Source organism: Pandoraea sp. ISTKB, from assembly GCF_001721285.1.
Lineage (GTDB): Bacteria > Pseudomonadota > Gammaproteobacteria > Burkholderiales > Burkholderiaceae > Pandoraea > Pandoraea capi.
In genome coordinates, this window is the sequence record NZ_MAOS01000002.1 from 1 (window position 1) to 57,671 (window position 57,671).

Sequence of the window (57,671 nt, forward strand, 5' to 3'; positions counted from 1 at the left end):
CACGACCACGACCACGACCACGACCACGACCACGACCACGACCACGACCACGACCACGGCACCGGCCACAGTCGCGACGCCCATCGTGCGCAGGCTCACGCGACCGATCACGCTCACGATCATCGCCACGATCACGCGCGTTCGTCGCAAGGGGTATCGAACGTTCCCGCACACACCATCGCATCGACCAGCGACTATCAGGACGCCCACGAACGGGCCCACGCCCGCGACATCGAGAAGCGCTTTACAGGTCGTCAGGTGACTACCGGACAAATCGTGATGTTCGGCCTGACAGGTGGGTTGGTGCCGTGTCCCGCATCGATCACGGTGCTGCTGTTGTGTCTGCAACTCAAGCGCTTCGCGTTAGGCGCGGGGCTGGTGCTGTGCTTCAGCATCGGGTTGGCGATGACGATGGTGGCGTCCGGCGCGCTGGCGGCGCTCAGCGTGCGGCATGTGTCGCGTCGCTGGCGCGGTTTCGGCGAGTTCGCTCGCAAAGCGCCTTACGTTTCCGGTGCGCTGATCATTCTCGTGGGGTTGTACGTCTCGTATCAGGGGCTTTCGCACATCGCCTTCAGCGCGTGATCGGCTGAGGCCTCGCGCCGCCCGATTCGTGCCGCCGCCGCACAAATGATGTGTGCGGCGGCGGCTGGTGCCGAGATGCGGGCATTCCTAGACTGGTCGTCTCATTGACCCTGAAAGAGGATGATCCGTGACGACGCTCCCGCAACTACTGCTGAGAACCCTGAAACTCGCGACACTCGGCTTGTCGCTGTCCGCCGCCGTGCCCGCTGCGGCAATTGTCTCCGGCTCGACGGACGCTGCCCCAACCATCCGCGCGATGCTCGGCGCCACGCCGATCGACGGCCTAGATCCAAAGCGCACCGCGCTTGTCGTGATCGATTTCCAGAACGAATACTTCACCGGTCGCATGCCGATTCCGGAGGGCGCGCAGGCGCTCGCCAACACGCGAAAGCTTCTCGCGTTCGCTGACCGCGCGGGCATGCCCGTCTTCCAGATCCAGCACGTCGCGTCCGCCGGCAGCGCCGTGTTCGCCATCGATGGGAAGACGGTCGGCTTTGCAGCGGGCGCCGAACCGCGCGCGGGCGATACGGTGTTGCAGAAAACGTCGGTGAGCGTGTTTGCAAGTACGGACATCGATGCACGGCTCAAGGCGAAGGGCATCGACACGCTGCTGATCGCCGGGTTGATGACGCACGCGTGCGTGGCGGGTGCAGCGCGCGACGCCGTGCCGCTGGGCTATCGCGTCGTGGTAGCATCGGACGCCTCCGCGACCCGCGACATCGCGCGCGCCGACGGTTCCCGCGTCACCAGCGCAGCACTGCATCGCGCCGCACTCGCCGAGATCGAAGACACGTTCGGCGATGTGATGACGACCGATCAGGTGCTGGCTTTGCCACTGCGCTGACGTCTCCCGTCGCCACGCTCACATACGTCTCCTCGCCGTTCACGACATGGATCAACTGCTCGCAATGCGCATCTTTCTCGCACTGGTCGACGCGCGCAGTTTTTCCGGCGCGGGCGAGGCGTTGGGCATATCGCATTCGAGCGTGTCGCGTCAGTTGAAGCAGACCGAAGCGGCGCTGGGTGTGGCGTTGGTGGCGCGCAGCACCCGTCAGTTCGCGCTGACGAGTGCCGGTGAGCGTTACCACCGGCATTGCGTGGATATCCTGGCGCGCGTCGATGCGATGACGCATGCCATGGCCGACGAGCGCGAGCATCCCAGTGGCCCGCTGCGCGTGAGCGTGCCGCTCGCCATCGGCACGCTGGAACTGCCCGCGTGGCTGCCCGCCTTTCGTCTGCGCTATCCCGACATCGACCTGACGCTTTCGTGCAGCGATCAATACGTCGACCTGCTTGCCGAGGGCGTCGACGTCGCGCTTCGCATCAGCAGCACGCCGTTGGCGGACAGCCGTCTTGTGGCGAAGCGTTTGACGGTATCGAATACGGTGCTCGTCGCCTCACCGGCCTATCTCTCGCAGTACGGGCTGCCGCGCACACCGAACGACCTGCTGTCCCATCGATGCCTTCGCTTTGCCGGCGCGAATGTGCCCGACGTGTGGAACGTCACCGGCACCGACGGACAAACGCAGCGCATTGCGCTACAGCACGGCTTCACCTCCGACGCCATCACGGCGCTGTTCGCGGCATCGCTCGCGGGGCAAGGCATCGCGGCGTTCACCGAGCGCACGGTGCGCGCCGAACTGGCACACGGAACACTGGTGCGCGTGCTGCCGCAGCACTCGCTCGGCGACAGCCACTACTACGCGCTGTACCCGCAAACGCGTCACGTCAGCCCGAAGGTGCGCGCGTTCATCGACTTCATGGTCGAGCACTATCGTTAGGCAATCCTGTCGTGCGAAACGTGCGAGATCACGATAAGCTGCTGCGGCGGCGCGGTTTGCCGCCCATACCAAAAAAGTCCACCGGAGGGACCCCCCATGACGCTGACCGAGCTTCTCATCCCCACCTTCCTGCAAATGCTTCGCGGCCACTCGGCGTGGCTCGACAAGGCCGCCGCCTACGAGAAAGCCCAGGGCAAGGATCCGGACGCCCTGATGACGTTGCGTCTCGCGCCCGACATGTATCCGCTCGCCGCGCAGGCACGCTTTGCGAGCTACCTGTCGATGGAGCCGGTGTATCGGCTGCGCGGCGAAGCGATCCCGGAAGCCGCGCAGGCCATTCAGCGCGAAGGCTGGAACAGTGCAGAGCGTCCGGGCACGTTCGACGAGGCGAAGGCGTGTCTCGCCCATGCGATTGCGTTTCTCGAAGCGCTGCCCGGCAATGCGCTCGATGCCGGTGAGTACATCGACATCGCCCTCACGCTGCCCAACGGCGTGATCTTCGACATGACGGGCGAGCAATACGCCCGCGACTGGGCGCTCGCGCAGTTCTACTTCCATACCAACATCGCTTACAGCATCCTGCGTCAGCATGGTGTCGAACTGGGCAAGGCCGAGTATGTTGCGCATGCCGTTGCGTACTTGCGGCCGGGTTCGCTGCCGAAAGCGTAACGAAAGCGCGACGAAAGCATCGGGCGACGACGCCACTTGAATTGTCACGCTGCCGTCGCGTAGACGTTGTGCGCGACGGATGGCACGCGCTTCATGCGCGCGTGCCTCACTCTCCCATCAGAAACGGTGGTCCGAAGCGCGTAGCAATGTGTTCCGTCGATTCGAACAGCTCGCGCAGTACCTGACTCGTGCACGTGGGCTGCACGTAGAGATAGAACGCCACGTCGGGCAGACGCGGCAGGCCATCCGCTTCGGAGAGCACGCGCATGTTCGCGTCGAGCAGTTCGGTCGTGCGCGCGGTCACACCGAGGCCGGCGCTGATCGCCGCCTTGATGCCGGTGAGCGTCGGCGAGATGAAACTCGTGCGCCATGCAATGCCCGCAGCGTTGAGTCGCTCGATCGACAGGCGTCGGAACAGGCTCAACTCGTCGGCCATCACGAGCGGCACGGGGGCTGCCGCGTTGAAAATGAAATCGTCCGCACAGATCCACACCATCGGCGACGTGCGCAGCTTGATGCCGGGAAACCCTTCGTCGTACCGCGTCGAGATCGCAAGATCGAGCTCGTTGTCGCGTAGCGCGTCCATCAAATGCGGACTGCGGCCCACGATGATTTCCAACTGCAATTCCGCCGAGAGTTTCGAGAGCCGTCGCAGCATGCTCGGCAGGATCGACTCGGCGACGTCGTGCGGCGAACCGATGCGCAACTTCTCCGCTGGCCCGCGCGTCTGCATGACCTGCACGGCCTGATCGTTGAGCGCGAGGATCTTGTTTGCGTAGGCGACCAGACGCACACCGTCGGCCGTCATGGTCTTCTGCCGCCCCTGCTTTTCAAATAGCGGGCACCCCATTTCCTGTTCGAGCCGCTGCATCTGCTGCGTGATGGCCGACTGCGTGCGACCCACGCGCGTGGCGGCCGCAGCAAAGGTCTCATGCTGCGCAATCGCTACGAAAGTGCGTAGCAGATCGATGTCGAGATTTCGCATGATCGTCCGAATCAATACTTCAGAAACGTTAATGTTTCTGAGATAAAAATTAAATTGTTCTGGACAATTTTGGTGGATAACCTGCCTGACACTCAAGCAATATTTATGTGACTGGGGGTGCAAGCCAGCGTTGACTGGTCCCCGCTAATCGATTTTCGTCATTAGCTTTCCCGTAAATCGATGCGCCCTTCGGTCGAACCCCCAAGGAGACTCAGCATCATGTGGCAACGACACCTTGCAGCCGCGCTGTTCGCGACACTCGCCATGACGGGGATCGCGCGCGCCGATCAACTGGCTGACATCAAGGCACGCGGCACGCTCGTTTGCGGCACGCAAAACGCCAGCGAACCCTACGCCTTCCCCGATGCCGCCACGCGCAAGATCGTCGGCTTCGACGTCGATGTGTGCTCGGCGCTCGCCAAAGGGCTCGGCGTGAAGCTTGAGCATCGCGCGCTGTCGACCGACGCCCGCATTCCCGAACTCAAGACCCGTCGTGTGGACGTGCTCGCCGCCGCCGTTGCCTGGATGCCCGCGCGCGCCGCGCAGGTCGACTTCAGCGACCAGTACTTCGTCGCGCCGATCCGCGTGCTGGTGCGCGCTGATTCGCCGGTGCAGACGCTTGAGCAACTCTCCGGAAAGAAGATTGCAGCGTCGGAAGGATCGAGTTCGGCGGCGGTGTCCGTGACTCGTCTTCCCGATTCGAACCTGCTCACCTTCCACGACATTTCGTCGGCGTTTCTCGCACTGCAACAAGGCAAGGTGGAAGGGCTCGTCGCCGGTCAGCTGATTCTTGCGCGCTTTGCCAATGAGGCCGCAACGAAGGGCGGTCAGCAATACCGCCTGCTCACCAAGCCGGTGTTCGAGGAGCGCTGGGGTGTGGTGATGAACAAGGGCGAACCGGCCCTGCGCGACGCGGTGAACAAGATTCTCGTCGACTACGACAAGTCCAACGGCTTGCAGGACAGCTTCGAGAAGTGGCTCGGCAGCAAGTCGGTCTACAAGTTCACGCGCGACTACAAGGTCGAGCCGATCAAGGTGCAGTGAGCGAGACGTCGCACCATGTTCGATCTCTCGTTTCTGCTCGAAGACGGTTACCTGAAGCTGTTTCGTGACGGGGTACTGACCACGCTCAAGCTGTTCGTGGTCTCGGGGTTGCTGGCCATCGTGGTGGGCGTGGTGCTCACCACCTTGCGCGCACTGCCGGTGAAGCTTTTCAAGGGCTTCGTGATCGTGGTGGTGGAGTATCACCGCAACGTGCCGGTGCTGGTGCAGATCCTCGTGTGGTACTTCGGCGTGCCGCAACTGTTGCCCGAAGGAATGCGCGACTGGATCAACGCGGGCAACACCGAGTTCTTCTTCGCGACGGTGGCGCTCGCGCTCAACGCCGGGGCGTTCATCTCGGAGGATCTTCGCTCGGGCCTGCGTGCGATTCCGCACACGCAGCAGGAGGCGGCATGGTCCATCGGCCTGACGTACTTGCAGTCGTTCCGCTACGTGATCCTGCCGCAAGGCATTCGCGTCGCCCTGCCCGCGCTGCTCAACCAGTCGCTGCTGCTCTTCAAGAACAGTTCGCTGGCGATGGCGATCGGCGTTCATGAATTGCTGTATCGCACGCGTCAGATCGATAACCTGACGTTCCGCACGTTCGATGTGTTTCTCGTGGCGACGATCCTCTATCTGATCGGCACGCTGGCCTTGATGGCGCTCTCCGAGCACTTCGCCAAACGCCGCACGGCGCCCTCGGGAGTCTGACGATGTACGAGATTCTTCACGACTATCTCGCGCTGTTCCTCGTCGGCAGCTGGCCCAACGGCCCGCTCGGTGGCGTGGCCATCACGCTGATCCTGTCGGCGCTGGGGCTGGTAGTGTCGTTCCCGATCTCGGTGATGATCGGTCTGGCGCAGGTCTCCCCTTGGCGCTGGATGCGACGCATCGCCGGTATCTGGACACGACTCGTGCGTGGCATTCCGCTGCTGATGATCATCTTCTGGGCGTACTTCGCGGTGCCGCTGCTCGTGGGCGCCGAGGTGTCGGCCTTCACGACGGCGGTGTGCGCGATCATCGTCTACGAAAGCGCGTTTCTGTCGCAGATCGTGCGCGCCGGTCTCGAAGGGCTGCCGCGCGGGCAGATGGAAGCCGCTCGCTCGAACGGTTTGTCGTGGCTGCAAAGCATGCGTTACGTGCAGTTGCCGCAGGCGCTCGCGAACATGCTGCCGTCGATCGTCAATCAGTTCGTGTCGATCATCAAGGCGACGTCGCTCGCCTATGTGATCGGTGTGCCCGAACTCACGTATTCGGCGGCGCAGGTCAACACGATTACGCTGACCAAACCGTTACAGACGTTCCTCGTGCTCGCGGCGTTCTACTTTGTGTTGTGTTTTGCGATCTCGCGCTTCGCCGGTTGGCTGGAACGTCGAATCGCCCGACAGCGTGCGGGGCTGGCATGACAATGATGACGCCAGGAATCGCGACAGGAACCACGAAGCCCGCAGTGGCAGCACTCAAGCATCAAGTGTCAGGAGGCAGCGCACGATCATGACCATGCTCGCATTCGAGAAAGTCGATAAGTTTTACGGCGAACACCATGTCCTCAAGGGCATCGACGCCACCATCAATCGCGGTGAAGTCGTTGTCGTGTGCGGCCCGTCGGGCTCGGGCAAGTCGACGCTGATCCGTACCGTCACGCGGCTCGAAGCCATCCAGAAGGGACGCATTCTCTTCGAGGGCAAAGACGTCACCGCGCGCGATGTGAAGCTCAACCAGTTGCGTGCGCGCATCGGTTTCGTCTTCCAGAGCTTCAATCTGTTTCAGAACCTGTCGGTGCGTCAGAACCTGATTCTCGGGCCGACGAAAGTGCTCGGCATGTCGCGCGACGAAGCGGTCGCGCAAGCCGAAACGCTGCTCGCCAAGGTCGGCCTCGCGCACAAGATCGACGCCATGCCCGCGAACCTTTCGGGCGGACAGCAGCAGCGTGTGGCGATTGCCCGGGCGCTGGCGATGAAGCCGCCGCTGATGCTGTTCGACGAGCCCACGAGCGCACTCGATCCGGAGATGGTGCAGGAAGTGCTGCAAGTGATGCGCTCGCTCGCCGATGACGGCCTGACGATGATGATCGTGACGCATGAGATGGGTTTCGCGCGCGACGTCTCGAGCCGCGTCTGGTTCATGGATCAGGGCCAGTTGCTCGAAGACGCGCCGCCGGCGGAGTTCTTCAGTCAGCCGAAGCACGCACGCGCCCAGCGATTCCTGCAAGACGTGTTGCGTCCGTCGCCGATGATCAGCGTGCCGCGCGGTGAGGCGGTGCCCGTCTGAGACCCGACACCGTACGCCGAACGACCGCAATGACCGCAACGACCAGATAACAACACACACGACAACGCCTGACCCGGGCACCCGCACAACAACGTCATACAAAGCACTACGGAGAAGACTTTCATCATGTCCACGTCCCAACTCCCCGAACAACGTCAGGCCGTCGTCGGCGAGGCGATTGCCGCCATGAAGGCCGCGCTGGCACCGGCGGGCGAAACGCGCCCCGCACTGGCCGCCGTGCTCGAACAGGTCAAATCGCTCGCCGCTCGTACGGCGCTGTGGAACGAAGCCGAGTTCCCGCCGCCGAACGACGGCGAACTGCAAGCGCGTTATCTGATTCATGAAGACGCCGACAAGACCTATGCGCTGTATCTGAACGTCATGCGTCCGGGCAAGAAGATCACGCCGCATAACCACACGACGTGGGCATGCATCGCGGCGGTCGACGGCGTGGAATACAACTACGTCTACCGTCGCACCGACGACGGCAAGACGCCCGGCGTCGGCACGCTCGAAGTGAGCGACACCGTCGTGGTCGATCCGGGCAACGGCATTGCGCTGGCGTCTGAAGACATCCACGCGGTCGAGATCAAGGGCGAGGCGCCGATCCGCCATCTGCATATGTACGGTCGCGCGCTCGAGACGCTCACCGAGCGCATCACCTTCGATCTGGCCAACGGCACGTATCAGGTGATGGACATCGGTGTGAAGACGCGCCGCTGATCTCCGGTGCCTTCGATGCCTTCGACGAACTAATCCGCTGAAGGCTGCGCCGCCGGCCGACGCACACGTCGCCGGTCACACGCAGCCACCATCGAATCCCGACGGCGCGTAAGCCCACGCGCCACCCGCAACACACCGCCCTCACCGGCGGTGCGGGCCTGCTCATCCCTACGCTTTGGCTACGGCCGGGCGGAAACTGATAACCGACGCAACGCTATGACTTCGTTCATTCCTCATTTTGTGCCACCAGCCCGACTCAAGGAATGGCTGCACGACGGCGCCGAGATCGCTGTGTTCGACGTGCGCGAACACGGCCAGTACGGCGAGGCCCACCTCTTCTACGGCGTGACGCTGCCCTACAGCCGCCTCGAAATCGACATCGTGCGTCTCGCGCCGCGCCGTGACGCGCGCGTGGTCGTGTACGACACCGACCAGAGCGTGGCCGTGCTCGCGGCGCAGCGTCTGAGTGCGCTGGGCTACACGGATGTGTCCGTCCTCGAAGGCGGTACCGATGCCTGGCAGCAAGCCGGTTTTACGCTGTTCGCGGGCGTGAACGTCCCGTCGAAGACGTTCGGCGAACTGGTCGAGATGGCGTATCACACACCTCGCGTGACGGCACGTGAACTTGCCGCGATGCGTGAGCGTGGCGACAACGTGGTGATTCTCGACGGACGTCCCGTCAACGAATACCTGAAGATGACGATCCCGTCGTCGATCTGCTGCCCGAACGGCGAACTCGGCTATCGCATTCGCGAGCTGGTGCCGGACACGACGACGCCCATCGTCGTGAACTGTGCGGGTCGCACGCGCAGCATCATCGGTGCGCAGACGCTCATCAACCTCGGTATCCCCAATCCGGTGATGGCGCTGGAGAACGGCACGCAGGGCTGGTATCTGGAAGACCTGCCGCTGGAGCATGGCAGTACGCGCCGCTATCCCGACGTGGTGACGCCGTCCAGTCTCACGCAGATGCGCGAAGCGAGCGGTGCGCTGGCCGAGCGGTTTGCCGTGCCTGAAGTGGAGGCATCGACGTTCGCGCAGTGGGCGAAGGATACGTCGCGCACGCTGTTCCTTTGCGACGTGCGTACGCCTGAAGAGTTTGCCGCGGGCACGCTGCCGGGGGCGCAGCATACGCCGGGCGGACAGTTGATTCAGGCGACGGATCAGTACGTGGGCGTGCGTCATGCACGTGTGGTGCTGTTCGACAACGACGGCGTGCGTGCGCCGATCGTCGCGAGCTGGCTGCGTCAGTTGGGCCACGATGCCTATGTGCTGCGCGACGGTCTTGCGAGTGGGGCGTCGCTGCCCGCACCGGTCGCCGGTGTCGCCACGACGCTCCCGGAAACCGATGTCGCCGCACTCGTCACCGCCCTGGCGAACGGCAGCGTGACGGTGGTCGACGTACGCCCGAGCATGAGCTTCCGTCGCGAGCATGTGCCGGGGGCGCTGTGGGCGATTCGTCCGCATCTGCCGACCCTGCCCGCCAAGGGCGACGTCATCGTGATCGGCGATGAGCGTGGTGTTGCGGAGTTGTTCGTGGCCGACTGGCGACGCGAGCATGCACAGGATGCGCGCACGTTCTCGTGGCTCGCAGGCGGCTTCAAGGCGTGGACGGCGGCCGGTCAGCCGGTGCAGACCACGCCGGATTCGCCGCCCGATGCCCAGTGCATCGACTATCTCTTCTTCGTGCATGACCGTCACGATGGGAACAAGGCGGCGGCGCGTCAGTATCTGGCGTGGGAGACGGGCCTGCTCGCGCAGCTGGACGAGCAGGAGCGCGGTGCATTCCGTATTGGTGATGCCGCCGCCACGAAGTAAGCTGTGCGTCTGGCGTGGGCGCGTACTGTGCAGGTACGTCGCCCACGCTCAGGCCCACATCCTAATCGCATGACCTGAATCGCTCGAAACGTCTTTTCTACGCCAGACCATGTCCCGACAAATCCCCCCGCTACGTCATCCGCGCCTTGCCACCCGTCTCGTCAAGGGTGGCACCGATACTGCCGTCGTCGGCGGTCGCGCCGTCAATCCGCCCGTTGTGCGCGCGTCCACCGTGTTGTTCGACACGATGGACGACATGAACGACGCTCGCCGCCGTCGCGGCACCGAGCGCATGTTCACCTATGGCGCGCGTGGCAACCCGACGGGCTTTGCGCTAGAGGATGTTGTCGCCGGACTGGAGGGTGGGTATCGCACGCGTCTGTTCCCGACGGGGCTGGCAGCGATCTCGATGGTGTTCCTGGCGTACGTGCGTCCCGGCGACCACGTGCTGATTGCCGATTGCGTGTATCAGCCGCTGCGTCATTTCGTCGAGACGTTCCTGAAGCCGTGGGGCGTGCACGTCACGTTCTTCCGTGCGGACGGCAGCGACGCGGCGGAGCACATGACCGCGCGCACCAAGATGATCTACATCGAAGCGCCGGGATCGCTGGTCTATGAGATGTGCGACATTCCGGCGCTGGCCGATCTGGCGCATCGTCACGGTGCGTTGCTCGTTGCCGACAACACCTGGGGATCGGGCGTGCAATGCCGTCCGTTGATGCTGGGGGCCGATGTCTCCGTGATGGCCGCGACGAAGTATCTCAGCGGTCACTCCGACGTGATGATGGGTACCGTCACCACGACGCAGGACGTCTGGCAAACGCTATCGACGATGGCCGATGCGCAAGGCGTTGCGGTGAGTCCTGACGACGCGTATCTGGTGTTGCGCGGCACGCGCACGCTGGGGGCACGCTTGCAGATGCACGAGCGTCACGCACTGGAAGTCGTGCATTGGCTGAATGGCCTGCCGGACGTGGCACGCGTATTCTGCCTCGCGTTGCCGACGGACCCGGGGCACGAGCTGTGGCGACGCGATTGTCTCGGCACGAATGGACTGGTGTCGTTCGAGTTCGCGAACGCGACACCCCAGCAAGCGGACCAATTCGTCGACTCGCTGACGTTATTCGGCATTGGGGCGTCGTGGGGCGGCTTCGAGAGTCTGGCGACGGTGTCGAACGTCGTCGGCACGCGCACATGCGAGGACTGGTCGAACGCCGGTCCGATCGTGCGTCTGCATATCGGGCTGGAAGACCCGCAAGATCTGATCGACGATCTTGCGGCGGCGTTCGAGAAAGTGTTCGGCGGCTGATTGCCGGACGATGGCCTGACGAGGCGAGGACGTTGGATACGGTGGACGTATCCAACGCTGTCGCGGCTCTTGTCGGGTGACGACGTCAGACCGTGCCGGATTGCGGTTCGCCGTTATTTGGCCGGTTCGGCCTTCGGGCGCAGGCCGTCGAGCGTGGAGAGAATCCGATGCGCGGCACGGATGCGCTCGTCCATCGCATAGTTCTTGTTGGCGAGGATCACGATCCCCATCTGCTTCGACGGCACGAACGCCACGTACGTCCCGAAGCCGTTCGTCGAACCGGTCTTGTTCACCCAGGCGACCGGTGACGGCGCCATGGGCGGCGCGAGTTCGCGCACCGATGTCGGCTCGTAAGCCATGCGCGAGGAGTTGCCGTCGAGCAGCGTGTCGACACTGGCCGGGTACGGGTACTGTTCCCAGATGACGTCCTGCGTCATCGGCGCATCGAAGAAATAGCTGGTGCGTGTGGCGTACAACGCGTGACGCAGACGGCGGTCATGCACGGCTTCACCAAGGTTGGCCTGCACGAAGCGCAGCAGATCGCTCGCGGTCGTTTTCACGCCGTACGCCTCTTGTTCGAAGACGCCCGGGTTCACGCGCACGGGCTTCCCATCCTTATATCCCCAGGCGTAATTCGCTTGCTGATCCTCCGGCACGCGCAGGAAGGTGTGCGTGAGATTGAGCGGTCGCAGGACATGCTCGGACATGAGCGACGCAAAGTCGCCATGCATCGCACGAGCGGTGATCCATCCGAGCGCACCGATGCTGACGTTGGAGTAGGTGCGCACGGTGCCCGTCGGCTTGGCGGGTTTCCATGCCTTGAGATATTGCGTGATGGCTTCGGTATCGGTGACGTTGTCCGGCACTTGCAACGGCATGCCGCCCGTGGTGTGGGTGGCGAGGTTGAGCAGTTTGACGTCACCGAACGGGGTATTGGCGAATTCGGGGGCGAAGCGGCTGACCTTGTCGGTGAGCGAGAGTACGCCGGCGGCCTGCGCGTAGGTGGCGAGTGTCGCGGTGAAGGTTTTGCTCACGGAGCCGATTTCGAAAAGCGTGTCGTGAGTGACAGGCTTGTTGGCGGCTTTGTCGGCGACGCCGTAATCGAAGACATAGGACTGTCCGTCGACGACGATACCGACAGCCATGCCCGGAATGTCCTGACGCGCCATGAGCGGCGTGATGGTCTCATCGACAAGCGATTTGATCTGTTCCTGACGGGGATTCGTCTGAACTTGCGCACCGGACTCGGCGGCATAACTGCGCGCACTGAAAGCCATCCAGCTAATAGCGGCGGTGGCGGCGAGTGCTGCGAAGAGTGTGAAGTAGGGTTTGGTCATCGACGGTCATCTCCGTGTGAGGGCTCACCGGGACGTACATTCTGCATCGCCGTGAGCTATGGACGAAGCGTAAACCCAAAGGGGAGTGGGTTTTGGGTGGTTGCATGTAACCGTTGTAACGGTTGCAACTCATCGTCGAGGCCAAGATTCTTCTCGAATGGCTCAACGCTTCGGAGTCCAGACGCATTGGATACCGCGAAGTCTCGAGACGAAAAAAAACCGCCCTCAAGGGGCGGCAACACGCTGAAACAAAACGGGGGGAGGGGGGAACAGCTTTTCAGCGCGTGGGTATGTCGTTGATGGATGTCGAGGTGTTCAAGACGCGACTTCGCGCGTCGTCACGTTGTTTGGCGATCAGGCCGGTTCGAGTTCGCGATTGTCCGATTCGCGCATCACGCGAATGGCTTCGGCCGAAATCATGGCGTCGGCATTGAGCGGCGGTACATCACCAAACAGCGGACGGTAGACGAAATCACCCGCGTCGATGGTCTCGTTCGTCAACGCGCAAACGCCCGGATGCGGCGCCTTGCGAATGCGCCAGATCTGCGCGCCGTAGTTGCCGCCGGTCGCGTCGTTCCACGACACTGTGATCGTCAGCTCACTCGATATTTCCAGCACGCGCACGATGGGCGCGCGTCGGGTGTACGGAATCACCGGCTGACACACGACGGGTTCGGCGTCGAGCATGGCAACCGTGTGCTGCCACGGGGAATAGGACCCGCCCTGCTCACGTGCCGCGCGCGACGAGCGCGACGCACGGGACGTCTTGGACGGGGATGAGGACGCCGCAGACGACGCAACGGGGGGCGTTCCAGAGGCGCGGCTGCTGCCGCTTCGGTTCGGGCAATTGGTTCGGTCGCTTCGCATGATCAGGCCAGCCGGATGCGCGGCCCGCGAAGGCCGCCGAGTTTTTCCGCGCTCATCAACACCGTCGCACGAGCAAACCCGTGCAACGCATGCTGATGACGCCGGTACAACATGGCGTGGCTCCACTGCGCAAAGCGTCCGCGCACGATGCCACCTTTGAAAAAGCCGAATCGCCCGAGCGCCCCGAACGCGTTGTAGCCAGACAGCGACAACGACGCGCCAGGATCGCGATAAGCGAACGGCGGAATTGCGCGGCCTTCAAGCCACGCGCCAAGATGACGGCCCAGATGCGCCGCCTGTTGTGTCGCCACCTGTGCCGTCGGCGGCAATGCACATTCCCCCTGCCCCGCTGCCAGCGATGCACAGTCGCCAAGGGCAAAGATGCGTTCGTCCTGCGCCGTCTGCAAAGTGGCGCGAACGACAATCTGATTCGCTTCGTTGGTCGTCAATCCGCCAATGCCGCGCAGACAATCCGGTGCCTTCACACCCGCCGCCCACACCAGCAGATCGCCGGGAATCAACTGACCGTCGTCGCGGTAGAAACCGTCGCGATCCGCGCACACGATGCGCGTATCCGTCAGCACACGAAAGCCCAACTGTTCGAGCTGCGCCTGTGTCGATGCCGACACGTCCAGCGGGAATGCCCCGAGCACACGCGGCCCGCGCTCCACCAGCGTAAGCTTCAGTCGCTCGCAGATCTGCGGGTCGCCATAGCCGGCCGCCAACGCAAACGAACGGCTCAATTCGGCCGCGAGCGCCACGCCCGTCGTGCCGCCGCCGGCGATCACGATGCGCAACGCGTCATCGTTCACTGCGCTGCTTAGCGCTTCGCAATGCAACGCGGCATTGAACGCTTCGGCCTGCGGTTGGCTATCGATGAAGTGACAGACGTCACGAACGCCCGGTACGCATGCGTCGTCGGCCTGTGAGCCGAGCGCGAGCACCAGCGCGTCGTAAGGCACACGACGCTCGCTCAGCAAGCGCTTGCCGTCATGCCCTTCCATCTCTTCGAGCACAATTTCCCGACGCGCCCGATCGAGCCCGCTCATGCGTCCCGCCTGATACGTGAACCCGTTGCCGCACGCATGCGCGAGGTACGCCACCTGGGTGTGAGCCACGTCGCACGTGCCTGCCGCCACGGTGTGCAGCATCGGCTTCCAGAGATGGGTGGGATGACTGTCGACAAGTGTCACGCGCGCAGCACCGGCACGGCCGAGCGTTCTGCCCAGACGAGTGGCCAGCATCAGGCCGGCGATACCGCCACCGACGATCACGATTCGGTTTGCGCGAGACATTTGGGGGGAAATGTCAAATTCAACAAGTGATGAATAAGCGCATAATAGCGAGCGTGTACCCGACGTGTCAAATAGGAAGTGTCTGGGCAGGCAGGTGCGTTCGGGTCGGGTAGACTTGTGGCACTGCTCGCGCAAACGGCTCTCGCAAATTCCACTAACCCATCACTCAATGACTCCGACCAAAGCCATCTCGCAACCCGATTCGCCTCGCAAACGCACACGCGGGCGCCCGACGTGCGACTGCACGCATGGGGCCGACGCGCTGCTGCTCAACGCCCGTCGCATCTTCGCGCAGCGTGGGTTTTATGCGAGCAGCGTGCGGCAGATTGCCGAGGCGTCAGGGGTCGATGCTGCGTTGATTTCGCATCATTTCGGGTCGAAAGAGGCCTTGTGGGTCGCTGTGGTGGATCAAATTGCGGGCCTCACGCATTCGATGGTCGAGCAGACGAATGCCCTGCGCGACGCGCCGATGGAGCCGTTCGAGCGCATCGAGCAGGCCGTGCGCCTGTTCGTGGAGGCCGTGTTCGAGAATCCGGACGTCGGTATGTTCTTCTCGACCGCCGCGACCGAAGAAGGCGAGCGGCTCGATATCCTGACCCAACGGCTGGTGCGGCCGTATCGCGACGCCATGGTGCCGCTCGTCGCCGACTGGCTCGAAGCGCAGAAGCGCCCCGTGTCGGATGCGGACGTGATGTTCTTCATGCTGACGTCGGCCATCAGCAAGACCGTGTCGTACCGTCACATGATGGGGCCGTTCCTGCCGCCCGAAGGCATGGCCGACCTCAAGCGCACCGTGCTCGATTGCGCGATGGCGCTGATCCGGCAGTAACGCGTCGAGCGTTCGCCGGGCTTTGTCCCAGGGCGCATTCGCTGACGGTCGTCTCCATTCGTCGATCTGGACTGGACGCGGCCCCGAAGACACCGCAAGCGTCGTATAAGATAGCGGCACTCGGGCCGACTCCCGGCCCGTCTCATTTTTTCGGTGCCCCCCCTATGTCGAACGAAATCAAGCGTCTGCATACCAACGCTCGCATGAGCCAGATCGTGATCGCCAACGGCGTGGTGTATCTGGCCGGTCAGGTGCCCGACACCGCGAACGTGTCCGTCACGCAGCAAACCACCGAAATCCTCACCCGCATCGATTCGCTGCTCGCCGAGGCCGGCGTGAACAAGTCGCGTCTGCTCACCGCCAACATCTGGTTGTCGGATGCCAAGCACTTCGCCGAATTCAACGCCGTGTGGGACGCCTGGGTGCCCGAAGGCCACGCTCCGACGCGTGCCTGCGTGCAGTCGCCGCTCATGCGCGCCGGGCTCGAAGTCGAAATCGCCGTGACCGCGCTGGCGTAACGTCGTCGCACTAGATGTCGCCGTACCCCGGCGCATCCGGCTACCCTCCGGGCTCACCCCTGCGACCTTCGCGAGTGAGCCCGACGCTTTTCTCCGCTCCCTCTCAGATCGTCTGACGACGTGTCAGACGCATGCCCATGACGTTCGACGCCCTTGTGCTTGGTGCCGGTATCGTTGGTGTTTCCGTCGCGGTCCATTTGCAGCGACGCGGCATGTCGGTCGCGCTCGTCGACCGCAAGTCACCCGGCAACGAAACCTCGTTCGGCAATGCGGGGCTGATTCAACGCGAAGGCGTGTATCCGTACGCGTTTCCGCGCGATCCCGGCACCCTGCTCCGCTTCGCTCGCAATCGCTCCACCGATGTGCGCTACCACCCGTCGGCGATGGGCACGGTCGCGCCCTTTCTCGCGCGCTACTGGTATCACTCGGCACCCTCGCGTCATGCGCAGATTGCGCGTCACTACAGCACGTTGATCGCGCATTGCGTGACGGAGCATCGTGAACTGATTGCGGCGTCGGGGGCGGCGCGTTTGCTGCGCGAGGGCGGTTGGGTCAAAGTGTTTCGCACCGGTGCCGCGATGGACGCCGCGCAACGCGACGCCGAACGCTGGCACACCGAGTACGGCGTGCCGTTCGAGCGGCTCGATGCGGCGCGTCTGCGTGACGACGAGCCGTCGCTCACGCATGCGCTCGTCGGCGGTCTGCGTTACACGGCATCGGATTCCGTCAGCGATCCGGGGGCGCTCGTCGAGGCCTATTCGCGTTACTTCGAATCGCTTGGCGGACGCATCTTCGTCGGCGACGCGACGACGTTACAGCCGCACTGGTCGGTGCGCACGGAAGCCGGTCGCATCGAAGGACGTCGTGCTGTCGTCGCCCTCGGTCCGTGGGCCGATACCGTGACGCATGCATTGGGCTACCGCTTCCCGCTGGCGGTCAAACGCGGCTATCACATGCACTACCGCGCGCAGCCGGGCGCGCGTCTCAATCAACCGGTGCTCGACGCAGAGCACGGCTTCCTCATCACACCGATGACGCGCGGCATTCGTCTGACGACGGGTGTCGAACTCGGGCGTCGCGACACGCCGCCCACGCCGGTGCAACTGGCCGCCGTGGAACCGCTGGCGCGCGACACGTTCCCGCTGGGCGAGCGCGTCGATCCGTCGCCATGGCTTGGCCGTCGCCCCTGCACCCCGGACATGAAGCCGATCATCGGGCCCGCACCGCGTCATCGGGATCTGTGGTTCGCGTTCGGTCATGCCCATCATGGTCTGACGCTCGGGCCGGTGACCGGCCGTCTCGTGGCCGAGATGATGACCGGCGAGACGACGCTCGTCGACCCGTCGCCGTTCAGCGCCGAACGTTTCTGAACGTCCGGGCATAGGCATTGCGGCGCTTGCCGCCGAGTGCCGCAACACGTCGCCACATGCCGGTGACGTACGACGATGGCCCAGGACCCGGCGCCCGTGTGTGAAACGGCACGGTGTTCAGAAACTACTGCGGCATCTCTTCTTCGGATTCGACGTCGGGAGCGTGCGCACTGTCTCCGCTGTCCGACGCGTCGCCGCCGATCACGCTGATCTCGAACAGCGGCTTGCCCGCGAGCGAGCGGACGTCAGGGTCTTCGGGGTAGGTCTTGAGCAACGGCAGGATGACCGAACCGCCGATCACGTTGCGGCGGCTGTTATCCGCCGGCGACAGTCCCCACACGTTCTGATACGTCATCGGCACGCTCGCCGTGTCGTCGCCCCCGGCAGGCGTGGCTTGTGTGGCTTGGGTCGCATTGCCGAGATACAACATGATGTGACCGTTGATGTGGATGAGCGTCATGAGCGGACGTCCCCGCTCGGCCAGCACGCGCAATCGCGTATCGATATCGGCATGGCGCAGATCGGTGCGTTTGCCCGCCCGCAATTGATCGGACGAGTGACGCGGCAGCCATACGCCGAACGGCGCGAAGAGGCTGCGCGTCTCGGCGGAGCAATCGTTGTAGAACAGCGTGTTGCCCCAGCCATACGGATGCCCGATCTGCTGCTTCATCACCTGCGCCATGTGCCGGGGCGTCAGCGTCCACGGCATCGGCACGAGGGCCGATGCGTCGAGCGCGGTCATGCGGATCTGCGCACGGCGCTGGGCGTCGGCCACGGGGATCATTGCGAACTGACGTCCGTCGCGAGACCGTGTCATGGGCAGCACCGTACCGATCGGGGCGAACGTCCGGTAGATGGCGTTCGTCGTGCCCGGTACGGTGTCGGCCAGCGGCACGTCGCCTTGCACAATGGCGCCCAGCTCGCGCTGCGCGGCCGCGCGCCAGGTGGCGACGAAACGCTCGTCGACCGATGCCACCGTGCGGGCTTCGACCCATCCGATCAGATCCGGGGAATAGACGAGCAGCCACGCGCCGTCGTTGCTGCGCGCCAGCGTGTAGACCGGCGTGCCGGGGCGCAGTGCGGAATCTTGCAGGGCGTCGAACGGATAACCCTCACCCGCTTCCCGGAAATCGTAGAACGCGGGGTCACGGGTGGGCAGCAGGCGCACCAGCGCGTTATCGACGGTGATGCCGCGCCGTCGCGCATCGTAGGCCCAGCTCGCGTGATCGGCGTCGAGTTGGGCGAGCGCCATGTTCGTTTCGATGGCACGGGCCCATGCCGGGGTATGCGGCTGGAAGTTCTCGCCGTACGTCTTGCGTACGCCCGGACGGCTATTGTCGAAGCGTCGCACGCGGCGTCCCTGCGAGTCGGCGATCTGCGATGCGCCAGCGGCGTTGAGCAACGATGTCGACAGCCATGCACCGTTCCACGGTGACGGATCGCGTGGCGCGGTGCCGAAGTATCGCGCGCGGAAGGCCGCGAATCGCTTCGCCTGTTCCTGTGCGGAAAGCAGCGGCTGATCGTAGTTGGGCGCGTCGGGCCGGATCCAGCGATCGACGTCCTGATCGTAGTGCTCGATGGGGAAACGGCTGACGTTATAGCGCGTGGCCGGGGCGGTCGTCGCCGATGGATGCGACGTCGATGAAGATGTCGAAGCCGTCGATAGCGATTCGGGGGCACTCGCACACGCCGCGAGGATGACGAGCGGCAGGAGGACGGCGAGGCGCGTCCTGCGTTGCGGCGTGAGTGAAGTCCGGCGAGTTTGCGTCGAGCCCCGCGCGATGGGGGGCCAGACGTCTGCCGGATGGGCTGACTGAGCGCAGACCGAAGCATTGACCGAAGCCAGAGCGGCGAGGTGCTGCATCGCGTCGCGCACCGCGTGAATTGCGCCCATGTCGTGCAGGTGAGAGCTGGAATCTCGCCATGCTACTCCATCCGTTTGCGTCGACAAGGGCGCGATGCCGGGTCGATTCCCAATACGACCCGGCGCTTCGCGTTACGGCTTCGTGCTTCGGCTTCTGGCGCGCTTACCAGCGTGCCGTAACGCTGCCGATCACGGTGCGTCCCGTGCCGTAGTAGCACTGCACGGTGGTGTTGCAGCCTGCCACGTAGGTACGGTCGAACAGGTTGCTCGCGTTCAGTTGCAGACGCCAGCGCCAGCCGATGTCCGCGTGCAGCGAGGCGTCGACGAGCGTCACGCTCGCCACCGAGAAGGAGTTCGCCGTGTCGCCGGCCGTCTGTCCCAGATAGCGGATGCCTGCGCCCGCGCCGAGCTTGGCATCGCCCACGCTGCCGAAGTTGTAGTCGGCCCACAGCGATGCCATGTTGCGCGGCACGCCATACGGACGCTTGCCCAGATCGGCGTTGTTGCTGCGGGTGACTTCCACGTCCTGATAGGTGTAGCTCGCCACCATGTTCAGACGCGACGTCAGGCTCATGCGAGCTTCGAGTTCGATGCCGCGCGAACGCACTTCACCCGTCTGGATGGTGTTACGCGTGTTGGCCGGATCGGCGGTCGAGACGTTTTGCTGCGTCAGGTTGAAGAGTGATGCCGTGAAGAGTGCTGCGGTATTCACGGGCTGATACTTCACGCCGATCTCGTACTGCTGGCCGGTCGTGGGTTGCAGCGGCGTGCCTGCGAGGTTCGTCGACAGGGTGGGCAGGAACGACGTCGAATAGCTGAAGTACGGCGACAGGCCGATGGCCGATTCGTACAGCAGACCGGCGCGCCACGTGAACTTGTTCGGCGTTTGCTCGACCGACGTCTTGGCGATGTTGTTGTCCGTCGTCGACCACGTGAAGTCCTCGCGTCCGCCGAGCGTGAGATACCAGCGATCCCAGCGCATCTGATCCTGCAAGTACAGGCCGAGCTGCGTCTGTGTCTGGTCGGTGCTGGTCGTCGGATTGGCGGGCAGTACGCCCTTCACGCCGTAGACGGGCGCATAGAGATCGAGCGCTGAGACGGTGCCCGTCCACACACGGTTGAGGAAGCGTTGCGTCTGGAAGTCCACACCACCGACCACTTTATGCGCGACGGGGCCGGTCGTCGTGTCGTATTGCACGTTGTTGTCGAGCTGCCAGCCGTTCAGGATCGGCTCGGCCTGATACGCGGTGCGTTGATACGTGCGTTGGTCGGCCAGCAGCGCGGTGCCGTAGATCGACTTGTAGTCGAGATCCATGTGCGTGAAGCGGGCCGTCGAGCGAATTTGCAGCGCGTCGTTCACGCGGTGTTCGAACCGGTAGCCGGTCGCGACCTGCGTCTTGCGGTAGCGGTCGAACGAAGGGTCGCCGGTCAGCAAATCGCGGTCGATACGACCCCAGCGCGACGGATTCACCATGCCGAGCGCCGGGCCGTAACTCACCGATGAACCCATGTTGTCCTGCGTGTAATTGACGAACCACGTGAAGCTGGTGCGCGCGTTCGGGCGCCACGTGATCGACGGCTGGAGCATGATGCGATCGTCGCTGACGTTGTCCGTCTGCGCATTCGACATGCGACCGAGACCGGTGATGCGGTACAGCAGCGTGCCGTCTTCGTTGGCCGGACCCGTCATGTCGACGCGAAGCTGCCGACGGTCGAACGTGCCGTAGTCGATGCCGATCTCGCGATACGGCTCGGCGCTCGGCGCCTTGCTCACGAGATTGACGAGGCCGCCGAGGTTGCCCGCGCCGTAGAGGATCGAGCTGGGGCCACGCAGCACTTCCACGCGCTCCAAGGTGTACGGGTCGACGCGCACGGCCGCGTAGCTGCCGGGACGGTTGGCGATCTGCGGCAGACGCAGGCCGTCCCAATAGACGTCGGCATTGAAGCCGCGAATGTAGAACCAGTCGGCGCGGGTGTCGCTGCCGTAGGGATCGGCGTTGATGCCGGCGGCGTACTTGAGGGCGTCGGTAACCGTCTGCACGGCCTGATCGTTCATCTGATCGCGCGGGATCACGCTGATCGATTGCGACGTCTGCATGATCGACGTGTCCGACTTCGTTGCCGTGTCGCTGCGTGTCGCGACATAGCCGACGACCGGGCCGCGGGCGACGTCGCGCTCGGCGCGTGCGTTGACGTCCGTTTGCGGCAGCGCGACAGCCGGACCTGCGGCGGCGCCGGTGGCGTTCGGGCCGGGCGCGACGATGTAGCCGCCGTTGGGCTGGCCGGTCGCTTGCAGGCCGGTGCCTTCGATCAGCATCGCGAGGGCGAGCGTGGGTGTGTAAGTGCCGGACACGCCTGCCGTGCGTTTGTCGGCGATCTGGGCGGCGTCGTACGAAATCATCAGGCCGGTTTGCTGCGCAAAAGCGACCAGCCCTTGTTGCAGTGAGCCGGCAGGGATGTGCAGCGACTGGGCGGCGCGCGCGGTCGTTGCGGGAGATGACGTCTGCGCGTGGGCATTCGACGCGGTGAGTGCACTGACGGCCGTGGCGGCAGCAATGGCGCTCAGAGCAAACAACGTACCGGTCGCCAGCGTGATGGCGCGCTGGGTGACTTGTCGGGCGAGGGCGGTTTCAGCACGAGCGAACGTGCGGACACGTGCGGCACGCAGGGGCGTGGGGCTGACGTGAGAAGACATGACGGCGGATTCCTTTCGTTGGAGCATCGAAACATCGAAATCGAAACGGGGCTTTCCTGTCTATGCCCCGCGAGATTCGAAAACCCCTCATCCGACGTCAAAATATTTCTGGACGGTGTGCCGCAGGCGGCGCTGGCGACGCCGTGGTGCTTCAGGTGTGGGTACGGTCGCCGCCGACGGCGCGCAACGTGGGCGCGCTGTCCGACGATTTGCCGGAGCGCGTGCCGGAAGGGTTGCCGGGCTGTACGCGCACGAACCAGCGGGTGAAGCGCTGGACCTCGACGGGCAACGCGCGCGAGAGCATGTCGAGCACGCGGTCGGTGTCGTCGACCGGGTAGATGCCCGAGACGCGCAGGTTCGCGATGTCGGGCGCGCAGCCGAGGTGGCCACGCCGGTAGCGGCCGAGTTCCGCGAGGAAGTCGCCGAGCGGCATCGCGTGGACGATGAGCATGCCTTGCGTCCATGCCACGGCGGCGTTGGCGATGGCGACGTCGTCGAAGCGCGAGCGTACTGCGGTGGCGTCGAAGGTTGCGCCTTGCCCGGCGGTGAGGATCGTCGCGCCGTTGGCCGTATTTCCACCGTTGGCGGGAACGACGCGCACCGCACCTTCGAGCACCGCGACGGCGGCGCTGCCCTCGTGCTGGCGCACGGTGAAGCGCGTGCCGAGTGCCTGAAGGCTGCCTTGCGCGGTGTCGACGAAGAACGGGCGATGGCCGTGATCGGCATCGGCGCCCGTCGTGATGGCGATTTCCCCGCGCACGAGGCGCAGGCGTCGCACGTCCTGCGAGACATGCACGTCGACGGCGGAATCGGTGTTGAGCGCGAGCACGGTGCCGTCCGCCAGTTGCACGGTGCGGCGCTCGCCGACCCCTGTGCTGAAGTCCGCACGCCATGCCCTTACGGCGTTCGAGTCGCCGACAGACCAGACGGCCCCCGTCACCCCCGCGACGGCGAGCAGGCCAAGTACGCGCCGACGCCCCTGATTGGCTCGCGCGCGCACGAGCGTGTTGTGCGCGACGAGCGGTGGAATGGTCCGCAGATGCGTGCCGAAGTCGACGAGGCGCTGCCAGGCGAGCGCGTGTCGCGCGTCGGCGTCGTGCCACTGTTGCCAGGCGGCTTGCGCGTTGGCGTCGGTCGTCGCTTGCAGGCGGACGAACCATTCCGTGGCCGCCAGCGTGATCGCCTCGGGCAGCGGGGATGCGGCCGGGACGGCGCCCTGACCGGACGGCGGGCGTGGGCTCATGCGTGCGTCCCTCCGAAGCAGCAGGCGTGGAGCGCCTTGACGATGTGACGTTGCACGGTGGCGATGGAGATGCCGAGGGTCTCGGCGATCTCGCGTTGGGCGAGGCCGTCGAGTTGCGACATGAGAAAGACGCGGCGCACGACCGGCGGCAGGCCGTCGAGGCGTCGGTCGATGTCGATGAGTGTCTGGAGCAGGATCGCGCGGGCTTCGGGGTCGGGCGCTACCGCCTCGGGCTGGGCTGCGAGTGCTTCGAGATAGGCGGCTTCGATTTTGCGATGCCGATGCAGATTGGCGACGAGCCCCTGCGCGACGACGGTGAGGAAGGCGCGGGGTTCACGCGGGCAGACGGGGGTGTCCTTGCTGAGCAGACGCACGAAGGTGTCGTGCGCGAGGTCGGCGGCGTCGCCGTGGTTGCCGAGCTTGCGATGCAGCCAGTTGCGCAACCAGCCATGGTGATCGTGATAGAGCGCAGCCACGCCGGACGCGTCGGCGCGTGCGTGGTCCTGGCGTCCCCCGTTGTCGTCACGCATCATGGTTTTGGCTCGGCCGCATGAGTCTGCAACCGTCACTGATCTAGCAGCTTTTGAGGTTAATGATAATCATTCTCATCATATCACGACCTGTCACATGACCTGTCGCGCGGTGACGGATAGAGGACAACTCGGGATTCGGGGGGCCGATGCAGAGGAGGGAGATACAGATACGATGGACGCGGCTACGCGGTTTCAGTCGTCCAGCCAATTTTCCATTCGGAGGCCGGGGTAGGCTGCGAAGTCGCGCGTATTGTTGGTGACCAGTGTGATGTCCAGCGAAATCGCATGCGCGGCGATCAACTTGTCGAGATGGTCCTTGCGGCGTTCACGTGTTGCCGCGCGAACCGGGCCGTAGGCCGTGGCAGCGGCCGCGTCGAACGGTAAAACCGGAATATCCTCAATCAGTGCCGCAAGGTGGTGACCCTCCCGAGCCGGGTTGGCACACACCGAAATGCCGAATTTGAGTTCGGCGAAGGTCACGGCGGACATCACGACGTCACCCACGCAGCATTGCGCAAAGCGTCGTGCAACCGTTTCGGGTTGATGCTTCATCAGGTAAATGCAGATGTTCGTATCGAGCATGTAGCGAGCCATTACAGAGCCTCGCGGTCTGATTGCTCCTGGTCTTCGCGACCTTCGGCCATGACGTCGGTGCTGAAACTGGCAAATTTCTTGAGCACACCGGTTAGCGGGCGACGACGCGGTCTGATCCGGAGTTCGTCGCCGATTCGCTCGATCTCCAGTTCCATGTCGGTGTCGGGATAAGCCAGTTCTGCGGGGATTCGTACCGCTTGCGAATTGCCATTGCGAAAGGCGCGGGTGAAGCGCATGAGAGACCCCAGAAATAAGACGTCATGTGAATACTTTAGGGGCTGTACCGATCGATGTAAATACATATGTGTGTACGTAAGATGGCTGAGTACACCTTGACGAATTAAGACCACCGTCAACGCGGGAATCGCTTGGTGCTGTACAAATATACAGTACAATCCCAGCGTGCCGGGCGACGCATGGATGCTGCCAGCGACTGTCGTATCGGCCTGATAGAGTAGTTACCCCAAAGCGCGTATGCGCTCTCTCGTCTGCCCAGAGACCAAGTGGATAAGCCCTCCTCGAAACCCGTTCCGTCGGCCAGCCACGCCATCCGTATTCGTGGCGCCCGCCAGCACAACCTCAAGAACCTCGACGTCGATCTCCAGACCGGTGAGATGACCGTCGTGACCGGTCCGTCCGGTTCCGGCAAGTCGAGCCTGGTGTTCGACACGCTGTTCGCCGAAGGCCAGCGGCGCTATGTCGAGACCTTCAGTGCCTATGCCCGGCAGTTCCTGGACCGCATGGATCGTCCGCAGGTCGATCATGTGGAAGGCGTGCCGCCCGCCATCGCCATCGATCAGACCAACCCCGTGCGCAGCTCGCGCTCGACGGTCGGCACGATGACCGAACTCAACGACCACCTCAAGCTGCTCTTCGCCCGTGCGGCGGCGCTGTTCGATCGCGAAACCGCGCAGCCGGTGCGTCACGACACGCCCGAGACGATCTACGCCGATCTCATGGCGCGCACCGCGCAGAACGATCCGCGTCTGGTCGTCACGTTCCCGGTCGAATTGCCCGGCAGTGTCACGCCCGACGAGGTCGAGCAGTGGCTCTCGGCGTCCGGCTACACGCGCGTGCAGGCCGAGCGCGAAATCACCACCGCCGAGGGCACGCGCAAGGTGCTCGACGTCGTGGCTGATCGCTTCCGCCTGCAGAACACCGAGAAGGCGCGCGCGATGGAAGCCATCGAGTCGTCGCTCAAACGCGGTCGCGCTCGCGTGAACGTCTACGTGCTTGCCGAGGCCGGCGAGCCGGAAATCTGGCGCTACTCGCAAGACCTGCACTGCCCGGACAGCGATCTGCACTACGCCGATCCGCAACCGGCGCTCTTCTCGTTCAACTCGGCCTACGGCGCGTGTGAAGCATGTCGCGGCTTCGGTCGTGTCATCGGTGTCGATCTCGGGCTGGTGATTCCGGACGAGCGCAAGACGCTGCGCGGTGGCGCCATCAAGACCATCCAGACGCCGGCGTGGAAGGAGATTCAGGAAGACTTGCTGGAGTACTCGGGCAAGGCCGGCATTCCCCGCGATACGCCGTGGTCGAAGCTGTCGCCCGAGCATCGCGAGTGGGTCATTGAAGGCGATCCCGACTGGCAGGGCGAGTGGAACAAGCAGTGGTACGGCATTCGCCGCTTCTTCGGCTATCTGGAGTCGAAAGCGTACAAGATGCACATCCGTGTGCTGCTCTCGAAGTACCGCAGCTACACCACGTGCGAAACCTGCGGCGGTGCGCGTCTGAAGACGGAAGGCCTGCTGTGGCGTCTCGGCTCGAAAGAAAACGCCGACGCCGTGCTGCCGCCCGCCCAGCGCTTCATGCCGCGTGGCGTGTCGTGGTCGCGCGAGCAGCTAGAAGCGCTGCCCGGCCTGACCGTGCACGATCTGATGCTCATGCCGATCACGCGGGTGCGTCAGTTCTTCGATTCGCTCACGTTCCCCTCCAGCCTGCTCGACGATGCGCTCAAGCTCCTGCAGGAAGAGGTCGGTACGCGTCTGAAGTATCTGTGCGACGTCGGCATCGGTTACCTCACGCTCGACCGTCAGAGTCGCACGCTCTCGGGCGGTGAAGTGCAACGTATCAACCTGACGACGGCGCTCGGCACGTCGCTCGTCAACACGCTCTTCGTGCTCGATGAGCCGAGTATCGGCCTGCATCCGCGCGATATGGACCGCATCGTGGCGGCCATGCATCGCCTGCGCGACGCCGGTAACACGCTGGTCGTCGTGGAGCACGATCCGGCGGTGATGCTCGCCGCCGACCGTGTCATCGACATGGGGCCGGGACCGGGCGAACGCGGTGGTCAGATCGTGTTCGACGGCACGCCCGAGGAAGTGCGTCGCGCCGACACGTTGACCGGCAGTTACCTCGGCGGACGCAAGCACGTGGCGAACGCGTCGAACTGGCGGGCGCGTCCGGTGGACGACGCCACGCCGCACCTGACGCTGACCGGCGCACGTGAGCACAACCTCAAGCATGTCAGCGTCGACATTCCGCTCGGACGCCTCGTGTGCGTGACCGGCGTATCCGGCTCGGGCAAATCGACGCTGGTGCAGGACATTCTGAGCCCGGCGCTGGCGCGTCACTTCGGTGATCCGACCGAGGCGCCCGGTGCGCACGACGCGCTGATCGGCGCCGAACAACTGTCGGGTGTGGTGTTCGTAGATCAGTCCCCCATCGGCAAGACGGCACGTTCGAACCCTGCGAGCTATGTCGGGGCGTTCGACGAGATTCGCAAACTCTTCGCCGCCGAACCGGTGGCGCTGCAACGCGGCTACAACGCCAGCACGTTCAGCTTCAACTCCGGCAACGGCCGCTGCCCGACGTGCGGCGGTTCCGGTTTCGAACACGTGGAGATGCAGTTCCTGAGCGACGTGTACCTGCGTTGCCCGGATTGCGACGGCAAGCGTTACCGCGCCGAAGTGCTCGACGTGAAGATTCAGCGCGCCGTGCCGGGCGAGGCGATGCGCGAGCTGAGCGTGTCGGATGTGCTCGAACTCACCGTCAACGAAGCCGTCAAGCTGTTCTCGTCGGATCGCGACGTGCTACGCGTGTTGCAGCCGATCGTGGATGTCGGTCTGGAATACGTGAAGCTCGGCCAGCCGGTGCCCACGCTCTCGGGCGGTGAGGCACAACGTCTGAAGCTTGCGGGCTTCCTCGCGGAAGCGGCGCAGAAGAAGACGGCCAGCGGTCAGAAGGTTGCACATCGCGGCCGTCTCTTCATCTTCGACGAGCCGACGACCGGCCTGCACTTCGACGATATCGCGAAGCTCATGCGCGCGTTCGGCAAGCTGCTCGACGGCGGCAACTCGCTGCTCGTCATCGAACACAACCTGGACGTGGTGCGCGCCGCAGACTGGATCATCGACCTGGGGCCGGAAGGCGGCGAAGGCGGTGGTGAAGTACTGTGCGCGGGCACGCTGGCGCATGTTGTCGCGTGCGAAGGCTCGCACACCGGCCGCGCCCTCGCCGACTACGAACGCACGGTCGTTGCCCCGGGGCTGGCCGTGGCGGCTGGCAACGCCACTGGCGATGCGGGCATGCCGCTGCAAACGGCGTTGCGCGCCGCGCGCGCGCATCGCAAGCCGGCGGGCGGCGACGACATTCGCATCGTCAACGCTCGCGAACACAACCTCAAGTCGCTCGACGTGGCGATTCCGCGCGGCAAGTTCAGCGTGATCACCGGGGTGTCCGGCTCGGGCAAGTCGACGCTCGCGTTCGACATTCTGTTCAACGAGGGACAACGCCGGTATCTCGAGTCGCTCAATGCCTATGCGCGTTCCATCGTGCAACCGGCGGGACGCCCCGAGGTCGACGCGGTGTACGGCATTCCGCCGACGGTCGCCATCGAGCAACGTCTGTCGCGCGGCGGGCGCAAGAGTACGGTGGCGACGACCACGGAAGTCTGGCACTTCCTGCGTCTGCTGTACGTGAAGCTCGGCATTCAGCATTGCATCCACGACGGGGCGCCGGTCACGGCGCAAAGTCCCGATTCCATCGTCGCGCAACTGATGCGCGACCGTCGGGGTCAACATGTGGGGCTGCTCGCACCGCTGGTCGTCGGACGCAAGGGGATCTACACCGATCTGGCGAAGTGGGCCAAGGCGCGCGGGCATTCGCATCTGCGTGTCGACGGCGTGTTCCTGCCGGTCGATCCGTGGCCGAAGCTCGATCGTTTCCGCGAGCACACCATCGAGTTACCGGTCGGTGACGTGGTGATCGCACCGGAGAACGAAGGTCTGCTGCGTACGCTGCTGGCGGCGGCGCTGGAACTCGGCAAGGGTGTGATGCATCTGCTCGCGCCGCTCGATGGTCTGGGCGACACGATGTCGGATGAGCAACCGGGCGAAGGCGTGGGCGAGATCGAGGTGTTCTCGGTCAAGCGTGCGTGTCCGGTGTGCGGCACGAGCTACCCGGATCTCGATCCGCGTATGTTCTCGTTCAACAGCAAACACGGCTGGTGCACCACGTGTGTGGGCACCGGGCTGGCGCTCACGCGCGAGCAGCGCGAGGCGTTCGACGATACCGTCCTCAATCAGGACAACCGGGGGCGCGAACACTCGTTGCCGTCTCAGGAGCAGGAGCCGGAAGACGTGGGCGATCAGCCGTGTCCGGATTGTCACGGTGCGCGTCTGAACGGCGTGGCGCGTGCGGTGACGTTCGACGCTCATGCGATTTCCGACGTTGCGCAATGGACCGTGACGGACGTGCGTCAGTGGATTCAGGGGCTCGAACTGACCGGTCGCGACGCGAGCATTGCGCGCGATCTGATCAGCGAAATTCAGGGGCGTCTGGAATTTCTCGAAGAGGTCGGTCTGGGCTACCTCACGCTCGACCGGGCCGCGCCGACGCTCTCGGGCGGCGAGTCGCAACGGATTCGTCTCGCGGCGCAGCTCGGTAGCAACTTGCAGGGCGTGTGCTACGTGCTGGACGAGCCGACCATCGGGCTGCATCCGCGTGACAACGGCATTCTGCTCGGCGCGTTGCGCAAGCTCGGCGATCAGGGCAACACGCTGGTGGTGGTGGAGCACGACGAGGATACGATTCGTCGCGCCGATCACATCATCGATATCGGCCCGGGCGCCGGGAAGCGCGGCGGCACGCTCGTGGCGCAGGGCAACGTGGCGGATCTTGCGTCGCATCCCGATTCGTTGACAGGCAAGTTCCTCGCGCATCCGTTGCAGCATCCGCTTCAGCCGCGCCGGGAGGTCGTTGCCCCGGTGAAGGCCGGCAAGGGAGCGAAGGAAGTCGAAGCCGTGCCGTCGAACTGGCTGACGGTGCATGGTGCCACGCTGCACAACCTGAAGAACGTGACGGCATCGCTGCCGCTCTCGCGACTGACGGCGATCACCGGCGTTTCGGGCTCGGGCAAATCGACGCTCGCGCGCGATGTGCTCATGACGAACCTGCTCGATGCCGTGGGCCGCTCGGTACTGTCTTCGCCGGCCGAGCGTCGCGCGCGCAAGGGCACGGTGCGTCATGTCGTGAAGGCGGACGGCAAACCGCGTGCGAAGTCGGACGCCCCGGTGGAGCCGAAGCGTCCGGTCGTGCATGCGTGGCATGGATGCGAGTCGGTGACCGGCTGGGAGACGATCGACCGCGTGCTCGAAGTCGACCAGACGCCGATCGGCAAGACCCCGCGTTCGTGCCCGGCGACATACATCGGCTTCTGGGACACGATTCGACGGTTGTTCGCTGATACGCTCGAAGCGCGCGCACGCGGCTATTCGGCGTCGCGTTTCTCGTTCAATACCGGCGAGGGACGTTGCCCGGCCTGCGAAGGGCAAGGGGTGCGCACGATCGGCATGAGTTTCCTCGCCGACGTGAAGGTGCTGTGCGATGTCTGCCACGGGCAGCGCTTCAATGCCGAGACGCTGGCCGTGACGTGGCGCGGCAAGAGCATCGGCGACGTGCTGACGATGGAAGTGGACGAGGCCGTCGAATTCTTCGCGTCGATGCCGAGCATTGCGCACCCGCTGCAACTGATGCAGGACGTTGGCCTTGGCTATCTCACGCTGGGGCAGCCGTCGCCGACGTTGTCGGGCGGCGAAGCGCAGCGTATCAAGCTGGTGACGGAATTGACCAAGGTGCGAGACGACATCACGCGTCGCGGCCAGAAGTCGCCGCACACGTTGTACGTGCTCGACGAGCCGACCGTCGGTCTTCACATGGCGGACGTGGCACGGTTGATCAATGTGCTGCACCGGCTGGTGAATGGCGGGCATACGGTGATCGTCATCGAGCACAACCTCGATGTCATTGCCGAGGCCGACTGGATCGTCGACATGGGGCCGGAGGGCGGTAAGGATGGCGGGACGGTCGTTGCCGCCACGTCGCCCGACGCATTGGCGAAGGTGAAGGCGAGCCACACCGGTATCGCGCTCAAACCCGTGCTGGCGCAGACGGCGGGTCCGGGCGTCGAGACGGTGGTCGCTCAGGAGGCGGCCACGGCGAAGTAGGCGGCGTAGCTGGACCATTCGTGACCTACGACGGGACGCCCGAATACGGCGTCCCGTCTTCGTTTCTACCTGAGTCTCTCGAAATTAATAATATATTTTAAATATACGAAAAATCTTCGAGCGATAAGCTCTTATCTAAACGGTTGTAATGAGAGTGTGTAATTACTTCTAGACGTATTGGTTCAGCCGTCGATACCGGAAAATGTTTCCAATTATTGCTAAATAAGCAATTTGAAATAGACAATTATCGACTTTATTGCGATTTATGATGGCAATAGACTGCAACTGTCGACGATGAATTGAACATCGCCTCTTTCAAACAGACAGGAGAATCATCATGAAGCGCACTCTTATTACCTCTGCCCTGGTTTCCGCAATGCTGGCTGTCTCAGCCGGTTCGGCTTTCGCCAGCGATGCTTTCGACGGCCCGTCGGAATTCTCGTGGGTGCCCCAGACCAGCGTGCTGACCCGCGCACAAGTTCGTGAAGAACTGGTGCAAGCGCAGAAGGCCGGTTTGCTTCAACAACACGACACGGTGTACCCGAAGGCCGTCTCGACGGTGAGTGGCGGCGCAGTGTCGGCGGTGACCCCGGGTTCGGTCGGCAACGCCCAGCGTGCTGGCAGCACCTACTTCGGTAACTAATCGCAATCTCGAATCGCTGTACTGGCTTCACCCCGTGAGCCTGCGCCAATCGGCGCATCGTGACTCCGGGTAGCAGTCTCCGATACCAAATCGGCCGCCTTCGTCGCGGCCGATTTTGTTTTCTGTGCTCGCGTCGAGGTCACCCTCGCCGTCCCCGCCCGCATCAGGGCAGTCATGACGAATCCCGCAGGAGAAGCGACCCCTGCAAGCTTCCGCCGACCCGTCGACTACGCAACCCGCGGCTGTGGATAACGCTGTCGATAACCCTGTGTGCAAGCTGTGCCAGGGTTGTGGGTAACGCTGTGGATTGCTGGGGGATAGGCGGTGGAAATCGTGGGGAAAAGTGCCGGAAATGAGGGGGATAACCAGTGAATATCCCGTGGATAGGTGGTGGATATGTCGTGCATAACCCGAGGATAAGTCGGTGGATTTCCTGTGGAGATCCCCATTTTTTCAGTGATTAAGCTGTGGATAGCCGGTGCATAAATTTCCCGGCAATCGCTTGGAAGCGCTGTCAGGCTTAGGTTTGCGGCCACGCGTTCGTGGCCGCCACATGTTTTCACCGAAAAATCACTGGCCAATCGTTCTGGCCAAAAATGCCGTCACGCGTTCGATGGCATCTTCGCGGGCTTCGGGCTGGGTGCCGGTAATCGGCACCACATGGGTCTTCGGATTCGTGAATTCGGGGCGTTCGCGCACCGGCAGATTCGGTGTATCGAAGTCGTGATACGCCCCCGGATAGATGTGGAACGTGATCGGGGCACCCTTGGCGGTGACGTCCTTGACGAAGGCGTCACAGGGGGCGGCCTTCGTCCAGACGTCGTCGGCGCCTGTGAGCAAGAGCAACGGGATCTTCGTCGACCAGTCCGCGCCCTGCGCCTTCGTGTTGCACCAGCCGGGGTAGAACGCGACCGCGGCCGCGAAGTCAGGGGCCGATGAGTCGTCTTGCGCTCGCGCCGGGCTCTTGGGGCCAATGGAGAACAGCGTCGTGCCGCCGCCGTGCGACCAGCCCATCAAGGCGACGCGATCCGGGCGGATGTCCGGCAGCGCTTGCAGGTAACGCAGCGCCCCGTAGGCATCGCGCGGACGCTCGGCCCACGGACGCACCGGCCCGCCTTTCGCGCACTCGCTGCCCTGCCCGCGCGTCGTGAAGCTATCGACCATCAGTACTGCATAGCCCTGTGCGTTGAAGCGGCGCGCCCAGTCGAGTTCACGTCCATCAATGGATCCTCTGCGCGAGAACATGCCGTTGCAACCGTGCATGAAGACGACGGCGGGTGTGGGTGCGTTGGCGTTCACCGCGCGGAACAGATACGCATCGAGCATGACGGGCTTACCGTCGCTGTCCGTATCCAGCGATGCGACCTTGACCTTTTCCTGCGCGATGGCGTTGCCCGTCCAGCCGAGCGAGAGCGTTGCCACACCGATCAGGGCCGCGGCAAACCACCGGAGTGAAAGTCGAGCACGGCGACCGCCGTGTGCTGCCAAAGGGAACGAACGACGCGAGCGGAACGCAGACAAGCGCATGAAGGGTCTCCTTTTCATGCGCCCACGATAGCGCGTGCCACACCGGCCGTGTCGTTCGCCATATTACGAACGGTTGCGCGCCCTTCGGTTGCCGCCACGCGTCGCGCACTAAGCATCTGCCAATCGAAGATAAGGCGTCCACACGCCTGCGTTTAGAATGCCATCGGATAACTAATCAATTCGTCAGATCCGTTCCACCAACGGAACGCAACGCCTATCCGGAGACAATCGATATGAGCGGCAACAACGATACGAACCAAGCGCAGAACGACACCTCGCAAGCCGCGCAATGGCGGCTGGAAACGCTGGCGGTGCACGGCGGCTACCGTCCCGACCCGACCACGCGCGCGGTGGCCGTGCCGATCTATCAGACGGTGGCGTATGCCTTCGACGACACGCAGCACGGCGCGGATCTGTTCGACCTGAAGGTGCCGGGCAACATTTACACCCGCATCATGAATCCGACGCAGGACGTGCTGGAACAACGCGTCGCTGCGCTCGAAGGTGGTATTGCGGCGCTGGCGCTCGCCTCCGGTCAGGCGGCCGTCACCTACGCGATCCAGACGATTGCCGAAGCCGGCGACAACATCGTGGCAGCAAGCACGCTCTACGGCGGCACCTACAATCTGCTGGCCCACACGCTGCCGCTCTCGGGCATCACCACCCGCTTTGCCGATCCGCGCGAACCGGAGTCGTTCGAGCCGCTGATCGACGAGAAGACCAAAGCGATTTTCGCCGAGTCGATCGGCAACCCGCTGGGCAACGTCACGGATATCGCGAAGCTCGCGGAGATTGCGCATCGCCACGGCATTCCGCTCATCATCGACAACACCGTGCCGTCGCCGTACCTGTTGCGTCCCTTCGAGCACGGCGCCGACATCGTGGTGCATTCGCTGACGAAGTATCTCGGCGGGCACGGCACAAGCCTGGGCGGCGCCATCGTCGACTCGGGCAAATTCCCGTGGGCCGAGCACAAGACACGCTTCAAGCGGCTGAACGAACCGGACGTGAGCTATCACGGTGTCGTCTACACGGAAGCCTTCGGGCCGGCCGCCTACATCGGCCGTGCGCGTGTAGTGCCGCTGCGTAACACCGGCGCGGCCATCTCGCCGTTCAACGCGTTCCAGATCCTTCAGGGGATCGAGACGCTTGCCCTGCGCCTCGACCGCATCACGGACAACGCGCTCAAAGTCGCGCAATTCCTGAAAACGCATCCGAAGGTGGAGTGGGTCAACTATGCCGGGTTGCCGGAGCATCCGGATCACGCGCTCGTGCAGAAGTATCTGTCGGGACGCGGGCCGGGCATCCTGACCTTCGGGGTGAAGGGCGGACGGGCGGCAGGCGCGGCGTTTCAGGACGCACTGCAACTCTTCACGCGACTGGTCAACATCGGCGACGCCAAGTCGCTCGCCACGCATCCGGCGTCGACCACGCACCGCCAGCTCTCGCCCGACGAGCTGCGCAAGGCCGGCGTGAGCGAGGAGACCGTGCGTCTGTCCATCGGTATCGAACATATCGACGACCTGCTCGCCGATCTGGATCAGGCATTGCGTAAGTAAGTTCGCCTGCGTCCGGGGACATCGTCTCGCGTCGTCATGCGGAAATGCGGAAGTCAGGGTGTTTGCCAGCGCTGGATTCGCGATGGTTTTAACTGACGCAACACCGAGCGGAGCCGGGCATTCCGGCCCCGGCCCCTGATGATCGGACGGATCCTCAACCTCATTTTCTGCCAAGTCTGTCGGAGTATCATGCGCGGCATTCGGTCGAGGGCAGGCGACCGGTGCCGCCGTCATGTGACTGTCACAAAATCGTCACGGTGACGGCGTACTGTCCTTGCCCATTTCTCAAGGATTGCGCATGGATTATTTGCAAGTGCTCGTGCTCGCCATCGTTCAAGGCGTGGCAGAGCTGCTCCCGGTGTCGAGTTCGGCACACGTCATCATGGCCGAGAAGCTGATGGGACTCGACCCATCCACGCCCGCCATGACGTTGTTGCTCGTCATGCTGCATACCGGCACGATGCTCGCCGTCATCGTCTACTTCTGGAAGTCCTGGCGCGAGCGCTACTTCTCGTCGAAGCACGATTTCATCCATAACGCGAAGCAGGTGATCATTGCGACGGCCTTCACCGGTGTGATCGGTCTGGCGCTGATGTTCTTCATCGAGAAGGTGCTGATGCGCGGCTCCGAGCATGCGGAAATCGAGCATCTGTTCGGCAATCTCTACATCATCTCGGCAGGCCTCGCGATGGCCGGCATTCTGATCCTGATTTCGGGCAGCAAGCGTCCGCCGATGGGCGATCGTCCGATGCGCGGTGCGGATTCCGCCTGGATCGGCGCGGTGCAAGGCATCTGCCTGCCCTTCCGTGGCTTCTCGCGTTCGGGCTCGACCATCTCGACGGGCATGCTGCGCGGGCTCGACAAGGTGCGTGTCGAAGAATTCAGCTTCGCGCTGGCGGTCGTGCTCACGCCGCCGGTCATCGTCAAGGAAGCGTACCGTCTGTACAAGTCGGGCGGCGCACAGACGTTCTCCGGTCACTTCATGTCGGTGCTCACGCCGAGCCTCGTCGGCATGGTGTTCAGTTTCCTCGCCGGGCTCGTGGCGCTGCGCTGGCTGTCGCGCTGGCTCGAACATGGTCGCTGGTACCTGTTCGGCATCTACTGCCTCGTGGCGTCCGCCATCGTGCTCGCCGCCAGCCAGTATCTGTAAGCCGATGCATTCCGGGGGCGGTCGTCGTGACTGCCCTCGTCTTCCGTTGTGTCCCGAGGTGTCGCTGCACGCATCACGTTGATGACGTCATCATCGCGACGCTGCGTCACACCAGTCCCGCCACGACATCCATGAACGCCGCGATCGCGCGCGATTCGCGTCGCTCGGCGAGGCAGACGACGACCGTCGTGGTCTCCACCCGCGCGTCGCCGATCGCGACCGTGGCCAGCCGCTCGTCGGGTGTGTGCTCCCGCGCCGACACCGCCGCAATACCCAACCCCAGAATCACCGCTTCGCGGATCGCCTCGCGACTGCCGATCTCCATCGCCACCGTGGGCGACACGCCCGCGTCCTGCATCGCCGCTTCGAGCGCGTGACGTGTGGTCGACCCCGGCTCGCGCATGAGCATCGGTTCGTCGGCCAGCTCGACGAGCTTCACGCTGCGACGTCGCGCGAACCGATGCGTGCGCGGCACCAGCAGCACGACCGGATGCGTGCGATACGGCACGGCGTGCAGACGCACATCCTCGTGATAGCGCGCCAGCACGGCCACGTCGGTGCGATACGCCAGCAGACTCTCGATCATCTCCTCCGAATTGCCCGGTCGCATGGAAATGCGAATGCCCGGATAGCGAGGCTGGAACGCTGCGACGATCTCCATCGCGTGATGCGGCCCGACCGCGCCCAGACGCAATTCCCCCGTGCGCAGGCCGCCGTGTTCCTTGAGCAGGCCGAGCGCTTCGGCCTCGTCCGAGAAGATGCGCAGGCTGACCGAGTACAGCGCCTTGCCCGTCGGCGTGAGCGTGAGTCCGCGTCCATGCCGGTAGAACAACTCCACGCCGTAGGTCTCTTCGAGCGCGCGGATCTGTGTCGTCATCGTCGGCTGACTCACATGCAATGCCTGTGCCGCACGCGTGACGCTGCCGTGGTGCGCGACGGCATGAAAGGACCGCAACTGGGTGATGCGCATGCGTGACGCTCCCGTGACGAGGTATAGGTTTTACCAATAGATTGGCGAAAAAATGTGAATTAGAAGTATAGGACGACGCTCACCATAATCCAGCTCAATCTTCCTCAATCGATCGCGGCGTTCTGATACGTCAGAGACATCAGATACGCCGCGGCACGCTCCTCACCATGACTGCACGTTCACGCTTCCACAATCCGGTCGACGTCCGCTTCGGTGCGGGGGCGCTCGCCGATCTGCCCGATCTCGTCGGCCACCGCCGCGCGGTGCTCGTCACCATGCCCGAAGCGCGTGCGCTCGGCATGACCGGACAGATCGAGGCGCTGCTCGGCCAACGGCTTGCCGGGGTCATCGATCAGGTCAGCCCGAATCCGGACGTACGCGAACTGGCACCGATGTACAGCGACTTCTGGCGGCGCTACGGGCAGTGCGAGGTGATCGTGGCGCTGGGCGGCGGCAGCGCGCTCGACACGGCCAAGCTGCTGATGGTCGCGGGCGACGACGACCGGTTCGCGACCCTCGTCGATGCGCTCGATGCCGGCGGCACCTTCGAGCCGACGCGGACCAAACGGCTCATCACGATTCCCACGACGGCGGGCACCGGCAGTGAAGTCACGCCGTGGGCCACGCTGTGGGACCGCCATGTGAAGCGCAAGAAATACTCGCTGCATCTGCCGCAGACGTGGCCGGAAGCGGCCATCGTCGATCCATGTCTGACCCGCTCGCTGCCTCGCGCCGTCACCCTGCAAAGTGGTCTCGACGCGCTCTCGCACGCCCTCGAAGCGATCTGGAACGTCAATGCGAATCCCGTCTCCGACACGTTCGCCGTGACGGCAGCGCGCGAAATGATGCGCGTGCTGCCGCAGCTCATGGCCTCGCTCGACGACATGACGTTGCGCACACAGGCGGCGCTTGCCGCGCTTCAGGCGGGCATGGCGTTCTCGAATACGAAGACGGCGCTTGCGCACTCGATTTCATACGACATGACGATTCGCCACGGCCTGCCGCACGGCATTGCCTGCTCGTTCACCTTGCCAGCGGTGATGCGTCTGGCCATCGGCCGACGCGCCGATCGTGACGCCGTGCTCGCGCAGGTCTTCGACGGCGATATCGACGGTGCCCCCGAAGCGCTCACGGCGTTCCTCAACGGTCTGGGCGTGGCAACCGAATTTTCCGCTTACGGCGTGAGCGAGCCGGAGTCCGCGCAGATGATCGCCGCTGCGCTCGACGGTCCGCGCGGCCGCAATTTCATCGGCGCGGCTGCCTGAAAGGATCTGATCGACGTTGCGACTTTGCGACGTCGCGTTGGAGGTCGTTGTTGTCGCAGTCGTAGTGGTTGCCGTTGTCGTGCAGTCATGCCGTCGTGGCGGCATGAGTGTTTTCGCGTCTTACCCGCAGTCCCCGCAGCATCCATCATCAAAACGATAGCCGCGCACCGAACCCTCGGCATGCGCGGCACCGAGACATCCAGGAGACAGACGCCCGGCAAAGACCGGCGCGTCGCAGCGCGCCGCCGGGGCGCGGCGCATCAACAGGAGGCGCAATGGAACAGGTTCTCAGCGGTGTTGGCGCGCGCGATGCCGTCAATGCCGAAAAAGCGGTGCGCACGGTCGCGCTGGCCAGCCTGATCGGCACGACCGTCGAGTGGTATGACTTCTTTCTGTACGGGACCATCACCGGGCTCGTCTTCAACAAACTCTTCTTTCCGAGCGGCGATGCCTTCGTCGCAACGGCGCTCGCGTACACCGTCTACGCGGTGGGGTTCGCCACGCGTCCGCTCGGCGGCATTCTCTTCGGCCATTTCGGCGACCGGCTCGGACGCAAGCCGCTGCTCATCGTCACGCTCACGATCATGGGCGTGTCGACGTTCCTCATCGGCCTCGTGCCGACCTACGACAGCATCGGCATTGCCGCGCCGTTGATCCTGCTGTTCCTGCGGCTGCTGCAAGGCATCGGGCTCGGCGGCGAATGGGGCGGCGCGGTGCTCATGGCGTTCGAGTACGCGCCGCGCGACAAGCGAGGACAGTTCGCGGCGTATCCGCAGATCGGGCTGGCCGTCGGCCTCTGTCTGTCGACGGGGGTCGTCGCCCTGCTCTCGTCCACGCTGACCGACGAGCAATTCATGTCGTGGGGATGGCGTCTGGCCTTCATGCTCAGTCTGGTGCTCGTGGCCGTCGGCATGTTTATCCGGCTGCGGGTGCTGGAGACGCCCGAGTTCGCCCGTATCAAAGACAGTCAGCACGTCGCGCATGTGCCGCTCTCGGAGATCGTGCGCGATTACCGCAGAAACGTTCTGCTCGGCTGGGGCGCGCGCTATATCGATGGCGTGGTGTTCAACGTCTATGCCGTGTTTGCGATCTCTTATCTCGTCGGCACACTGCACTTTCCGAAAACGCCGATCCTGCTGGCCGTCACGCTGGCGGCACTCGTGCTGGTCGTGACGATCCCGTATGCGTCGAAGCTCTCGGATCGCGTCGGGCGACGCCGCGTGTTTGCGGCGGGGGCGCTGGCTTGCGGAGTGTCGTCGATCCCGGCGCTGGCGGTGATGCATTACTCGTCGAATGTCTGGTGGGTATCGCTCGCGGTGATCGTGCCGCTGGGGGTGGTGTATGCGTTCGTGTACGGCCCGGAGGCGTCGATGTTCTGCGAACTGTTCGACACGCGGGTGCGTTACACCGGCATCTCGGTCGTCTATCAGGTATCGGGGATCGTCTCGAGCTCGATCACGCCGCTGGTGGCGGCAACGCTGCTCGAATACGGTGGCCACAAACCCTGGTGGATTGCGGTGTACGTGCTGGCGGTGGGATGTCTGTCTGCCGCATGCGCGAGGGCGATGAAGCGGACGTATTGACGCGCGGGAAGGACGCGCGGGAGGGATACGCAGGACGTGCCCGAAGCGACGGAAAGCCGCCGAAGGGAAAGATCACGTTGGGGGTGAGATCCCGGGAACGGGAACACGGCAGGCCGGTGGATGGCTCCCCGGCTTGCCGTTTTTTTACGCCGCGCGCAGTGTGACCGGCGGCGTCAGGGCTTGCTGGCTTACTGGCCGAAGTAGATCGAACCGGCGCGATTCACGCGGCCCGGGACTTCGTACACGGGCGAGACGACCGAACCCTGCTGGGCGGCCACCGGACCCGGTTGTGCCTGAACCTGCACTTGCGTTTGTGCTTGCGTCTGGACTTGCTGAGCGTCGGCGGCCGGTTGCGTATTCTCGGCAGCGTTCGCGCCGGTCATGGCACCTGCACTCAGCAATGCGGCGGCAAAAGTCGAAGCGATCAGAGCGTGTTTCATTTTCATTTCTCCTGTCTGGCGAGACGTCCACGATGGGCGCCGTCATTGCCGCCAATCTACGCTCGCGAAACCAGGAGAAAAACGCGTTCCTTGATAAGGACGCATTGCTGAAAACGAAATAATCCAACGATGTTTTCGTCGATTCGTCGTGCTAGACGAGCGATTCGACCGACGCCGGCGATCCGCCGTGTCGTGACTTGATGCCTTTGTGGCGTCTGACGACGCTCAGCGAGACTTCACGCGCACGCGAGCTTCCTGCTGACGGCGCGAACGAGCGGTGCGGCTGCGCAGATACGACGCGGTGAGCAACGATGCGCTCGCCAGTAAAAGGAAAGAACCGAGGGCAGCCATGGTAATGCTCCTGTGACTTACTACCGGCATCGTCCGCGGTGCGGCGCACCCTGCGAGCCACGATGTCGGTTGACTTCATCATGTTGTCACTCTACTGCTGACGCACTTCGCGATAAACCCCATTCGGTCAAAGACGCTGTTGCGCATAGCGTCATGCCCCGCCAAAACCGTCCAAAAATGCCCCGAATGCGCGCCGTACATTCGGTTTAACGGCACTAAATACCTGATTTTCAATAGATTTTTCGAATCGGACGATCGGTTGCATTTCGTAGACGTTCAGTTGCGAAAAAACCACGGGTTTTCCCTAAGATTCACTCATGCCAACGCGACGGACACCGCAACGCAGCAAAACGAAGTGCCCCCCGGCCTCGACGCTGATGATGCCCCGAACGCTAGCTCAACCCGAAGTTATCTATCTAATTGACAGGAGTCTCACCATGAACACCCGTATCCTTGCCGCCGTTGTCGCCGCCGCTTCGTTCGTTTCGGCTTCCGCTTTCGCCGATGCCCGTTACAACGACAACACCCCCGACATCCAGGCCGCCACGCAAAGCCAGGTCAGCCGCGCCGAAGTGCGTGCCGAGCTGGTGCAAGCCGCCGCTAGCGGTCAACTGAACCAGACCGAAACCGGCGCACCGCTGGTCACGGCAGCACAAGCCCAGGCGCAAGTCGAAGCGCAAGCCGCGCCGCTGACCCGCGCTGACGTGCGCGCCCAACTGAGCGATCGCAACGTGTTCGCACAAGACAGCCGTTCGTAATCGACACGGTTTGCCGCACCCCCCGGTAGTACAGCAGTACCGCAGCACCCACGCATCGACCCCAAGCGATGCCAAGCCGCCAGCCTGAAAGGGTTGGCGGCTTTTTTCATGGGTGTCCCCTATCGTGCGCCCATGAAGGGGACGCCGCGCCACAGTCGCACATCGAAATACAGAAGCGTTGCCGGAAACGGGCTCATAGAATTCGCAGCCTCTTGAGCGTGCGACGCGCCGACTCGGGCGCAACACCGGCCATACCGCCTCTGCACACCGGCAATCAGCGGACGACAGGGACGACAGCATTGGCCGCCCGACACCCCCCAATACCTCGGCCCCCTGTCCCCAATGCCCAATATCCATTCGTGCATGTCGTTGCCGCATGACGTTTGCCGTCTCTCCCGCACCCGTCGCTATAGCGTTCCGGAAAAAAGTGAGCGCACCGCGCACGCCTTTGCGTTCGCCCTGACGGGAGCCCGTTCACGTGCGGTGCACGAGGCGCGAGCGCCTGAGGTCGACATCTCGCGACAAGTCGCGCAGCCCGCACCTGTGCCCCCGAACGCGAGGTACTACTGCCTGACACCCGACGAAGCGGCCCAGATCCCGCGGCAGCCCATCGCGCCTCCGCGTCCCAAGCGCTATCTCGGCTTCGACCGCGTTGCACAGTCATTGCGACACATCGCCATTGCCGTGAACATGACGATGCGCGAACGTCTGCACGTCGACCCGCTGGAAGTTCAGGTGAGTGTCTTTGGCGGACGTCTGCACATCGCGTCGAATTTCCATGCGGACCGCATTTGCGACGCATTGCATCTCGCGCTGACCGACGATGCGCTGATGTCGGGCGCGCCGCGCCGCGTTGCCCCGGGCGACGAGCGCAACTGGCTCGCGATGGTGATGTCCCGACGCGTGCGAGATATCGCCAAGCTCAGGCATCGGTATGTGCAGGGGCAGGGGTTTGACCGCATGCGCGCGGCGGCGCGTGCTGAAGTGAAGCAGGGAACTGGCTTGCCGGCGGATGGCACGACCGGTCTGCACAGCGCGCTTCGTCAACTCGACGATGCCTTCGCGACACTGCGCAACGTGCTTCGGGATGCCGCCAGCGAGTCCCCGCAATTCGCCGAAGTCGTGGTGCACACGCCTATGCGCGACACACCGAAGCTCCCGGCGTTACCGACCGGCGTGACGGAAACGATGCACGCCGAGCAGTGTATCGAGTCGGCCATTGCCGAGAACGCCGAGCGCTGGCATCGCGACGCGGTAACGCGTCTGCATCTCTGTCCCGATGCGCTGATCGTGGTGCCGATGGCGGGCCGCTTCGTGCCGTGCGCGGCGTGTGCCGAAGTGGAGGCCGAGAGCCGCACCCAGGGCGGTCTGTTCGATCCGGCCAACGCGCGATTCGTGCTTCACCGCAGCAGCCGGCGTATCGGGATGGCGTTCGCTAACGAAGTCCAGCACATTGCGCAGGCCACGCTAGCGGGGACACCCGCCGAAGCCGCACAGCGGGCGAAAACGATTGCCGAGCGCTTTGTGCACGCGCCGCATTTGCTGCGAGCGTATGGGACACCAGTCGTGCTGGATTATTCGCTCGATACCGAGAGCGAGAGTTCGGGCGACGAGTCTCAAGGATGAGCACGTGACGAACGGGCGACGCATGCATGCGCATCGACGACGGTCGCCCCAACCCTGACTCAGGCGGCGCTATTCGTCACGGAAGTCCGCCGCGCATCTTCCTTCAGACGGTCGAGCATCGCCGCGCCGAGCGGCGTGTCGTTCAGATCGGCGTAGGTGGCCCGATCACGGTAATGCAGCATCTCGCTGCCGTCCGTTACGCCAATCGAGGCGGCCATGATCTCGTGATACGAGTGGTGGTTCTTGGGCGGCATCAGGTTCGCCATCATCACCATGCGCGCTTCGGCAAGCGATGGCCAGTCGGAGACATCGCCCGCGTAAGCCGCCATCTCACGGCACTGCGCGTAGTGGTTCAGATAACGCAGCGTATGTCCGCTCGGCCCCGAGATGACCGGCTTGTCGTGCACGATGGCCCCGAGCGCGAATTTCGCGATCTGCGGATCGTTGCGATCCGAGGTCCTGACCATGTTCGAGCGATCCCCGGTGCGATGCTGACGCACGTCCGACCCGATCGGACTCAGATCGCGGCCGTTGGCTTCGTCTCCGGTGTATTTCGCCGTACTCCACGTGATATTGAGCAGATCGTGCAAAAGCCGGGAGCGCTCGTCGGGCGTGCACTGGAACATGTACGCGACGGCGTCGCCGGTTGCGGCGAACCCGGCGTCACGATAAACACGCGCCACACCCGCATCCTCGACAAGCGCGGCGAACGTGGTCTCGCTGCCCGCTCCGTTGCGTAGGGCGTCCCAGCGCGTCTGCATGACTTGCCGGATGCGGTTCGGCATCTGCTTGGGTGACTTGATCTCGGCGATCGGAACGTCGAACTCGCGAAGATTCCACGGATGCATGGGATTTTCGGGATGCGGCGCCGCGTTGAACATATTGCGGCGGCGCTTGGGGTTGGGTGCGACCGGATCGTCGTAGTGCGGCGCCTCGGCCTTGATCAGCGTGGCCAGCACGTGGGCATCGAGCGTGTTCTCGGATCTCACGCATTCGTCCGCGCCACCGATGCCCACCCGCTCACCGAGAATCTTGGCCTGCGCGGTCTCACCGAAATCGTCGAAACGCATGGGCGTGCCGGTCAGCTCGCGAATGCGTCGCGCGATATCGCGGATCTGTGGTTCGTCGCACAACGCCTGACCCAGCTTGCGCTCGAACTCCACGCGCGCGGCAGCCTTGGGATAGTACGGCTCGCAATCGAACAGATTGCGGCCGGCCTCGGTGTTGCGATACCCCTCGAACGTCTTGCTGTCCGGCAACGATTCCAGCGAATCGGTACGGGCTCGCAGGCCTGCGTGCATGCGCAACGCAGGAATGGGCCGCTCCGGCGCCATCTGCACGTGCTGCTCCAGCGTACGGTTGTCGAATTCGCTCGCCACGCTCGCCCGGCTCAGGAAGCGGGCGCCCATCGCCAGTTCCAGCAGGTTGTCCGCCGAGCGGACGCGTGAAATGTCGGACTGCACTGTCAACAACATGAATCAATGAACCTCGTTTCTCAAAAAACCGATCAATGTGGTGTAGTCGGAGAAGCAGGCATCGAGTCGACGCGTCGAGGCGTCAGGCGTTGCGCCATATTCGATATCCCTGCACCCGAACAACAGAATGCCCTCCGGCGCCTGAACGGAAAGCAGCGCAAGGGGCTCGTCTCCTGAAAAGCAATGTCTCGTTATCGATGGAATCAGATCGGCACGACCCGACATCGACGGGGGGACGTCGATGCGGAAATAGAGATCGAACGTGTCGAGCGTGCCGTTGGATCGGAAGTAGGCCATGTCGCCGTTCTCCAACGTCACGCCGGCGCCGGGAACGTCGCGCGATTGCAGACCGGACAGACCGAAGCGTCGACCCAGCACGTCGAGAAAGTCGTTCAGCCGACGGTGCGGCAGTGTCCCCGGTGACGAGGGCGACGCCGATGCATTAGCAGGCGCCGCATCGTCGTGCGTCGTGTGAGAAGTGTGTGGCATGGCGCGCTCGTCGGCTCGTTGCGATAAGAGCGGCGCATGTTATCGGGTGACTGTCACCGCGAATAGACAAGCTCGGGGTTTTGGGGTGAATCATGCGCAATGCCGCCGATATTTCCCGGCTGTGGAATTCACGCAAATCGTGTCGAAAAAAAAGCCGCCCGAAGGCGGCTGAAGGTCGGGTGAGACCAAGGAAAAGCGGTTGGCGGCGGTATCAGGCCGTGAGCGAATCGTTGAGCACGTTGCGTGCCGTGTCGAAGTCCGCTGCGAAACGGCCACGCCAGTCCTGACGCGTGCTGTCGTCGATCCACGCACCGTCGAGCCCGTTGTGCATGAAGCCGCGCAGGTCGTCGAGCGAGAAGCCGAAGTGGCTGTACATCAACTCCCACGCCTGCGCCGGATTGACCTTGTGCAGCGTCGGATCGTCGGTATTCGGATGCACCTTCAGGCCGAGGCCCGGCATGCGCCGGATCGGGTGATCTTCGGCCCAGCGCTCCGGTGTCAGCGTGCGCAGGTAGTACGAATTCGTCGGCACGATCGTGAAGACGATGCCGCGCTCGGCACACTCGCGCGCGAAATCCGGCGCGTCGACGATGGTGTAGCCATGGTCGATACGATCGCACTTGAGCAACTCCACGGCCGTCTCGACGTTCGTCCACGGCGTGCCGAATTCGCCGGCATGCGCCGTCGTCTTGAAACCGGCAAGACGCGCATTGCGATAGGCCTTCCAGAAGAGTTCCGGCGGCCGGTCGTTCTCGCGATAGTCGATACCGATACCGATCACTTCGTCGGCGCGATGCGTGCGCATCCACTCGACCATTTCGACGGCTTCGCGGGCATCGGCTTCGCGGTCGATGCTCGGGATGAGGCGGCCGACGATGCCGTGATCGCGCTCGGCGTCGCGAATCGCCGCGACGATGCCGTCTTGCGCGCTCGCGTAGGGAATGCCGGACGTGCGCACGGTGCCGGTCGGGTTCCAGAAGAACTCGCTGTAGCGCACGTTATGCGCGGCGGCGTCCGCCAGATACTCGTAGGCGATGCGGTGCAGATCGTCCGGCGACGTCAGCAGATACTCGTCGAGCGCGCGCAACACGCGCAGCACGCCGATGGGCTTTTCGCCACGGGTGTAAAAGGCGTCGATCTCGGCGCGTTCGAGCGGCGCGTTCGACTTCTCGGCGAGTGCCACGAACGTGTCGTGACGCACCGCGCCCAGCAAATGGCAATGCAGTTCGACTTTCGGCATCGCATGGAAGAACGTGCGATGCGCCTCCTGAATCTGCACGCCGGTGCGTGCGGCGGGCACGTGGCCCGGTGTCTCTGTCATAACGTCTGATGTTGTTGATGGCATCGGTGAAGCGGGGACGTCGGTGCGGGATCGGGTCTTCGACACTCGTCCGCGGTTCGTCGTCCCTGAGATCCGGCAATGTCCGGCAGTCGGTCAGTGACGCCCCACGACCGTCCAGAAGTAATAGGCCAGCGGCAGCGCCAGCACATACAGGCCCCACGGCAGTTCCTTGAAGCGGCCCATGAGCGCCTTGACCAGCACGTAGCACAGCAGACCGCCCGCGATACCGGTGCCGAAGCTGTTCGAGAGCAGCGTGAGCAGGACCATCGCGAGCACCGGGAATGCGTCGCTGAAGTCGTCGAACGGCACATGACGGATCGTGCTGAACATCGACAGGCCGATCAGGATCAGCGCGGGGGCCGTGGCTTCCTTCGGAATGGCGAGCGCCACCGGCACGAAGAAGCACACCAGCGCGAACATCACGGCGGCCGCCACCGACGTGAGGCCGGTACGGCCACCCGCTTCCACGCCCGCTGCCGACTCGACCAGCGCGGTCAGGGCGGGAATGCCCAGCAACGCGCCGCCGGTTGCGGCGATGGAGTCCACGAGGAACGGACGGTTGATGTTCTCCATGTTGCCGTGCTCGTCGAGCAGACCGGCCTTGCCGCCGACGGCGAGCGTCGTGCCGAGCGTGGAGAAGAATTCCGCTGCGAAGAACGCGAACAGATACGGCAGCGCCGAGATCGTCAGGGCGCTCTTGAGATCGAGCTGGAACGCCACCGGTGCGATGCTGTGCGGCAGCGAGATGAACGATTCGGGCACCTTCGTGACACCGAGCGGCACGCCGGCGAGCGCGGCGATCAGGATCGACCAGAGGATCGCGCCCGGCACCTTGCGGCCCTGCAGCAGCACGGCGGCGCCCAGGCCGATCAGTGCGACGATCGTGCCCGGCTTGCTGAAGTCGCCCAGCGCGAAGGCATTCGTCTTGGCGTTGGCGATGACCATACCGGCGTTGCGCACGCCGAGCACCGCGATGAACAGCCCGATGGAGGCGCCGAGACCGAGCTTGATGGCCGTCGGAATCAGACGCGCCACCACACTGCGCGCACCGATCAGGGTCAGCAGCAGGAACAGCACGCCGGAGAGGAACGCGATGGCGATGCCCGTCTGCCAGGCCACGTGTTCGGTCGCGGCGAGCGTGACGCCCACGATGACCGAGCCGCCGATGCCGGGGCCGACGACGAACGGCAGGTTCGCGTAGAAGCCCATGAGCAGGGAGAACAGCACGAACACCAGCATGACTGCCGTGGTGGCCGCGCCACGGTCCATGCCGCCCGTGGCGAGCAGCGACGGGATGACGACCATCAGGTAGGCGGCGGCGAGGAACGTCGTGATGCCGGCGAGCACTTCCGTGCGCACGCTGGAGCCGCGGCGGCTGATGGCGAAGCGGCGGTCCAGCCAGCCGCCCGAAGGCGCTGCCTGCGTTGCGGGGGCCGCGTGTGCCGTGTTGCGCTCAGGAGAAGAGGTCTGCATAAGCCAAGGATAGAAGGTCTTTGCGTGGCACTTTACGTGCGCCCGACTATAAATAAAAAATGAAATTACTTATGATTCGATAATTCGAATCTATTCTTCACGGCGCGCATGGATTCCCGGGCGATCCGGTGTCCTGCAACGTCGCGATACTGTTGTCCTGCCGTCACGTTGCGTGCCCTGCGTGCGCCAAAACGGCAGACGACGATACAACCCGAGACGCAACTTCAGGAGCGCGCCATGGCGACTTCGTCCCGTCGTACCGAGAACGCTGCGGCCAAGGCCGGTGCGACGTCTGCCGCCAAGGCTGCGGAGGCGCCTGCCGCTTCCGCCTCCTCCGCGCCCGCTGCTTCGGCGCAGGCAGTGCCGCCGCCGATCGCTCCCCTACCCGCGCTGACGCTGCGGCAGGTCCAGTACTTCGTAGCGCTCGCGCATTCGCGCAGCTTCACGCAGGCGGCGCAGGCGCTCTCGGTCACGCAACCGGCGCTCACCGCCGCCATTCGTCAGATCGAGTTCCTGCTGGGCGGACGCCTGTTCGAGCGCTCCGCACACCGTTTGACGCTGACCGATGCCGGCACGACCATCCTGCCGCTCGCGGAACGTCTGCTCAACGCGGCACGCGGCACGTTCGACGACATGACGAGCACCTTCACGCTGCAAGCGCAGACGGTGCGCATCGGCTTCATTCCGTCCGTCGCCGCCCGGTTGCTGCCGGTGCTCGGCAGCCTGCGCGAGGCGCATCCGAACGTGCGGTTCGCGCTCTCCGACTTGCCGAACAGCGAACTGGTCGCGGCGCTCGCCCGAGGCGAAATCGACCTCGGCGTCGGGATTCGCGACGAGGCCGACGAAGCCGGTCATGCCGCAAATACCGAAGGCTTTCGCTGCGACGATCTGTTCGACGACGAAATCGTGCTCGTCGCCCGGCATGACGATCCGCTCGCCTCGGCGGGGGCCGTCAACTGGGCCCAACTGACGGAGCGGGATCTCGCCGTGTTCGTGCGCGGCAACGTCAGCGATTCGCTGCAACGCACGGGCGGCTCGCAAAATCTGCGGCTCGAACCGAAGTACCGCATGGAGTACACCGAGCCGCTTTACGCACTGGTGCGCAGCGGCCTCGCGCTTGCGATCCTGCCCCGGCTCTACACGCTGCATCTGCACGATCCGGCGCTCGTCGCGCTCGACGTCGTCGCCCCGCGCGTGACCCGCACCGTGGCGCTGATGTCGCTCGTCGGCAAGGAGCGCGGCCCGCAAGTGAGCGCGTGCCGGGACTGGATCGCGACGCATCTCGCGACGTGATGTCTTCCCCGACGAGGTCAATCGTTCGTTGCCGTTCGCGGTCGCCCGCGGCGTTGACGTCCCAGCCCGTCATGCAAAACGCGGTGGCCGTTGCCGACCACCGCGTTGTCCTTCCTTGATACGCTGCCCCGCGTGTCGCTGCGCGTGATTACGGCAGACGTGCAATGCGCTCCAGCAGCATGTCGTAGAAGCGGTCGGCGTCGATGTCGGTGAGCCACATCGCATTCGCGGCGCGCTTCGTGCGGCCGTTCCAGTCCACCACCGTCTCACCCAGCGTGAGCTGGCCCGTCGTCTCCACGGCCACGTTCACACGACGGCCGCCGTACATCGTCGGGTCGAGCAGATAGCCGATGGTGCACGGGTCGTACATCGGGGCTTCTTCCACACCACGGCGACGCTTCTGATACGCCACTTCCGCCGCGAGAATGTCGGCGACGATGGGGCCGCAGCGGTTCTTCAGCGCGCGGAACGGCACGATGCGTTCCGGCGTGATGAGCGCCTTCAGGCTGACGTCGCGCGGCACCACGGTCACGGGCACGCCCGCACCGAGCACGATGCTCGCGGCTTCAGGGTCTACGAAGATATTGAACTCGGCGGCCGGCGTGTAGTTGCCACGCTCGAACCAGGCGCCGCCCATCACCACGATCTCGCGAATGGCCTTGGCGCCCTCGGGGGCGGCCGTCAACGCGGTGGCGATGTTGGTGAGCGGACCGATGCCCACGAGCGTGATGCTGCCCGGTGCGGCGGCGCGCAGCGTGTCGATGAGGTACGTCACGGCGTGCGGCTTTTCCAGCGGGCCGCGCGGCTCGTGCAGTTCCACGCCGTCCAGTCCCGAGCGTCCCATGACGTTCGCGGCCGTGACCAGATCGCGCATGAGGGGCTTCGGGCAGCCGGCGTAGACCGGCAGCGCACGGGTCTTGTCGGCCCAGTCGCGCACGATACGGGCGTTGCGTTCGGTGAGGGCCAGCGGCACGTTGCCGCCCACGACGGTGAGCGCCTTGAGGTCGATCTGTTCGCGTGCGCCGAGGGCGAAGAGGATCGCGATGGCGTCGTCCTGACCCGGGTCGCAGTCGATGATGACGGTACGGCGCGGCGAGCCTTCTGCGGTGAGCGGCGACGCGCCTTCGGTCGACGTCATCTTCGCCAGCGCCGTGCCGGCGCCGGTCGCGCCGAGTGTGGCGAACGATGCCGCGAGCGACGTGCGCAGGAAGCTGCGACGGCTGCGATGGCGAGCGTTGTCGTGATCGAGCGTAGCGGCGAGGTCGGGCGTGGGGTTCCGTTCGTTCATTGTCGTCATGGGGTCGAACTGATCGTCTTGCTGGTGGAGACGTCGCGGGGCTTACCCGCGACGTGTCGTTGGTTGTCGTCTGCCGCTATCAGAACGTGTGACGCATGCCGAGCGTCACGGCCATCTGGCGCTTGGTGCTCGATGCGGCGTAGCCGAACAGTTGCGCATATTTTGCGTCACCGGCGGCTTGTTGGGCGTTCAGCGTGAGGGCGACGTCCGTACGCTTGGACAGCCAGTAGTCGGCTTGCAGGTTGACCTGATGCCATTGCGGACGCGTGTTGATCACGTCGTACTTGCCTGCCGTGAAGCCGTATGCAGCGCCGAGCACGAGCGCCGGCGTGATGTTGTAGTTCAGCGTCAGGTTGTAGTTCTGGAGATGCAGGTGCGAGTTGTCGAGGTACGTGTAGTTCACGTCCGAGAACATGGCGCCGATGAGCGCCGGGCCCCAGCGGTAAAAGCCGCCCGTGGCGAAGATGCGTTGCTGGCTCGCGAAGACGTTGGCACGCGTGGCGCTCTTCGAGAAGATCAGCAGCGGGCTGGCGTAATCGTTGGCGATGGCGCCGTCGTTGTTGGTGCCGCTGAACGGGTTGTTGTACTGCGCGTAGGCGGCGTTCCAGTCGAAGTTGCCGTACTTGTAGCCGAGGCCGAAGCTATAGGCGTTGTTGTTGCGGAAGCCGGTGGCCGAGTTCGAGAAGCCGTACTGCGCCGTGCCGTGGAAGCCGCCGACGGTCGGGCTGACCCACTTCACCGAGTTCTGCATACGGATGTCGTTGTATCCGTTGTCGTTGTCGCCGATGTTCACGCCGTTGCTCGAAATGATGATCGGGCCGACGTAATCGTGAATGGTGTCGTACTGACGACCCAGCGTGAAGGTGCCCCAGGTGTTGTTCGTCAGGCCGACGAACGACTGGCGACCGAAGGCGCGACCGTTCTGGGCGCCCGTGCCGTTCACGATGTTGAAGCCGGCTTCGAGCGTGAAGATGGCCTTGGTGCCGTTACCGAGGTCTTCCGAACCACGGAAACCCCAACGCGGATTCTGGTTGGTGCCCGAGAGTGCCTGCCACGTCTTGCTGCCGCCCTGATTACTCACGTAACCCACGCCGCCCGAGATCAGGCCGTAAATCGTGACGTTGCTCTGTGCGTGTGCGGCGCTCGCGCCGAGTCCCATTGCTGCGGCAAAGCCGGCAAGGCCCAGACGGGCCAGAATCGTGGTCTTCATGAGGTGTGGCTTTCTCTAAGGTCTGTCCGCGCGCTTGCGAGAGTTGGCGCGGTTCGGACCGAACTATAGGGAAGGGGCTTGTATAAATATAATTTTGATTTTTTATATATCGATAAATTTAATCGATATAAGCCCGAAGGGCGCATGGGGACTGGGGGGATGCCCCAATGCGAGGTGATGCCTCAAGCGTTGCGTGTGGCCGACAGTGGGCCGAGCGGGCAGGTGCTGCATGAGCGAATACGGGGGCACCGTCTTGCCCAGCTTGGCACTTCGCGTTTGCCATCGAGCGTTGCATGAGCGAATTCTGCAAAGCGCCCGCCGAATCATTTTCTATGTTTGTACCGTAACGCAGGATGAAACACGTCGCGTATCTACCGGGGCCTGCACCTCGATTCCGCATTTTGAAAGCGCCGGAACGTCGCTTTCCTCCTCCCATCCCGTCAGGAGAATTTCCATGGAAATTGGTCAAGTCGGCAACATAGCTAGCATGAGGCCCGCGGACGCGTCGTCGTCGCCGGCGGATCTCGTCCGAACGGATCGTGAATTGAATGATCGTTTGCTGGACGTTCTTTTGTTGGGACCTTCCGTGGCGGTCGTGGGTGAATGGCCGCAGGCCCATGGATACACTCGATGGAATTTTATCCACGCCATGCAGGCCGATTTTGCGAGACTCCGGGAGCAGCGCGGGACTTTTACGATTGCGGCGAATCCCACCGGCGACAACATCGGCCGCGAGGCGCTCAGGGTCGCGAATAACCTGGGCATCGGAACGGTAGCGATCTATGAGAGTGCCGATCCTCGGCCGGAGACACCATGCTGGGACCAGGAAATTGTCATCGAGAGCAAGGAGGCTGGCGCGCCGACGCAAACGCCGGAAGGTAAGCGCGACGTATTTGGCACGATGCAGACATTGCACTTTGGCTGGGGGGCGCTGCTGGCGTACGGCGGTGGAGATGCCATGACGTCCATCGCTGAGGCATGGCATGGCGATCATTCCGTGTTCGTCGAGACGAAATTCATGGCGCCGGACAAACGAGACGCGCTGGTGGAGCAATTCTTGCAGTACACGCATATCCAGACGATGGCGCATGCGCATGTCAACGGATATCAGGGCGAGCACACCTCGACAGATCCGAAATGCTTCTACGACACGGCGCCTGACATCGCGTCCCACTTTCCTCAGAACGACGCTCGCTGGATGGGAAAGATCCGCGATTTTCTTGGGGACGGCGCCAGGAACAAATGGCGAATGACGAGTTAAGGGAGTGTGACTGTACGGCGCCCGTGTGGCCATGGCGTGCAGAAGACAGCGGGCGCCGCTATTGCTAACCGGCGCGCGCGAGCAACACCGGCGCCTGCGCCACCAGATACAGCACGGCGCCGATCAATCCGCCCACGAGCGTGCCGTTGATGCGGATGTATTGCAGGTCTTGTCCCACGCTGAGTCGAATCTGCCGTGACAGATGCTCCGCGTTCCAGCCATGCACCGTTGCGCGGATGTGTTCCGTCACGAAGTCGGCGAAGCCCGGGGCCATGCGCTCAGCCGCATCTCGGAGTTGCGCGTCGAGCGCCTTTCGTAACGACTCGCTGCGTGCGAGTTCCTGCCCGATCCACGCCGCCGCCCCCGTGATCTTCGCGCCGATCACCGAGTCGTCGCGTGCCAGATCCCGCTTCACCCAACTGCGCCATTCGTTCCACAGACCGCCCACGTAGGCGTTCAGCGCGGTGTCGCCCTTCAACTTTGCCTTGAAGCCGTCGAGCTTCGCCTGAAAGTCGGCATCGTGCTTCAGCCGCTCGATCAACCCTGCAACCGCGCGATCGAAGGCCTGACGCAACTGATGCGACTCGTCCGCCTCCATCTGCGCGAGCAAGCGCGTGACGGCCGCCGAGATCATGTCGGAGCCCTTGTTGCCGATCCATTCCGAGGGCAACACCTTTTCCTTCTTCGGATGATCGGCCTTGAGCCATTCGACGATGCGTGCCGAGATGAACTCGCGCGTCTGCGGTTCGTTGAGCAACTCGACGAGATAGTCGAGCGTCTCGTCGAGCAGGGCCTGATGGCGTCCATCGCGCGTGAGCGTGTCAAGAATCGCTGCGGCCGACTGAGACAGATCGAGCCGGTCGATCATCGTGTCGAGTGCGCGGCGAATGAAGGCCTGCACGTTGCGCTCATCCATCACGTCGAGCACACCGCTCGTGACTTTCACGAGCACGGCGCTCAACTGACGCGTGTTCTCGTACGACCCGAGCCAGCGTGTGAGGGCATCCGCCGGATTTTGCTGTTCGATGAGACGCACCACCGACGGCGTATCGAGAAACTTCTCGCGCACGAAGCGGGCGAGGCCGTCGCCGAGGGCGTCTTTCTTGCGGATGAGGATGTTCGTGTGTCGCGAGAGGCCGGGGATCGGAATGCGCCGGAACAGCGCTTCGACCGCGAACCAGTCCGCGAGCCCGCCGACCATGGCCGCTTCGGCCGCCGCACGAATCCATCCGGTGAGGAAATGCACCGGCATGAAGAGCGTGGCGATGAAGATCGCCAGCGCGACGAGAAGCAACAAGAGTGCGCGCCGTTCGGCGTGTTGCAGGGCGATGGCGGGATCGATGACATCCATGCGCAGACGGTTCCTCTCAAAAACGAAGACGCCTGACAGGTTACCCCGTCAGCCGATCGGTGATAAGTCCCGACGAGACGCGTTCGGCTCACCGACCATCGATCGCTTTCGTCTTCAGGCGTTGGGCGAGTACGGACACGGCGCGGAGCCATTATTGAAAGGCCTTGCAATGCGTACGCGCTCACACTGGGCCCGCGCGATGATCGTGATCGCTCTTGTCCAACGCCTTCGCGCACCGGGCGGTCTCGTCAACTGACACCCGTCGTGTCGGGCTGCCTTCTGGATGACCTTCGTAACTCTTGAAAGGAGTCGCCTTATGGATCCCATCGGTCAACAATCGGTATCGCCGCCTTTGACGTTGTCGGCACCGGCGCCAGCGGGTCGGAAAACCGACGCTGATTACGAACGCGAATTCATTCGCATGCTCTGCGGTACGCATCTCATTGTGGTTCAGGGCTTTCACTGGAGCTCGTACGCGGATACTCAAGGATTGAAGCAGTCGATGCGACGGGAGTTGGAGGCGCAGCGCGATAGCCAGCATGGGCAGCAGATCGTCGTTGTCAGCCGGGGGACCACCGAGAATATCGGCGTGGTCTACGACATCGCCAGAGATCTCGGGATGAGCACGGGATGTATCGTTGCGGAAGACGATGAGTTCAACTCACCGTGTCATCACACCTTCGTGGTCGATACGAGGGACGGCGAATGGAGCCGCGACAAATATGCGCGCAGGCTGGTCATGCCGCAGTCGGGCAAAAACCTCTTTCTCTACGCACTGGAGATCGCCAATCGCCCCGGTGGCTGCGGAGGCAGCCTGCTGTGTTTCGGTGCGGACTCGGGGGTCTCCATGCTGGCGGGCGACGTCAAGAATGCCGGGTATGAGGTCAAAGTCTTCAAAGATCACCCGCCGGCGGACGCCGACGAACGCAGATTCTACGAGCGCACGGTCGATACCATGCGGCAGCAGGGGTTCAAGGTGATTGACGGTCGATAAAAAACGCCCGGCGGTGGAGAGCCGCCGGGCGCCGTGTTGCGTGCGCCGATCCTGCCGTGCTGCACGACGGGATCGGCTTCGTCCATCAACCGCGTTGCTTCGCCTTCAGTTCCAGACGGTACTTATGCAGCAGCGGTTCGGTGTAGCCATTCGGTTGCGTCAGCCCTTCGAACACCAGTGCGCTGGCGGCCTTGAATGCCAGCGAGGTCTCGAAGTTCGGCGCCATCGGCACGTAATGCTTGTCACCGGCGTTCTGCTTGTCGACCACGGCGGCCATGCGCTTCATCGTCTCTTCGACCTGTTCGCGCGTGATCACACCGTGGCGCAGCCAGTTCGCCAGATGCTGGCTCGAAATACGCAGCGTGGCGCGGTCTTCCATCAGGCCGATGTCGTTGATGTCCGGCACCTTCGAGCAGCCCACGCCCTGATCGATCCAGCGCACGACGTAACCCAGAATGCCCTGCGCGTTGTTTTCGATTTCCTTGCGGATATCGTCGGCGCTCCATTCGGCCTTCGCCACGACCGGCACCGTCAGCAGACCGGCGAGCAGCGCATCGCGCTCCTTCGCGTAATCGATCTTTTCGAGCTCCTGCTGAACGGCCTGCACGTCGACAACGTGATAGTGCAGCGCGTGCAGCGTGGCGGCGGTCGGCGACGGCACCCATGCGGTGTTCGCGCCGGCCTTCGGATGTGCGATCTTTTGTTCCAGCATCGCGTGCATCAGGTCCGGCATGGCCCACATGCCCTTGCCGATCTGCGCGCGGCCACGCAGGCCCGCGGCGAGACCCACGAGCACGTTGCTCTTCTCGTAGGCCGTGATCCAGGCGGAGGACTTCATGTCGCCCTTGCGCATCATCGGACCGGCTTCCATCGCCGTGTGCATTTCGTCGCCCGTGCGGTCGAGGAAGCCCGTGTTGATGAACGCCACGCGCGCGGCTGCTGCTGCGATACAGGCCGAGAGGTTGACGCTGGTGCGGCGCTCCTCGTCCATGATGCCCATCTTGAGCGTGTTGCGCGGCAGGGCGTACAGGTCTTCGATACGGCCGAACAGTTCGTCGGCGAAGGCCACTTCGGCCGGGCCGTGCATCTTCGGCTTGACGATGTAGATCGAGCCCGTGCGCGAATTCAGACGATGCTTGCGGTCGTGCAGCGAGGCGAGCACGGTGACCACGCCGTCGAGAATGCCTTCCGGAATCTCGCGGCCTTCGCGGTCGGTGATCGCCGGGTTGGTCATCAGGTGACCGACGTTGCGAATGAACAGCAGCGAGCGGCCGTGCAGCTTCACGGGCTTGCCGTCGGCGCCGGTGTATTCGCGATCGGCGCTCAGACGGCGCGTGAAGGTCTTGCCGCCCTTCGCGACCTCTTCGGTCAGCGTGCCTTGCATCAGGCCCAGCCAGTTGCGATACAGCTCGACCTTGTCGTGGGCGTCAACGGCCGCGACCGAGTCTTCGCAGTCGATGATGGTCGTGACGGCGGCTTCGACGAGCACGTCCTTGATATGGGCGGCGTCGGTCTTGCCGATCGGATGGCTGGCGTCGAACTGAATTTCGAAATGCAGGCCGTTGTGCTTGAGCAGCACGGCCGTGGGCGCGGCGGCGTCGCCCTGGAAGCCGACGAACAGGGCCGGCGTGGCGAGACCCGTCTTGCCGTTCGTCGTCGTGACGACGAGCTTGCCGTTCTCGACGCTGTAGCCGGTGGCGTCCTTATGCGAGCCTTCTGCCAGCGGTGCTGCCTGGTCGAGGAACCCGCGCGCGAAGGCGATCACGAGTTCGCCGCGCTTCGGGTTGTAGCCGGTGCCCTTCTCTGCGCCGCCGGTCTCGGGGATCGCGTCGGTGCCGTAGAGGGCGTCGTACAGACTGCCCCAGCGCGCGTTGGCGGCATTCAGGGCATAGCGGGCGTTCGACAGGGGCACGACCAGCTGCGGGCCGGCCTGCTCGGCGATTTCGTAATCGACGTCTGCCGTGGTGGCCTTCACGCTGGCCGGTGCCGGCAGGAGATAGCCGACCTTTTCGAGGAAGGCGCGGTAGGCGGCAGCGTCGGCAATCGGGCCCGGGTTGGCGCGGTGCCAGTTGTCGAGTTCGCCTTGCAGACGGTCACGCTCGGCGAGCAGGGCGCGGTTCTTCGGGGCGAGGTCGTGGACGATGGCGTCGAAGCCTTTCCAGAACGCGTCGACATCGACGCCGGTGCCCGGCAGGGCTTCCTTTTCGATGAACGCGATCAGATTGTCTGCGACCGTCAGGCCGCCACGCTGGGAAGTGGAAGTCATGATGCTGTACTCGAGTTTGAAAACCAGGTTGACGCGACTCCGTCCGCCTTCTTGCCGGGTGTCCGACGCATTTCGCGACGGACCGATCGTCAGGAGGACAGACGTTAAGGGGCAGTCTTATATAAGAGTCTGAGTGTAATCCTTCTCCGGTCACTCGGAAACCCGGTATTTCGAGTCCCGGCACCACCGCAGCTTATAGGTGGCATAAGGGTTTGCGTATGACATCGACGCGGCAAGGCTTTGCGCCCGGTCGTCAATTTTTCGTGTGCAGTTGCAGCATTCGGTATGGCGTTTCACTTTATGAGAAATGCGGGCGATCGAATGAGGACGTTCGGGGCGGGTGTGGGCGGCGGGATTTTGTCCGTTCCTGCGACGGGTACACTCGATGCTTTCGCCGAGTGCGCACTCCCCCCAAGACCATCCGCCCAAGGAGGCAAGCGTCGTGAAACAGATCTTGATGATGAGCAGTTCCCGCAAGGGTCAATCGGCCTATCTGGAACATGCCGAGGATCAGGTGAATGCGGTGCTCAAGGGCCGCGCGAAGCGCGTGCTGTTCGTGCCCTATGCGGGCG

The 57,671-nt window shown here is 63.8% G+C and carries 48 protein-coding genes (1 of these 48 running past the window's edge); 26 read left to right on the plus strand and 22 right to left on the minus strand.

Annotation, left to right across the window (positions count from 1 at the left end; genetic code table 11):
- The 4 genes from A9762_RS02465 to A9762_RS02480 form a co-directional block, all read left to right on the plus strand.
- Positions 1–582: nickel/cobalt efflux transporter (locus A9762_RS02465; protein ID WP_170836166.1), on the plus strand; the 582-nt coding region annotated here is incomplete at its 5' end.
- A 256-nt stretch (positions 583–838) separates the two neighbouring features.
- Positions 839–1,426, plus strand: a complete 588-nt coding sequence (locus A9762_RS02470) for a cysteine hydrolase family protein (RefSeq protein WP_083253585.1) — start codon at positions 839–841, stop codon at positions 1,424–1,426.
- 46 nt (positions 1,427–1,472) lie between these two features.
- Positions 1,473–2,363: a LysR family transcriptional regulator gene (locus tag A9762_RS02475; protein WP_069340483.1), complete on the plus strand. Its 891-nt coding sequence runs from the start codon at positions 1,473–1,475 to the stop codon at positions 2,361–2,363.
- Positions 2,364–2,459: 96 nt separating this feature from the next.
- Positions 2,460–3,032: a DUF1993 family protein gene (locus A9762_RS02480; RefSeq protein ID WP_069340484.1), complete on the plus strand. Its 573-nt coding sequence runs from the start codon at positions 2,460–2,462 to the stop codon at positions 3,030–3,032.
- A 106-nt stretch (positions 3,033–3,138) separates the two neighbouring features.
- On the opposite strand, the gene A9762_RS02485 is transcribed toward A9762_RS02480, so the two are convergent.
- Complete coding sequence (locus tag A9762_RS02485; protein ID WP_069340485.1) at positions 3,139–4,017, minus strand: LysR substrate-binding domain-containing protein; 879 nt, start codon at positions 4,015–4,017, stop codon at positions 3,139–3,141.
- Positions 4,018–4,236: 219 nt separating this feature from the next.
- Between A9762_RS02485 and A9762_RS02490 the strand changes: the two genes are divergently transcribed.
- The 7 genes from A9762_RS02490 to metC all read left to right on the plus strand — a co-directional run bounded on the left by A9762_RS02490 (position 4,237) and on the right by metC (position 11,179).
- A complete protein-coding gene (locus tag A9762_RS02490; RefSeq protein WP_069340486.1) occupies positions 4,237–5,061 on the plus strand; it encodes a transporter substrate-binding domain-containing protein in 825 nt (274 codons plus the stop codon).
- Positions 5,062–5,076: 15 nt separating this feature from the next.
- Positions 5,077–5,769, plus strand: a complete 693-nt coding sequence (locus A9762_RS02495) for an amino acid ABC transporter permease (protein ID WP_069340487.1) — start codon at positions 5,077–5,079, stop codon at positions 5,767–5,769.
- Between the two features lie 2 nt (positions 5,770–5,771).
- Entirely contained in the window at positions 5,772–6,464 is a 693-nt protein-coding gene (locus tag A9762_RS02500) for an amino acid ABC transporter permease (RefSeq protein WP_069340488.1), read from the plus strand.
- A 94-nt stretch (positions 6,465–6,558) separates the two neighbouring features.
- Positions 6,559–7,329 (plus strand): amino acid ABC transporter ATP-binding protein, encoded by a 771-nt coding sequence (locus tag A9762_RS02505; protein ID WP_069340592.1) that lies wholly within the window; start codon positions 6,559–6,561, stop codon positions 7,327–7,329.
- A gap of 126 nt (positions 7,330–7,455) precedes the next feature.
- Positions 7,456–8,052: a cysteine dioxygenase family protein gene (locus A9762_RS02510; protein WP_069340489.1), complete on the plus strand. Its 597-nt coding sequence runs from the start codon at positions 7,456–7,458 to the stop codon at positions 8,050–8,052.
- 216 nt (positions 8,053–8,268) lie between these two features.
- Positions 8,269–9,870 carry a rhodanese-like domain-containing protein gene (locus A9762_RS02515; RefSeq protein ID WP_069340490.1) on the plus strand — a complete coding sequence of 534 codons (1,602 nt, stop codon included), beginning with the start codon at positions 8,269–8,271 and terminating at the stop codon, positions 9,868–9,870.
- Positions 9,871–9,979: 109 nt separating this feature from the next.
- The gene (gene metC, locus A9762_RS02520; RefSeq protein WP_069340491.1) at positions 9,980–11,179 is read left to right on the plus strand and encodes a cystathionine beta-lyase; all 1,200 of its coding nucleotides are present in this window, start codon (positions 9,980–9,982) and stop codon (positions 11,177–11,179) included.
- Positions 11,180–11,292: 113 nt separating this feature from the next.
- On the opposite strand, the gene blaPNC is transcribed toward metC, so the two are convergent.
- The 3 genes from blaPNC to A9762_RS02535 all read right to left on the minus strand — a co-directional run bounded on the left by blaPNC (position 11,293) and on the right by A9762_RS02535 (position 14,678).
- A complete protein-coding gene (gene blaPNC, locus A9762_RS02525) occupies positions 11,293–12,516 on the minus strand; it encodes a PNC family class C beta-lactamase (RefSeq protein WP_069340492.1) in 1,224 nt (407 codons plus the stop codon).
- Between the two features lie 354 nt (positions 12,517–12,870).
- The gene (locus tag A9762_RS28790; protein ID WP_069340493.1) at positions 12,871–13,203 is read right to left on the minus strand and encodes a DUF3331 domain-containing protein; all 333 of its coding nucleotides are present in this window, start codon (positions 13,201–13,203) and stop codon (positions 12,871–12,873) included.
- A gap of 182 nt (positions 13,204–13,385) precedes the next feature.
- Positions 13,386–14,678: an NAD(P)/FAD-dependent oxidoreductase gene (locus A9762_RS02535; RefSeq protein WP_069340494.1), complete on the minus strand. Its 1,293-nt coding sequence runs from the start codon at positions 14,676–14,678 to the stop codon at positions 13,386–13,388.
- Positions 14,679–14,847: 169 nt separating this feature from the next.
- Here A9762_RS02535 and A9762_RS02540 point away from each other — a divergent pair, with 169 nt between their 5' ends.
- The 3 genes from A9762_RS02540 (at position 14,848) to A9762_RS02550 (ending at position 17,395) form a co-directional block, all read left to right on the plus strand.
- A complete protein-coding gene (locus tag A9762_RS02540) occupies positions 14,848–15,507 on the plus strand; it encodes a TetR/AcrR family transcriptional regulator (RefSeq protein ID WP_069340495.1) in 660 nt (219 codons plus the stop codon).
- Positions 15,508–15,671: 164 nt separating this feature from the next.
- Complete coding sequence (locus tag A9762_RS02545) at positions 15,672–16,025, plus strand: RidA family protein (RefSeq protein ID WP_039394400.1); 354 nt, start codon at positions 15,672–15,674, stop codon at positions 16,023–16,025.
- A gap of 137 nt (positions 16,026–16,162) precedes the next feature.
- Positions 16,163–17,395, plus strand: a complete 1,233-nt coding sequence (locus A9762_RS02550) for an FAD-binding oxidoreductase (protein WP_069340496.1) — start codon at positions 16,163–16,165, stop codon at positions 17,393–17,395.
- 124 nt (positions 17,396–17,519) lie between these two features.
- On the opposite strand, the gene A9762_RS02555 is transcribed toward A9762_RS02550, so the two are convergent.
- The 6 genes from A9762_RS02555 to vapB all read right to left on the minus strand — a co-directional run bounded on the left by A9762_RS02555 (position 17,520) and on the right by vapB (position 24,560).
- Complete coding sequence (locus A9762_RS02555; protein WP_240493422.1) at positions 17,520–19,289, minus strand: SH3 domain-containing protein; 1,770 nt, start codon at positions 19,287–19,289, stop codon at positions 17,520–17,522.
- A 133-nt stretch (positions 19,290–19,422) separates the two neighbouring features.
- A complete protein-coding gene (locus A9762_RS02560) occupies positions 19,423–21,954 on the minus strand; it encodes a TonB-dependent siderophore receptor (protein ID WP_170836168.1) in 2,532 nt (843 codons plus the stop codon).
- A gap of 151 nt (positions 21,955–22,105) precedes the next feature.
- Complete coding sequence (locus A9762_RS02565; RefSeq protein ID WP_069340497.1) at positions 22,106–23,197, minus strand: FecR domain-containing protein; 1,092 nt, start codon at positions 23,195–23,197, stop codon at positions 22,106–22,108.
- Positions 23,194–23,730, minus strand: coding sequence for a sigma-70 family RNA polymerase sigma factor (locus A9762_RS02570; RefSeq protein ID WP_240493423.1), 537 nt, complete (start codon positions 23,728–23,730; stop codon positions 23,194–23,196). Before A9762_RS02570 ends, A9762_RS02565 begins: the two co-directional genes overlap by 4 nt.
- A 192-nt stretch (positions 23,731–23,922) precedes the next feature.
- The gene (locus tag A9762_RS02575) at positions 23,923–24,324 is read right to left on the minus strand and encodes a type II toxin-antitoxin system VapC family toxin (protein WP_069340498.1); all 402 of its coding nucleotides are present in this window, start codon (positions 24,322–24,324) and stop codon (positions 23,923–23,925) included.
- A complete protein-coding gene (gene vapB / locus A9762_RS02580) occupies positions 24,324–24,560 on the minus strand; it encodes a type II toxin-antitoxin system VapB family antitoxin (RefSeq protein WP_069340499.1) in 237 nt (78 codons plus the stop codon). Before vapB ends, A9762_RS02575 begins: the two co-directional genes overlap by 1 nt.
- A 267-nt stretch (positions 24,561–24,827) precedes the next feature.
- On the opposite strand from vapB, the gene uvrA reads away from it, so the two are divergent.
- A complete protein-coding gene (gene uvrA, locus A9762_RS02585; RefSeq protein WP_069340500.1) occupies positions 24,828–30,776 on the plus strand; it encodes an excinuclease ABC subunit UvrA in 5,949 nt (1,982 codons plus the stop codon).
- A gap of 337 nt (positions 30,777–31,113) precedes the next feature.
- Positions 31,114–31,419 (plus strand): DUF4148 domain-containing protein, encoded by a 306-nt coding sequence (locus A9762_RS02590; RefSeq protein ID WP_083253565.1) that lies wholly within the window; start codon positions 31,114–31,116, stop codon positions 31,417–31,419.
- A gap of 570 nt (positions 31,420–31,989) precedes the next feature.
- Here the strand turns inward: A9762_RS02590 and A9762_RS02595 are convergent.
- Complete coding sequence (locus A9762_RS02595) at positions 31,990–32,946, minus strand: dienelactone hydrolase family protein (RefSeq protein ID WP_170836169.1); 957 nt, start codon at positions 32,944–32,946, stop codon at positions 31,990–31,992.
- 233 nt (positions 32,947–33,179) lie between these two features.
- Between A9762_RS02595 and A9762_RS02600 the strand changes: the two genes are divergently transcribed.
- Positions 33,180–34,505, plus strand: a complete 1,326-nt coding sequence (locus A9762_RS02600; RefSeq protein WP_069340502.1) for an O-acetylhomoserine aminocarboxypropyltransferase/cysteine synthase family protein — start codon at positions 33,180–33,182, stop codon at positions 34,503–34,505.
- Positions 34,506–34,803: 298 nt separating this feature from the next.
- Positions 34,804–35,655, plus strand: coding sequence for an undecaprenyl-diphosphate phosphatase (locus A9762_RS02605; protein WP_069340503.1), 852 nt, complete (start codon positions 34,804–34,806; stop codon positions 35,653–35,655).
- 106 nt (positions 35,656–35,761) lie between these two features.
- Here A9762_RS02605 and A9762_RS02610 read toward each other — a convergent pair whose 3' ends face one another.
- Complete coding sequence (locus A9762_RS02610; RefSeq protein WP_069340504.1) at positions 35,762–36,625, minus strand: LysR substrate-binding domain-containing protein; 864 nt, start codon at positions 36,623–36,625, stop codon at positions 35,762–35,764.
- Positions 36,626–36,792: 167 nt separating this feature from the next.
- On the opposite strand from A9762_RS02610, the gene psrA reads away from it, so the two are divergent.
- Together psrA and A9762_RS02620 are read left to right on the plus strand one after the other, a co-directional pair.
- A complete protein-coding gene (gene psrA / locus A9762_RS02615; protein WP_069340505.1) occupies positions 36,793–37,890 on the plus strand; it encodes an iron-containing alcohol dehydrogenase PsrA in 1,098 nt (365 codons plus the stop codon).
- A gap of 275 nt (positions 37,891–38,165) precedes the next feature.
- Positions 38,166–39,473: an MFS transporter gene (locus tag A9762_RS02620; protein WP_069340506.1), complete on the plus strand. Its 1,308-nt coding sequence runs from the start codon at positions 38,166–38,168 to the stop codon at positions 39,471–39,473.
- A 188-nt stretch (positions 39,474–39,661) separates the two neighbouring features.
- Here A9762_RS02620 and A9762_RS02625 read toward each other — a convergent pair whose 3' ends face one another.
- Both A9762_RS02625 and A9762_RS29285 read right to left on the minus strand, forming a co-directional pair.
- Positions 39,662–39,913 carry a hypothetical protein gene (locus tag A9762_RS02625; protein WP_069340507.1) on the minus strand — a complete coding sequence of 84 codons (252 nt, stop codon included), beginning with the start codon at positions 39,911–39,913 and terminating at the stop codon, positions 39,662–39,664.
- 225 nt (positions 39,914–40,138) lie between these two features.
- Entirely contained in the window at positions 40,139–40,264 is a 126-nt protein-coding gene (locus A9762_RS29285; RefSeq protein WP_256388772.1) for a hypothetical protein, read from the minus strand.
- Between the two features lie 437 nt (positions 40,265–40,701).
- Between A9762_RS29285 and A9762_RS02630 the strand changes: the two genes are divergently transcribed.
- Positions 40,702–41,022, plus strand: a complete 321-nt coding sequence (locus A9762_RS02630) for a DUF4148 domain-containing protein (RefSeq protein WP_069340508.1) — start codon at positions 40,702–40,704, stop codon at positions 41,020–41,022.
- A 363-nt stretch (positions 41,023–41,385) separates the two neighbouring features.
- Positions 41,386–42,648 (plus strand): hypothetical protein, encoded by a 1,263-nt coding sequence (locus A9762_RS02635; protein WP_139133037.1) that lies wholly within the window; start codon positions 41,386–41,388, stop codon positions 42,646–42,648.
- Between the two features lie 59 nt (positions 42,649–42,707).
- On the opposite strand, the gene A9762_RS02640 is transcribed toward A9762_RS02635, so the two are convergent.
- The 4 genes from A9762_RS02640 to A9762_RS02655 form a co-directional block, all read right to left on the minus strand.
- Entirely contained in the window at positions 42,708–44,123 is a 1,416-nt protein-coding gene (locus tag A9762_RS02640; protein WP_083253568.1) for a hypothetical protein, read from the minus strand.
- 3 nt (positions 44,124–44,126) lie between these two features.
- Positions 44,127–44,612 (minus strand): hypothetical protein, encoded by a 486-nt coding sequence (locus tag A9762_RS02645; protein ID WP_069340510.1) that lies wholly within the window; start codon positions 44,610–44,612, stop codon positions 44,127–44,129.
- Positions 44,613–44,823: 211 nt separating this feature from the next.
- The gene (locus A9762_RS02650) at positions 44,824–45,933 is read right to left on the minus strand and encodes an adenosine deaminase (RefSeq protein ID WP_069340511.1); all 1,110 of its coding nucleotides are present in this window, start codon (positions 45,931–45,933) and stop codon (positions 44,824–44,826) included.
- A gap of 114 nt (positions 45,934–46,047) precedes the next feature.
- The gene (locus tag A9762_RS02655) at positions 46,048–47,427 is read right to left on the minus strand and encodes an NCS2 family permease (RefSeq protein ID WP_083253569.1); all 1,380 of its coding nucleotides are present in this window, start codon (positions 47,425–47,427) and stop codon (positions 46,048–46,050) included.
- A gap of 237 nt (positions 47,428–47,664) precedes the next feature.
- Between A9762_RS02655 and A9762_RS02660 the strand changes: the two genes are divergently transcribed.
- Complete coding sequence (locus A9762_RS02660) at positions 47,665–48,720, plus strand: LysR family transcriptional regulator (RefSeq protein WP_083253570.1); 1,056 nt, start codon at positions 47,665–47,667, stop codon at positions 48,718–48,720.
- Between the two features lie 148 nt (positions 48,721–48,868).
- Here the strand turns inward: A9762_RS02660 and A9762_RS02665 are convergent, their stop codons facing one another.
- Both A9762_RS02665 and A9762_RS02670 read right to left on the minus strand, forming a co-directional pair.
- Positions 48,869–50,008, minus strand: coding sequence for a nucleoside hydrolase (locus tag A9762_RS02665; RefSeq protein ID WP_371442386.1), 1,140 nt, complete (start codon positions 50,006–50,008; stop codon positions 48,869–48,871).
- An 88-nt stretch (positions 50,009–50,096) separates the two neighbouring features.
- Complete coding sequence (locus A9762_RS02670) at positions 50,097–51,227, minus strand: porin (RefSeq protein WP_069340512.1); 1,131 nt, start codon at positions 51,225–51,227, stop codon at positions 50,097–50,099.
- Positions 51,228–51,681: 454 nt separating this feature from the next.
- On the opposite strand from A9762_RS02670, the gene A9762_RS02675 reads away from it, so the two are divergent.
- Positions 51,682–52,488: a hypothetical protein gene (locus A9762_RS02675; RefSeq protein WP_069340513.1), complete on the plus strand. Its 807-nt coding sequence runs from the start codon at positions 51,682–51,684 to the stop codon at positions 52,486–52,488.
- 64 nt (positions 52,489–52,552) lie between these two features.
- Here A9762_RS02675 and A9762_RS02680 read toward each other — a convergent pair whose 3' ends face one another.
- Positions 52,553–53,839, minus strand: a complete 1,287-nt coding sequence (locus tag A9762_RS02680; protein ID WP_069340514.1) for a DUF445 domain-containing protein — start codon at positions 53,837–53,839, stop codon at positions 52,553–52,555.
- A gap of 316 nt (positions 53,840–54,155) precedes the next feature.
- Here A9762_RS02680 and A9762_RS02685 point away from each other — a divergent pair, with 316 nt between their 5' ends.
- A complete protein-coding gene (locus tag A9762_RS02685) occupies positions 54,156–54,833 on the plus strand; it encodes a hypothetical protein (RefSeq protein WP_069340515.1) in 678 nt (225 codons plus the stop codon).
- Between the two features lie 85 nt (positions 54,834–54,918).
- On the opposite strand, the gene A9762_RS02690 is transcribed toward A9762_RS02685, so the two are convergent.
- Positions 54,919–57,099 (minus strand): malate synthase G, encoded by a 2,181-nt coding sequence (locus A9762_RS02690; RefSeq protein WP_069340516.1) that lies wholly within the window; start codon positions 57,097–57,099, stop codon positions 54,919–54,921.
- Positions 57,100–57,541: 442 nt separating this feature from the next.
- Between A9762_RS02690 and pepE the strand changes: the two genes are divergently transcribed.
- Positions 57,542–57,671, plus strand: the beginning of a protein-coding gene (gene pepE, locus A9762_RS02695; protein ID WP_083253571.1) for a dipeptidase PepE. 584 nt of this gene lie beyond the right edge of the window; 130 of the gene's 714 nt are visible here — the first part of the coding sequence; its start codon is at positions 57,542–57,544; the stop codon falls past the right edge of the window.

Bases quoted from the DNA above. Each gene is read 5' to 3' on its own strand.
- A9762_RS02505 (WP_069340592.1), top strand. From the start codon at position 6,559: ATGCTCGCATTCGAGAAAGTCGATAAGTTTTACGGCGAACACCATGTC.
- A9762_RS02625 (WP_069340507.1), bottom strand. From the start codon at position 39,913: ATGAAACACGCTCTGATCGCTTCGACTTTTGCCGCCGCATTGCTGAGT.
- A9762_RS02495 (WP_069340487.1), top strand. From the start codon at position 5,077: ATGTTCGATCTCTCGTTTCTGCTCGAAGACGGTTACCTGAAGCTGTTT.
- A9762_RS02515 (WP_069340490.1), top strand. From the start codon at position 8,269: ATGACTTCGTTCATTCCTCATTTTGTGCCACCAGCCCGACTCAAGGAA.
- A9762_RS02590 (WP_083253565.1), top strand. From the start codon at position 31,114: ATGAAGCGCACTCTTATTACCTCTGCCCTGGTTTCCGCAATGCTGGCT.
- A9762_RS02610 (WP_069340504.1), bottom strand. From the start codon at position 36,625: ATGCGCATCACCCAGTTGCGGTCCTTTCATGCCGTCGCGCACCACGGC.
- A9762_RS02660 (WP_083253570.1), top strand. From the start codon at position 47,665: ATGGCGACTTCGTCCCGTCGTACCGAGAACGCTGCGGCCAAGGCCGGT.
- A9762_RS02620 (WP_069340506.1), top strand. From the start codon at position 38,166: ATGGAACAGGTTCTCAGCGGTGTTGGCGCGCGCGATGCCGTCAATGCC.
- A9762_RS02570 (WP_240493423.1), bottom strand. From the start codon at position 23,730: ATGATGCGTGACGACAACGGGGGACGCCAGGACCACGCACGCGCCGAC.
- A9762_RS02690 (WP_069340516.1), bottom strand. From the start codon at position 57,099: ATGACTTCCACTTCCCAGCGTGGCGGCCTGACGGTCGCAGACAATCTG.
- blaPNC (WP_069340492.1), bottom strand. From the start codon at position 12,516: ATGACCAAACCCTACTTCACACTCTTCGCAGCACTCGCCGCCACCGCC.
- A9762_RS02670 (WP_069340512.1), bottom strand. From the start codon at position 51,227: ATGAAGACCACGATTCTGGCCCGTCTGGGCCTTGCCGGCTTTGCCGCA.
- A9762_RS02680 (WP_069340514.1), bottom strand. From the start codon at position 53,839: ATGGATGTCATCGATCCCGCCATCGCCCTGCAACACGCCGAACGGCGC.
- A9762_RS02545 (WP_039394400.1), top strand. From the start codon at position 15,672: ATGTCGAACGAAATCAAGCGTCTGCATACCAACGCTCGCATGAGCCAG.
- A9762_RS02640 (WP_083253568.1), bottom strand. From the start codon at position 44,123: ATGTTGTTGACAGTGCAGTCCGACATTTCACGCGTCCGCTCGGCGGAC.
- A9762_RS02675 (WP_069340513.1), top strand. From the start codon at position 51,682: ATGGAAATTGGTCAAGTCGGCAACATAGCTAGCATGAGGCCCGCGGAC.
- A9762_RS02600 (WP_069340502.1), top strand. From the start codon at position 33,180: ATGAGCGGCAACAACGATACGAACCAAGCGCAGAACGACACCTCGCAA.
- A9762_RS02470 (WP_083253585.1), top strand. From the start codon at position 839: ATGCTCGGCGCCACGCCGATCGACGGCCTAGATCCAAAGCGCACCGCG.
- A9762_RS02650 (WP_069340511.1), bottom strand. From the start codon at position 45,933: ATGACAGAGACACCGGGCCACGTGCCCGCCGCACGCACCGGCGTGCAG.
- A9762_RS02595 (WP_170836169.1), bottom strand. From the start codon at position 32,946: ATGCGCTTGTCTGCGTTCCGCTCGCGTCGTTCGTTCCCTTTGGCAGCA.
- A9762_RS02540 (WP_069340495.1), top strand. From the start codon at position 14,848: ATGACTCCGACCAAAGCCATCTCGCAACCCGATTCGCCTCGCAAACGC.
- A9762_RS02635 (WP_139133037.1), top strand. From the start codon at position 41,386: ATGTCGTTGCCGCATGACGTTTGCCGTCTCTCCCGCACCCGTCGCTAT.
- A9762_RS28790 (WP_069340493.1), bottom strand. From the start codon at position 13,203: ATGCTCGACGCCGAACCCGTCGTGTGTCAGCCGGTGATTCCGTACACC.
- metC (WP_069340491.1), top strand. From the start codon at position 9,980: ATGTCCCGACAAATCCCCCCGCTACGTCATCCGCGCCTTGCCACCCGT.
- A9762_RS02605 (WP_069340503.1), top strand. From the start codon at position 34,804: ATGGATTATTTGCAAGTGCTCGTGCTCGCCATCGTTCAAGGCGTGGCA.
- A9762_RS02665 (WP_371442386.1), bottom strand. From the start codon at position 50,008: ATGAACGAACGGAACCCCACGCCCGACCTCGCCGCTACGCTCGATCAC.
- A9762_RS02480 (WP_069340484.1), top strand. From the start codon at position 2,460: ATGACGCTGACCGAGCTTCTCATCCCCACCTTCCTGCAAATGCTTCGC.
- A9762_RS02645 (WP_069340510.1), bottom strand. From the start codon at position 44,612: ATGCCACACACTTCTCACACGACGCACGACGATGCGGCGCCTGCTAAT.
- A9762_RS02575 (WP_069340498.1), bottom strand. From the start codon at position 24,324: ATGGCTCGCTACATGCTCGATACGAACATCTGCATTTACCTGATGAAG.
- A9762_RS02485 (WP_069340485.1), bottom strand. From the start codon at position 4,017: ATGCGAAATCTCGACATCGATCTGCTACGCACTTTCGTAGCGATTGCG.
- A9762_RS02655 (WP_083253569.1), bottom strand. From the start codon at position 47,427: ATGCAGACCTCTTCTCCTGAGCGCAACACGGCACACGCGGCCCCCGCA.
- A9762_RS02685 (WP_069340515.1), top strand. From the start codon at position 54,156: ATGGATCCCATCGGTCAACAATCGGTATCGCCGCCTTTGACGTTGTCG.
- vapB (WP_069340499.1), bottom strand. From the start codon at position 24,560: ATGCGCTTCACCCGCGCCTTTCGCAATGGCAATTCGCAAGCGGTACGA.
- A9762_RS02560 (WP_170836168.1), bottom strand. From the start codon at position 21,954: ATGTCTTCTCACGTCAGCCCCACGCCCCTGCGTGCCGCACGTGTCCGC.
- A9762_RS02555 (WP_240493422.1), bottom strand. From the start codon at position 19,289: ATGGGCGCAATTCACGCGGTGCGCGACGCGATGCAGCACCTCGCCGCT.
- A9762_RS02475 (WP_069340483.1), top strand. From the start codon at position 1,473: ATGGATCAACTGCTCGCAATGCGCATCTTTCTCGCACTGGTCGACGCG.
- A9762_RS02535 (WP_069340494.1), bottom strand. From the start codon at position 14,678: ATGTCTCGCGCAAACCGAATCGTGATCGTCGGTGGCGGTATCGCCGGC.
- A9762_RS02630 (WP_069340508.1), top strand. From the start codon at position 40,702: ATGAACACCCGTATCCTTGCCGCCGTTGTCGCCGCCGCTTCGTTCGTT.
- A9762_RS02490 (WP_069340486.1), top strand. From the start codon at position 4,237: ATGTGGCAACGACACCTTGCAGCCGCGCTGTTCGCGACACTCGCCATG.
- A9762_RS02565 (WP_069340497.1), bottom strand. From the start codon at position 23,197: ATGAGCCCACGCCCGCCGTCCGGTCAGGGCGCCGTCCCGGCCGCATCC.
- psrA (WP_069340505.1), top strand. From the start codon at position 36,793: ATGACTGCACGTTCACGCTTCCACAATCCGGTCGACGTCCGCTTCGGT.
- A9762_RS02510 (WP_069340489.1), top strand. From the start codon at position 7,456: ATGTCCACGTCCCAACTCCCCGAACAACGTCAGGCCGTCGTCGGCGAG.
- A9762_RS29285 (WP_256388772.1), bottom strand. From the start codon at position 40,264: ATGGCTGCCCTCGGTTCTTTCCTTTTACTGGCGAGCGCATCGTTGCTC.
- A9762_RS02500 (WP_069340488.1), top strand. From the start codon at position 5,772: ATGTACGAGATTCTTCACGACTATCTCGCGCTGTTCCTCGTCGGCAGC.
- A9762_RS02550 (WP_069340496.1), top strand. From the start codon at position 16,163: ATGACGTTCGACGCCCTTGTGCTTGGTGCCGGTATCGTTGGTGTTTCC.